Below are 50,131 nucleotides of genomic sequence, written 5' to 3' on the forward strand. Positions count from 1 at the left end.
GTGGCCGGGGTCTTCGTCATCCCGCTGTCTCTGGTCGTGGCCCTGGCTTTGGGCGGCAACCAGTGGCCCCTGTTGCTGGATAGCGGCTTGGGCCAGGCGGCGTGGAACTCGTTTTTTACCACCTTGCTCTCCGCGGTGGGCGCAGTCATCGTGGGCACCGCCATGGCGCTGGTGCTGGACCGCACTGACGCGGCGGGCACGCGGTGGCTGCGCCTGCTGCTGCTCTCCCCGCTGCTGGTCCCGCCGTTTATCGGGGCCATCGCCTGGATGCAGCTGTTCGGGCCGGCGCAGGGGGTTAACCGCCTCTTCGGCACGACGGTATGGAATATCTACGGCGCCGACGGCGTGACGGTGTTGATGCTGGTCCACTCCTACCCGATGGTCTACATCATCATTGCTGCGGCGCTGCGGGGCCTGCCGGCGGATCTGGAGCAGGCTGCCCGGGTCTCCGGCGCCGGCCCGTTTATGGTCTTTTGGACAGTCACGCTCCCGCTGCTGCGGCCCGCGTTGCTGTCGGCGTTTACGCTGACCGCGGTGTCCAACCTGGCCGACTTCGGTATCCCGGCCATCTTGGGCTCACCGCAGGGCTTCGAGACGCTGGCGACGATGATGTACCGCTTCATGGACTCTGGCACGGTGTCGAACCCCCTCCAGGTGGTCTCCACGTTGGGTGTGGTTCTGCTCGTGCTGGGCATCGGCGCGGTCATCGCTGAGCACGTCGTGTCCCTGCGGGCGGCGACGACGCTGCAGGCAACGGGCGAACCCGCGCTCTTCGAGCTGGGCGCTCTGCGCGCGGTGGTCACTGCGATCGCGTGGTCGGTGGCGCTGGTCATCGCGGTGGGCCCGCTGGCTGGACTTGCCTATCGAGCTTTGTTGCCCGCGCCGGGCGTCCCGTTTACATGGGAGAATATCTCGCTCAACAATTTTACCGACGCGGTGTCCAACCCGCGGGTCATCGACGGCTTCCAGAACTCGGCCTTCCTGGCTCTCAGCGCCGCCGTGCTCTGCGGGATCATCGGCTGGGCGGTAGGCCTGGTCGTGACCCGCACCCGCCTGTGGGGCAACACCGCCCTGACCCTACTGGTGCTTTTGCCGACGGCGCTGCCCGGCATGATAGTTGGCATCGCCTGGCTGATCTTCGGCCGGTACACGGGCATTTACAACACGATCTGGGTCATCCTGGGGGCGTACGTGTGCGCCTTCACCGCCCTGGTCCTACAAGCCGTGCGGGCTCCCCTGCGGACCACTCCCCTGGCCGTGGAGGAAGCCGCGCGGATGTCCGGTGCCGGGCAGGTGCGGGCGCTGCTCTCGACGACGGGAGCTATGGCGATCCCCGCGGCCATCTCCGGGGCGGTGCTGGTGGCGGTGACCGCGGTCCGCGAGCTGACGGTGTCGATTCTGCTCATCGCGCCGGGCACCACGACCCTGGGCGTTCAGGTTTTCAATCTGCAGCAGGCCGGGGCTTATAACGAGGCGGCGGCGCTATCGCTGATGTTTAGCGTGGTGGGCATCGTCGCGCTCGCGCTGTCCGCCCGGTCCCCCGGGAAAGGAAAATAAAAAAGTGTCATTTCTGGAATTACAAGACCTGACCGTCGATTTTCCCGACGGCACTCGGGGCCTGGACTCGGTGAGCCTAGCGGTCGAAGAAGGCGAATTCGTCGCGCTCGTGGGCCCGTCCGGTTCGGGAAAGACCACGCTGTTGCGCACTATTGCTGGGTTCGTCCACCCCACGGCGGGCGTACTCCGCGTGGCGGGCGAGGATCTAGCAGGCCTGCCCCCGGAAAAGCGCCGCATGGGCATGGTCTTCCAACAGCACGCGGTCTGGCCGCACATGAGTGTCGCGGACAACGTGGGCTATCCGCTGAAGATGGCAGGCCTCGCTGCGGCTTCGCGGCGGGAGCGGATCCACGAGGCGCTAACCATGGTCGGGCTGGAGGGAATGGCCAAACGTAAGCCCTCTACCCTCTCCGGCGGGCAGCAGCAGCGAGTGGCGCTGGCCCGTGCGGTGGTGGCGAACCCGAGCGTGCTGCTTCTCGACGAGGCGCTCTCGGCCCTCGATGAGCCGCTGCGCGACAAACTGCGCCGCGATCTCACGGCCCTGGTGCGCACCCAGGGGCTCACGGCGGTCCACGTGACCCACGACCGCGCCGAGGCCCTAGCGGTAGCCGATCGCATTGTGGTCCTGGCCGACGGTCGCATCCAGCAGATAGCCACGGCCCCGGAGTTGCTCCACTGCCCTGCCAGTCCCGCGGTGGCGCGGTTTATCTCCGACGCCACGGTGCTGGACGGGCGCGTGCGCAACAGCGCAGTGGAGTGCCCAGAACTCGGTATTGGTTGGGAGGATTTCGCCTGGGCGGCGGGGCAAGAGCGGGAAGCCGGAAACGCTGCCCCACCCGACGGCGGAGCGGTAGAAATCGTCGTCCTGCCCCGCACCGTGGGGATTACCGCGCCGGGTCAGAAGGGCGCCGTCGACGCCACGCTGACCTCGGTGCTCTTTGAGACCACGGCGTATTCGGTCACGGCCGAGACCGGCTCCGGGCACACCTTCCGTGCCAGCGTGGGGCTGGAGCACCACCCCGAGGTCGGCGACGCCGTAGGGCTGAAGATCAGCCGGCCGATGGTCTACCCGGAATCGGCCGCAGACCGCGCTTAAGGCGGGTTTAATTCGCCCTAACGGCTCGTCTATTCGCTGTCCGAGGGGTCGAAGCCGCCGTCCACGCGCCAGGTGCGGGTGGTGTGCAGGGAGACGCTCGCCTCGGGGTCTTCGACGTCTGAGACGCGGTAGTAGCGCATCTCCACGTCGTCAGCGCGCAGCTGCGCGACCGCGTAACCGTGGGCGTCGTAGTCGAGGTGGTTGACGTTGGGGTTGGCGTCCTTGATGGCGCTTTCCACCAGCAGCGAGGTCGAGTTGTCCTCCGCGTGGTAGATGCCGGTGTACTCGGTCAGGATCTCGTCGACGTTCGGCGCGGAGATGGACGTGGTCACCATCTCGCAGGCGACCTCCTTGTCGCCGGTGTAGATGGAGTTGGCCCACTCGGAGTGAATATCGCCGGTGACGAAGAAGTTGTGGCGGCCGCGCTTGCCCAAAAGCTCGAGCAGCTGGTCGCGGTCGTGGGTGTAGCCGTCCCACTGGTCGGAGTTGAGTGCGATACCGGAGCGGGAGGCTTTCATGGCCTGGAGTGCTTCTTCGGCCTCGCGGTTGCCCGGCATGGTCAGCAGGCGCATGGGCGACATCATCACCGAGTTGCCCAGTACCATCCAGCGCGCCGGGGAGGTCTCCACGACGTCGGTCAGCCAGGCGAACTGCTCGCTGCCGAGCATGGTCCGGTCCGGGCTGGCGAAGTTGGCGGCGGTGGTTTCCGCGTCGCGGTAGCTGCGCAGATCCATCAGCGTCAGCTCCATGAGGTCGCCGAACTGGAAGCTGCGGTACAGGTGGCCTTCCTGCGAGGTGCCGGCCTTGCGCAGCGGCATCCACTCGAAGTAGGCCTGCAGGGCCTGGTCGCGGCGGCTGGCCCACTGGCCCTCGGCGAAGCCGTCGGTGTGGTTTTCCGCGCCGTCGCGCCAGGCGTTGTTCGCGGACTCGTGGTCATCCCAGGTCACGACCCACGGGGCGGAGGCGTGCGCGGCCTGCAGGTGGGCGTCGGTGCGGTACCGCCCGTAGCGCATGCGGTAGTCCTCGAGGGTGGTGATCTCCCACGACGGGTGGTGCGGGCGGGCGATGCCGGACTTGCCCACGTACTCGCCCGTGCCGTACTCGTAGATGTAATCGCCGAGGAAGACCACGAGGTCGAGCTCGCCGGACCAGCCGCGCTCGGCCATGTCGCGGTAGGCACAGAAGAAGCCGGACTCGTAGTTCGCACACGATGCCACGGCGAAGGTCAGCTGGTCCGGGCTATCCCCGTGGGCGGGTGCGGTCTTGGTGCGACCCACCGGGGACTCGGCCCCGGCGTGCGGGCCGTCGGCAACGCGGAAGCGGTAGTAATACTCGGTAGCCGGGCTCAGGTCGTGCGGCTCGGCGTGGATCGTGTGATCGCTATCCGGGCTGGTGGTCTCCGTGCCGCGGGCGACGATGTCGCCGAACTCCTGGCTGGTAGCCACCTCCCAGTCGACGCGGGTGGGCTCGCCCAGGCCGGAGCCGGGCAGCGAGTCACGATCCGGGGTAACGCGGGTCCACAACACCACGGAGCTCGACAGCGGGCCGCCGCTGGCGACGCCGTGCAAGAACGGCAGGCTGGCACCGGAATCCTGGTTATAAATATCCAACGGGGAGGTTGGCTCGTCTTGGGCAAAGGCGGGGGCCGCGGCGATGCCGGCTGCGGTGAGCGAGGCAGCGGTCAGGGCCGTGCGGCGGGAGAAACGGGTTGTCTTCATGGCTGACAAACTAGCCCAGTCCCGGGCTGCTCGCTGGGGGAATAAGAGCTGGTAGTTGAGTCTTAAGTAGAAGTTATTCTCTGAGTAATCTGACTTTAACCTGACATTTACCTGTATTTGTTTCCATGTGCCTAACGTTTTGCTCAAGCCGGGTGGTTTACGCGGGGCGACCGAAGTTCTCTCCCTCCGTGACCACCCGGCTCTAAAGCTGTAAAACAACTCGCCCACAAACTCTGCTTTTGGTTCTGCCGCACGCACCGTGGGGCACCGCACGCTCGATGACAGTGATGAGCTGCAGCGCCGCCAGGCCTTGTGGCAGGGCCGTTTGACCAGGAAGAAGCTCATGATTAAAGCTCGCCTCAACCGCTCATTCGTGGCGCTTGGTTGCGCCTTGTCTGTCACTCTTGCCTCCGGCGCCGTCGTGCCGACCACCGCCCAGGCGCAGGAATCCCCGATTTTCCGCCAGGTCCTGCAGCCGGGTGCGGATGAAACCTCCGTCATCGTTTCCTGGCGCACCAAGCACAAGGGCGAGGAGAAGCTCAAGGTCTACCCGACCGGGCAGGAAGACCAGGCGAAGGAATTCGACGCCAAGGAAAAGGACGCCGGCCGCATCCTCTACCTGTCGAACTACGCGACCGCTACCGGCCTGGCGGAAAACACCGAGTACACCTACGTGGTGGGCTCTGACGAGGGCGGCTGGTCCGCCCCGCAGACGTTCAACACCGGTTCCTACGGCGAAGACTGGTCCTTCGTCACGATTAGCGACGCGCAGATCGGCGTGGAGACGAAGATCGAGGAACAAACCGAGCAATGGAACAAGACCATCAACAAGGCCATCGGTGACGTTCCGGACTCGCAGCTCATCTGGTCCCTGGGCGACCAGATTGAGGGCTGGGGCGCTCCGCTGGCCCAGTACGACGGTTTCTTCAGCCCGGATGTCATCCGGCAGGTCCCGCTCAGCGCTATCCCGGGCAACCACGAGGGCTACCCCTCCGCGATCTCTTTTGGTGACTACGACGAGCACTTCATCAACCCGAACCAGGCCCCGGACGTGCGCGACTCCTGGTTTGAGCGCAACTACGTGCTGTTTATCAACCTGGACTCCAACGCGGGCCAAGAGGACGACATTGAGCGCCACAAGCGCTTCCTCAAGGACACCATCGACAACCGTGGCGCCTTCAACGATTGGGTAATCGTGGGCATGCACCACTCCCTGTACTCGCAGGCCACCCACTACACCGACACCGACGTGGGACGCCTGCGCGACGGACTGGCCGACACCTTCTCGGAGCTCGGCGTCGACGTGGTCCTCTCGGGCCACGACCACATCTACACCCGTACCCACCTGATGAACGGCAATGAGCCGGTCTCTGAGGGCCTAGGCAAGCGCAATGACAAGCTCTCCCCGAACGACAACGAGGTCCTCTACCTGACCACCACCAGCGCCGGCGGCGGCAAGTACTATGATTTCCAGGACGTCAACGGTCAAAAGCAGCCGAACGCCCGTATGGAACACGTCCCGCAGGAACTGGTCCACGACTCCACCGCCTACTGGCGCCAGGACTACACCCCGGATTACCTGCGGGTGGACGTGACCGGCGAGGAACTCCGCTTGACCACCTACGACGAGCCCACCGGCGCACTCGTCGACCGCGTCACCCTGGAAAACCGCGACCGCGCCCTCGTCGATCCGCGCGAGGAGCAGCCGGAACCGACCGAAGAGCCGACCACCGAACCGTCGACCGAACCTTCCGTGGAGCCGACCACCGAGCCCTCCGACGAGGAGACTACCGAACCGTCGACCGAACCTTCCGAGGAGCCGACCACCGAACCGAGCGAACCGGAAGAGTCCACTGAGCCGGGTAAGCCGGGCGAGACCGAAGAACCTTCGAAGCCGAGCAAGCCGTCTGAGCCGGCGAAGCCGAGCAAGGAACCGAACAAGGAAGGCAGCTCGAGCAGCAGCGATGCTAGCTCGCAGGGTTCGTCCAACGTGTTCTGGGGCTTTAGCCTGGTTGGGGCGCTGCTGGGCGCGCTTGGCCTGGGTAGCTGGGCAGCCTGGAAGTATCTGCCGCACCTGATGATGAAGCCGGTCAAGAACTTCTTCGACCGCATCTTCGGCTAGGCCCCAATCTAGCCGGCACGGCAAAAGCCGCGCGGCGCTGAGATGCTCAGCGTTCGCGCGGCTTTTCGTCACTGGAAGATAAGCGAAGTATGCGGATGGTGATGATGGCGCTTTGAATTGTTCAGTGGCCTTCAGCATTCGGGTCCAAAAATTTGGCCCCGGCTTAACCTAAACTGACACCGCTAACCTGCGGCGACTACACTGTGTGCCTATGACTAACCCGAGTGATTCCACGGATACTACCGCGCACCGCTATACGCCGGAACTGGCTAACCAGATTGAGAAGACCTGGCAGCAGTACTGGGCAGATAATGGCACTTTTAACGCGCCGAACCCGGTCGGCGACCTGGCTACGGATGGTCAGTTGCCAGCGGAAAAGCTCAACGTGCAGGATATGTTCCCCTACCCCTCCGGGGCGGGGCTGCACGTGGGCCACCCGCTGGGTTATATCGCTACGGACACCTTCGCCCGCTACAACCGCATGCTGGGTAAGAACGTGCTGCACACTCTGGGTTATGACGCCTTCGGCCTGCCGGCTGAGCAGTACGCCATCCAGACGGGTACGCACCCGCGGACGACCACGATGGCCAATATCGACAACATGCGCCGGCAGCTGGGCGCCCTGGGGCTGGGCCACGACCCGCGCCGCAGTGTGGCTACCACGGACCCGGAGTTTTACAAGTGGACGCAGTGGATCTTCCTGCAGATTTACAACGCCTGGTTCGATGAGGAGCAGGGCAAGGCCCGCCCGATTTCGGAGCTGATCCAGGAGCTGGAGGCCAACAAGCGCACCACCAAGGACGGGCGCTACTACGAGGATCTCACCGCGGCGGAGAAGGCCGAGGCGGTGGACGAGTTCCGCCTGGTCTACCTGTCGAATTCCACGGTGAACTGGTGCCCGGGCCTGGGCACCGTGCTGGCCAACGAGGAGGTGACCGCGGACGGCAAGTCCGAGCGCGGTAACTTCCCGGTCTTCCGCAAGAACCTGAAGCAGTGGATGATGCGCATTACCGCGTACTCGGACCGGCTGCTCGATGACTTGGAGCTGTTGGACTGGCCGGAGAAGGTCAAGTCCATGCAGCGCAACTGGATCGGCCGCTCCCGGGGCGCGGACGTGAACTTCACCGCGGAGGGTCAGGAGATCACCGTCTTCACCACCCGCCCGGACACCCTGTTCGGAGCGGAATACGTGGTGCTGGCGCCGGAGCACGAGCTGGTCGACCATCTGCTCTCCCCCATCCCTTACGACGACGACATCGATGAGCGCTGGACCTACGGCCACGATGACCCGAAGGAGGCCGTGGAGGCCTACCGCGAGGACATCGCCGCGAAGTCTGACCTGGAGCGCCAGGAAAACAAGGACAAGACCGGCGTCTTCCTGGGTACCTATGCCACCAACCCGGTCTCCGGGAAAAAGGTCCCGATCTTCATCGCGGACTACGTCCTGACCGGCTACGGCACCGGCGCCATCATGGCGGTCCCGGCCCACGACACCCGCGACTACGAGTTCGCGCAGACCTTTGGCCTGCCGATCACGGAGGTTGTCAGCGGCGGCGACGTCAGCACCGAGGCCTGGACCGAGGACGGCACCCTGGTCAATTCGGCTAACGATGCCGGGCTGGATCTCAACGGCCTGGACAAGAAGGCCGCTATCGCCCGCACCATTGGCTGGCTGGAAGAGACCGGCAAGGGCGCGGAGAAGATCCAGTACAAGCTGCGCGACTGGCTGTTCGCCCGCCAGCGCTACTGGGGCGAGCCCTTCCCGATTGTCTACGACGCGGACGGCCACGCCCACGCCCTGCCGGAGTCCATGCTGCCGGTGGAGCTGCCGGAGGTAGAGGACTACGCGCCGGTCTCCTTCGATCCGGAGGATCGCAATTCGGAGCCGCAGCCGCCGCTGGCCAAGGCCCGCGAGTGGGTCGAGGTCGAGCTGGACCTGGGCGACGGCCCGCAGACCTACTACCGCGACACCAACGTCATGCCGCAGTGGGCTGGGTCCTCCTGGTACCAGCTGCGCTACGTGGATCCGACCAACGATGAGCAGTTCTGCGATCTCGAGAACGAGCGCTACTGGACCGGCCCGCGCCCGCAGGAGCACGGCGCGAATGATCCGGGCGGCGTCGACCTGTACGTCGGCGGCGTGGAGCACGCCGTGCTGCACCTGTTGTACTCCCGTTTCTGGCACAAGGTGCTCTACGATTTGGGCTTTGTCAGCTCCAAGGAGCCGTACCGCCGCCTGTTCAACCAGGGCTATATCCAGGCCTATGCCTACACGGATTCCCGCGGCGTCTACGTGCCGGCCGCCGAGGTTGAGGAGAAGGACGGCAAGTTCTACTACAACGGCGAAGAGGTCAACCAGGAATACGGCAAGATGGGCAAGTCCTTGAAGAACGCCGTCGCTCCGGATGACATTTGCCGTGACTTCGGCGCGGACACGCTGCGCGTCTACGAGATGTCGATGGGCCCGCTGGACACCTCCCGCCCGTGGGCCACCAAGGACGTGGTGGGTGCGCAGCGCTTCCTGCAGCGCCTGTGGCGTCTAGCCGTCAACGAGGAGACGGGTGAGCTGGCGGCTACCGATGCCGCCCTGACCGAGGAGGACTTGAAGGCCCTGCACCGCACGATCGCGGGCGTGCGGGACGACTACGAGAACCTGCGTCTGAACACCGTCGTGGCCAAGCTGATCGAGTACGTCAACTACCTGACCAAGGCCTACTCGAACGGTGCGCCGCGCCAGGCCGTCGAGCCCATCGCGCAGATGGTCTCCCCGGTCGCCCCGCACATCGCGGAGGAGATCTGGCGCCGCTTCGGCCACACAGAGACCATCACCTTCGAGCCCTTCCCAGCCTACGAGGACAAATACCTGGTGGACGACGAGATCGAGGTCCCGGTCCAGGTAAACGGCAAGGTCAAGTCCCGCATCCACGTCGCTGCCGATGCCGACCAGGACACCGTCCTGGCCGCCGCCTCCGCCGACGCGAAGATCGCGGAACTGATCAGCGGCAAGAACGTGGTCAAGCAGATCTACGTGCCCGGCCGCATGGTCAACCTCGTCGTGAAATAGCCGGGCAAGGGCAAGTCGGGGACGGGCGGATACTTTCTTTTGGGGTAATCCGCCCGAAAACCCGCGGTGAGGTGGGGTGATTTCACTGCGGGTGGCCCGCTGGGGCCGCTCGGAGGGGTTATAGAGGGATTGTTTAGGGCAGGGTCGCCTAAAAAAATTTTGTTGCCATCCATCGGAGGTCTAAGGTAAAGCTGTCCTTGCTTACCTGCTTATTTCTCTGAAAGGGTTCTAGCACATCATGAAGAAAATCCTGGCCGCTGTCGCGGCGACTGCGCTGGTTTTCGGCGCAGCGGGCTGTTCTAGCGACTCCGCCGATAACGGCTCCAACGGGTCGAACGGCTCGAGTGGGGCTTCTCAAGTAAACCAAGACGGCACAAAGGTGGAGAACGCGGCCCTGACGGTCCACGACGCCGCCGGACGCACCGTCGAGTTCGCGGAACAGCCGGAGCGCATCATCCTGGCGGAAGGCCGCAACACCTTCGTCACCTCGATTCTGCAAGACGATCCGTTCGAAAACGTCGTTGCCTTTGGCTCGGACCTGACCAAGGCCGCGCCAAAGTTCGAAGAGAAGCTCTACGAGCTGAACCCCGCGGCCAAGGACCTGCCGGAGATCGGCAACATCGCCAAGGGCGACGTGACCGTGGAAAACCTGCTGGCGCAGGACCCGGACGTCGTGGTCATGTCCCTGGACCACAAGGACGGCGCGGAAAAGACCGGCTTCCTGGACGATCTGGACAAGGCCGGCATCACCTACGTCTTCACCGACTTCCGCCAGAAGCCGCTGGAGAACACCACCACCTCCGTCAAGCTGCTGGGCGACCTGCTGGGTAAGACCGAGCAGGCCGAGAAGTTCAACGACTTCTACGAGGGCAAGGTCAAGGAAATCACCGACCGCGTTGCCGACGTCAAGGACGAGGACCGTCCGGAGGCGCTGGTTTGGACCGCGGCCGGCATGATGGACTGCTGCTCCGTCTCCGCGGACAAGAACTTCGGTTCCCTGCTGGACGCGTTGCACGCCAAGAACCTGGGCGAGGACATCACCTCGGCCGAGAACAACACCCTGACCGCTGAAAAGATGATTGAGATGCAGCCGGAGAACCTCATCGTTACCGGCGGCGAGTGGTCCGATGAGACGGACAAGACCCCGGACGTTCGCCACGTCCAGCTGGGCTACCAGTCCAGCCCGGACAAGGCCCAGGAAACCCTGGACGGCCCGCTGGAGACCCCGGGCCTGGACCTGCTGGAGGCGCCGAAGAACGACAAGTACTTCGCCGTCTACCACCAGTTCTATGACAACCCCTTCAACGTCTTCGCGCTGGAGGCCTTCGCGAAGTGGCTCTACCCGGATAAGTTCCAGGACATGGACGCGGCCAAGGACTTCGAGGACTTCCACAAGGACTGGCTGCCGTTCGATTACTCCGGCGCCTTCTTCGCTCAGAATGGGGATAAATAACCGGCGATGGCATTAATGCAAGCAACAGACCCAGACCGTCTCCGTCAGGCTCAGCCCGCTGCGGGCGAGGAGAACGCGGAGCTAAAGCAACTGGCCATCAAGGACTACCGATCGCGGGGGCGCCGGAAGGTGGTGGCCATCGTCGGGCTGTTCTTGCTCGCCTTCGTGGCCTTCGTCGTGGCGACCGTCGTCGGCCCCATCGACTTGGGCGTCCGTGATCTCTTCCTCGCGCTGACCGGCTCCGACGGGGTAGATCAGCGCACCCACACGGTGCTCTGGCAGCTGCGCCTGCCCGCCTCCGTCATGGCCCTGCTGGTCGGCGCGGCCCTCGGCCTGTCCGGCGCGTTCATGCAGACCATCCTGGACAACCCGCTGGCCGAGCCGTTCACCCTGGGTATCTCCTCGGCGGCGGCTTTCGGCGCGGCCTTTTCCATCGTGATGGGCTGGACCATCCTGGCCAACCCGCAGTTCAACCTCGCGCTGCTGACCTCCGTCTCCGCACTGCTGGCGGTTCTCGTGGTGGCCGCGGCATCCCTGTGGCGCGGCGCCAGCGCGGAGGTAATGATCCTGCTGGGCATCGCCCTGTCCTTCTTCTTTCAAGCCCTGCTGTCGCTGATGCAATACGGCGCCTCCACGGAAGCCTTGCAGCAAATCGTCTTCTGGACCATGGGCTCCATGCAGCGGGCCAACTGGACCTCCAACGGCATCATCGGCGTGGTCCTGCTCGTTGCCCTGCCGTACGCCGCCGCCAGCGCGTGGAGGCTCACGGCACTGCGCCTGGGCGACGACCGGGCGGCATCGTTGGGCGTCAACGTCAAGGCCCTGCGGATTGCGACCCTGGTGGTCGCCTCGGTCCTGGCCGCCGCGGCCGTGGCTTTCGCCGGGATCATCGGCTTCATCGGCCTAGTGGGCCCGCACATCGCCCGCATGCTGGTGGGCGAGGATCAGGCCTTCTTCCTGCCCGCCTCGGTCGCCTCCGGCGCGGTCCTGATGACCGTGGCTTACGCGGTCTCCATCTCCATCGTGCCCGGGGTGGCTATCCCGATTGGCATCATCACCGCCCTGGTGGGCGTGCCCTTCTTCGTCTTCCTCGTCTTCTCGCGGCGGAAGGGAAGGAGCTAGCCATGGCAATCACGGTTGACAACCTCAGCTTCCGCTACGGCAAGCACACCATCTTGGATGGCATGTCCTTCGGGCCGCTAAAGGACGGCCGGGTGACCGGCCTGCTCGGCCCGAACGCCGCCGGCAAGTCCACGCTGCTCAACACCATCGCCGGGCTCAAACAGCCGGCGGGAGGCCGTGTGCGCCTGACCCGAGGCGAGACCGAGCTGAGCAAGAAAGAACGGCGCACCGCTATCGGTTACGTGCCCCAGGACATCCTGTCGACGGCCTCGCTGACCGCGTTTGAAAGCCTCATGGTCACCGCCCGGCGCAGTCACCGCCCCGGGGTAGAACCGGTGCAGGCCAGCGCCGACACGCTGGAGCTGCTCGGCATCACCTACCTGGCTGACCGCCTGGTCTCCCAGATGTCCGGCGGCCAGCGCCAGCTGGTCAGCGTCGCGCAGGTCTTGGTGGGCAACCCCGACATCCTATTGCTGGACGAGCCGACCTCCGCGCTGGACCTGCGTCACCAGATCAAGCTGCTCAAGGTGGTGCGCGGCACGGTGGCCGACGGCGCGCGCCAGGCCGTCGTGGCCATCCACGACGTGAACCTGGCGGCCCGCTACTGCGACGACCTGCTGGTCATCAAGGGCGGCAAGGCCCTGGCCCACGGCACCCCGACCGAGGTGCTCACGCCGGAACTCATCGCCCAAGTCTACGGCATCGAGGCCACCATCCTGGACGACGCCGGCACCCCGGTCATCTGCCCGGTGTCGGCCTAAGCCTTCCGCCGGGGCCGCGGGGGCGGTGGAGGGCGCGCTTACACTGGAAGGCATACCACTCGTTCAAGGAGGTTTGTATGTCTGAATTGCTCGTCTTGCTGCACCAGAAGGAAGAAATCGTAGCCGTAGATACCGCGACGGGATCCGCGCGCACGGTGGTGGAAAGCACCGGCGGCGGGCCCGATGGCATCGCCTTGGCTGAAGGATATATTTTCTACTCCACGATGGGCACCCCGCGCCCCAACGGCACCCAGGAGGGGGACTATTCCTCCCCGGACGGCGGCATCCACCGCGTTGCCTTCGATGGCACCGCCGCCACCGGCCCGGTCGAAGACTTGGTCGCCAGCGATGACGCGCGCTTTAGCACCGGCAAGCAATTGATCTACGCCGACGGCGCGCTTTATGTGGGCGACCGCGAAGGCCACAAGGTCTGGCGGGTGACGGACCCGGCGGGCTCCGCCCAGCTGGAGCAGCTACTAGCCACCGATCCCGCCGGCAGCTGGGAGACCACCCCGGTTGGCGTGGCCGTGCACGACGGCACGCTGTACTGGACGCAGAAGGGCCCGTCGAAGGGCGGCCACGGCAGCATCCACGCCGCCGAACTAACGCAGCTGGGCGCCGACGCCGTCGATCCGGGAACCACCCTGGTGAACGGCCTGCCCGAGCCCATCGATCTGGCCGTGGTGGGCGACTATATGTACTGGACCGACCGCGGTGCGGAGCCGGACGGCAACTCCCTCAACCGCGCTCCCCTGGCGGATCTAAGCCAGGTCGAGGTCGTAGTCCGCGGCCTGCACGAGGCCATCGGGCTAGCCCTGGCCCCGGAAGGTTCCGCGGTCTGGGTCAGCGACCTGTCCGGCACCATCTACCGCGTGGACGCCGAGACGACCGAAGCCACGGCCGTCGCCCACCTGGATACCCCGGCTACCGGCATCGTCTTCGTCTAACCGGTCCTTCCACCGAGGACACCGGCTGGCTCGCAGGGGCAGGGAAAGTTTTCATCGAAGTTGTTCCTTTCGAGAAAAAGCACAAACTTAGGCAATTAAAGTTTCGTGTTTTTCGGAAAGGGAAAAGATCCTTTGCTAATCTCGTGCCATGACGTGGCCGCACCTGGAGTATGAGACTCGTCCTTGGGCACCGACGCTAGACCGAGGACTCTCGCGGCGGCGTATGCGGGAATACCGCAGTGCTCTTGTCCCGCGGATCGCGGAAAGTACTCCGTCCCTGGGTACTGCTACCTGGGCGTTGCTTGACGCCGCGACCATCGCGGTCGCGAAATTCGAAGGGGTGCACGTGCATGGCGTGGTCCCCTTCGCGCCCCTGCTTCTGCGATCGGAGTCGATGGCATCCAGCCGGATTGAGAACCTGACGTCCTCGGCCCGCAAGGTTCTGGAGGCGGAACTTACCGCCGCTGGGAACCCTAACGCTCGACTCATCGTGGCGAATACCCGCTTGATGCGGGAAGCGATTGAGGCAGACTCACCTAGTACGGATGCCATCCGCGCCATGCACCGGGTGTTGCTCCGTGAGGATGCGCCGGAAATCGCCGGCGCGCTCCGCACCGAGCCGGTATGGATCGGCGGGCGGGAAGACTCGCCCCGTGATGCGCTGTTCGTCCCTCCCCACCAAGACCAGGTGAAAGAACTCCTGGGGGATCTGGAGGCCTTCATGGCTCGCACGGATATCCCGGCGCTCGCCCATGCGGCAGTGGCTCATGCTCAGTTTGAGACCATCCACCCCTTCGCCGACGGCAATGGGCGTACCGGCCGGGCGCTCGTCCACGTCATGTTGAAAAAGCACGGGCTATCCCGGGGCACTGCGCTGCCCGTCTCGGCCGGACTGCTGGCGCAGACGACAACCTATTTTGCCGCCCTAGATGACTACCGGGAGGGCAAGGTGGAGCCCATCGTGAAGCTCTTTGCGGAGGCAGCGGTTCAGGCGGTTGAGCAGGGCACCTGGTTGGCCCGCCAGCTGCAGGAGATTCAACGGGAATGGAAAGCCCGGCTTAACGCACGCGGAGATGCCCTGGCCTGGGACGTGCTCCCGCTGCTGTTGCGGCGTCCTGTCCTGACGGCGAGTGCGGTAGCCGAAGAGCTACATACGTCATCGGCTAACGCCCGCAATGCGCTGGACCGACTGTCCAAAGACGGGATCGTCGTGGCCGCCAACCTGGACAAAAGGACACGAGCGTGGCGCTCGCCGGAGGTCCTCGAGGTCCTGGACGAGTTCGCGGAGGCGGCGGGCCGCCGCAGCGACGCGCCGGACTAGAGCGCCGGATGCGCGGTGCTTGGCTGCGGGCTTAGCGAGCCAGGGCGGTCTCCCAGAAACCGGCGGAGGCCAGCATGCAGGCCGCGCCGAAGAAGACCTGGCCTTCTTCCGGGACCTTGCCCGTTAGCAGCAGTGGGAGGTTGCCCGCCGGGGTGGCCAGGGTAGCGACCACGAATTCATTGCCGGTCAGCTGGTTGGTGCGCTTTTGTGCGCTGCGGATGACCCCGCCGAGACGGGCGAAGGGGTTGACGTTGCCCGGGTGGAAGTCGCGGTAGAAGCGCTCGGTCGACGGCGAATAGAGCATGGACGGCTCGGCGGCACCGTAGGCGTCCTGAGATTCGCGCCACTCCTCCACCGAGTCGTACAACGTGTAATCGGTGCCGGCCGCGGCCATGCGCAGTTCGGTGGCGCGCAGCTTGCGCCCGCCCGCGGGATTGCCGGCGGGCAGGGCGAAGGCCTCGTCCGAGGCGGCGGCGAACTGGTTGAAGACCTCCCCGTCGCCGGCGCGGCGCAGCTCCACCAGCGACAGGTAGGGGCTGACCCGGTAGGTCGACGCGTCGACCGTGTTGTCGGAGCGGAAGCCCGGCAGGGTGGCCCACTCGCCTTCGTACTGCAGCGCGGTCATGCGCGCGCCGGACGGATCCTGGTAGGTCATGGCGGCGTCGAAGCCGTCCACCGGGATGGTCCGCTGCCCCGGGGCCTCCTGGATGAGCTCTAGCAGCTCGTCGAAATCACCGAATTCGAATCCCAGGGCGGCATAGACCTGGGCCATGGCCTCCTCGCGCATTAGAGCTCCACCACCGTGCGGCCGTGGCGGGTGCCGGCCAGCAGGGCCGCGCCCGCGTCGGCGACCTTATCGATGCCGATGGTCGTCGTCAGGCTGTCGAGCACCTGCGCCGGCAGCTTGTCCGTCAGCAGGTCCCAGGCGCGCTGGCGGTAGTCCAGCGGGGCGTCGACGGAGTTCACGCCGGCCAGGATGACGTTGCGCAGGATGAACGGCAGCACGGTGGTCTCCAGCTTGGGGCTGGCGGCCATGCCCGTGGAGGCGACCACGCCGCCCCAGGTCACCTGGGCCAGGACGTTGGCCAGCACGTGGGAGCCGGCGGTATCCACCGCGCCGGCAAAGCGGGCCTTTTGCAGCGGCTTGCCGGCCTCCGCGAACTCCGCGCGGTCCAGCACCTCGTCCGCGCCGAGGCTGCGCAGGTAGTCGCCGTGTTCTGCCACGCGGCCGGTCAGGGCCGTGACGGAAAAGCCCAGCTGCTTGAGCAACACGACCGCAATCGAACCCACGCCGCCGGTAGCGCCCGTGACCAGGATCCGCGGCGAGTCAGCGGGGGAAAGCCCGTGGTCCAGCAGGGAGTTCACGCACAGCGCGGCCGTGTAGCCGGCGGTGCCGATGGCCGCGGCCTGCGCCAGGGTGAAGGCCTCCGGGACGGCGACGGTGGCCTCCGCGCGCACGCGCTGGCGGTCGGTGTAGCCGCCGTGGCGGAACTCGCCCAGGCCGTCGCCGTTGCAGACGACCTGGTCGCCCGGGCTAAAGCGCTCCGAGCTGGACTCTTCCACGGTGCCGACGACGTCGATGCCGGGAACTAGCGGGTTGGTGCGCATCACGCCCTTGTCCCCGTTCAGGGCCATGGCGTCCTTGTAGTTCAGGGAGGAGTGACTGACTGCGACTACGACGTCACCTTCGGTGTTGACCGAGTTGACCGAGTCCTGCTCGGACTCCTGCGAGTGTTGGACGGAGCCGTCATCGTTGCGAGTTACCCAAATAGTCATGTCCGCCATGTTATGCGCCCCACGGCTAACCTGCATTGTTAGAACGGCCACCATCGCCGAGGACTCAGGTTCCTGCCAGTGTCTCCCCTCCCGATTAGCAGGGCGGAAGGCTACGGTAGAGGACATGTCAGCCAATTACCGCCTCGCCGTCGCCGAGCCCACCGCCGCTCGGCCACGTCGTGCTGGACGCGGGCGGTTGGCCTTCAGCTTCGTCGTCATCCTCGCAATGGTGGGGCTGGTGACCCTGGCCAAGCCGTGGATTGAAATCCCCGGCCTCATCAACGGCTCGGCGCACGCGATCCGCAGCCTGGATCTGCAATTCCTGGATGGCTGGGAGACCCCGCCCATCTGGTATGGGCCGTACACCAACACCTTCGGCAATATCCTGCTGTTCGTGCCGGTGGGCGCCGCCTTCTACGCCCTGACCCGCGGCACCGGCCGCGCGGTGCTTCTGGGCCTGGCCACCAGCCTGAGCATCGAGGTCATCCAGTACATCTTCGCGCTCGGCTACAGTGACGTCGACGATCTGCTGTTCAACACCATCGGCGCGGCGCTCGGCGGCATCTGGTTCGCCCGCTGCGACCACGCGGCCCGGACCCGCCTGTTGCGGCGCCTGACGCTGATAGCCGCCGTCGTCGCCGCCCTCATGCTCGCCGCCTTGGGCTACACCCTCCTGCGCGGTTAGGCGCGGACAATCTCCTCGACCGCGGCGGCGGTCTGCTTAGCGAACGGCGAGACCCCCGTGATGGTGGCCGAGGCGGGGCCGGTCCAGCTGCCGTAACCCACCAGGAAAAGGCCGGGTACCTGGGCTTTGCCCTCGGCGACCAGGTGCCGGATGGGCCCCAGGGCCGGGCGGAAGCCCGTGCACCAGATGAGGTGGTCGTGGTCGAGCTCGTCCAGCCGCCCGAAGATGGGCTGGGCGGCCAGGCGCCCGGCATCGCGCGCCGCCTTGACCGGCGGGACCATGACGATATCGCCGAGGGAAGACTCCGAACCCGGATCGGGGCGGCCCTCCTTCTGGGCCAGCAGCCGCGCGCGGCTGCGGTGGAAGAGATCCCGGCCGTCGATGTCATCCGGCATCCAGCGCGGCGGCCGGTGCGTAAACCAGTCCACTCGGGCCGCGGTGCCCAGCAGGTCCGCGGCGATCTGGGCGCCGGAATTGGCCCCGCCCACCACGGCCACGCCCGCGCCGGCGAAGGGGGAAGCACCCGGGTACCACGCCGAATGCCACTGTTTTCCGCGGAAGTGCCCGGGGTAGAAAGGGATAAACGGGCTGGACCACGTGCCGGTCGCGGCCACGACGGTGCGGGCGGTAACCGTCGGGGCATCGCCGCCGCGGAGGGCCAGCACGAAATAATCCTTGCCGCCCACACCGTGGCTGTCCTCGTGGCTGGCGCTGCGGTGGTCGACCCGCGTGACAGTGACCGGGCGGTTGACCGGCAGGTCGTAGCGCTTTTCGTAGGCGCGCAGGTAGTCCACCACGTGGCTGGCCGGCGGGTAGCCGGGGTAGGCGGGCATCGGCATGCCCGGCAGGTTCGAGGCCGTCGCCGGGCTGAACAGGCGCAGCGAGTCCCAGGTGTGCTGCCAGGCCCCGCCCGGGGCGGGCTCGGCGTCGAGGATCCGGAAATCAAGGCCGCGCTTGTGAAGGTAGTAGCCGCAGGCGAGCCCGGATTGTCCGCCGCCGATAACCAGGCAGTCGAGCATTAGATGAGCTTCAACTCCTGCGCCCGGTGGATGGCCGCGGTGCGGGTGTCCACGCCCAGCTTCTGATAGATGTGGATCAGGTGCGTTTTCACCGTCGCCACGGAGATAAACAGCTGGCTGGCCAGCTCCTTGTTGGACACGCCCGTGGCCAGCGCGCGCAGGATCTCAATCTCGCGGGCTGAGAGCGCCTGTTGCCCGCGGCCTAGCCTATCGGCGAGCATCCCGGCTACCTCCGGGGACAGCGTGCGGCGGCCGGCGGCCGTGTCCAGCACCGCCTGGTGGAGCTCCTCTTCCGGCGAGTCCTTCAGCAGGTAGCCGCGGGCGCCGGCCTCCAGGGCGGCGACGATGTCGGCCTCCGTGTCATAGGTGGTCAGGATGAGCACCGGCGGCCCGCCGCGCTCCACCACCCGCTGGGTGGCCGTAATGCCATCCACGCCGGGCATCTGGATATCGCAGACGATGACCTCGACCTGCGGGTCTAGGTCATTGACCGCGGAGCCGTCCGCGCCCTCGGCCACGACCTCGATGTCGTCGAAGCTGTCCAAAATGGCGCGCAGGCCCGCGCGGACCACGGGGTGATCATCAATCAGCATCACTGCCACCATGGTGCTCGTCCTCCTCGTCTACTCGTGCGTCCGCGACCGAGTCGCTATTACTGTGTGCCCGTTTCTGCCGGGCCGGGGCCTGGTTCAGTAACCGGGCCGGGGCGTTGGGTCTGGGGCGCGTGCTGGCTGGTCAGGGGAATGCTGACTGCCAGGGCGGTGCCGGCGGCGCCGGTGGATTCTAGGCTCAGGCTACCTCCTAAATCCTCCACACGGCGGGCCAGGCCGCGCAGCCCGTAGCCGAAGTGCCCGTCCGCACCGTCTCCGTCATCGACGACGTCGACGGTCACCGCGTCCTTAAACAGCCCCAGGGTGACCACCGCGCGGGAGGCGTGGGCGTGCTTGACCACGTTGTTGAGGCCCTCCTGCACGCAGCGCAGGGCGGCGGAGTAGACCGGCTCCGGCAGGGCGGCGGCCTGGCCGTGGGTGTGCAGCTCAAAGGCGGTGGGCTCCCCCAGCGCCTTGCCGCGGCGCCGCATCCGCGCCAGCACCTCGGCGGCGGCCTCCGGGAGAGGGCGGGCGGAATCCGCCGCCGTCAGGTCCCGCACGAAGCGCCGGGCCTCGGCCAGGTTTTCGCGGGCCACGGACTCGATGGTGGACAGGCCCTCCTGGGCGCTGTCCGGGGCCTGCGCGCGGGTGGCGCGGGCTAGCAACACGATGGAGTTCAGCCCCTGGGCCACGGTGTCGTGGATTTCCCGGGACAGGCGCTCGCGCTCCTCCAGCCGGCCGGCCTGGTGCTCGGCGGCGGCGAGTTCCTCGCGGGTGGCGCGCAGCTGCTCGGCCACCTTCCGGTGGTGGTCCGCCTCGCGCGCCAGGGCCCGGTAGGAGTAGTAGATGGCCACGGCGAACAAGGTGCCGATGGCCGGCCCGATGGCCGCGGCCACCGTCCAGTCCGCCGGGTGGAGCCAGGCCGGCACGAAGGCCGCCACCGCCCAGGCGCCCGCCACGGCCATCAGGCCGGGCACGGTGGGAAGCAGGTGCAGGTACAAAAACGCCAGCGGGAATTCCAGCCACAAAAAGTCCGGCGTGTGCACGACCAGCCCGAGCCATAGCAGCGTGACCAGCGCCAACCAGGCGTATCGGGTGGCCCGGCGCAGCGGCACGCCCCGCTTTTCCTGCCAGGTGCCGGCGACGTAGACCACGGCCAAGACTCCCGCCAACAGGACGGCGCGGTAGTCCAGGCGCCCGTCCACGCCGGCGCGCAGCACGCCAAAGCCCAGCAGGAAAGCGAACATGACGTGCAGGCCCACGCGCAGCCCACTCAATACGGAGTCGAAACCAAACTTCACAGCGATCCACGCTAGTCGGGCGGGAGGTTGATTTTCATCAACCAGTCGGTTGACTGGCAAATCAACCGCCGCCCCGATTACTTTCTGAGCTGGGCAAACCATGATGAAAGTATGTTCTTAGCACTTCGAGATATAGCCTATGCCCGCGGCCGGTTCGCGCTGATGACCGCAGTCGTCGGGCTCATTACCCTATTGCTCGTCATGCTGAGCGGACTCACCGGCGGCCTCAGCAAGCAAAACACCTCCGCCCTGGAGGCGCTCGACCCGGCCGGCGTGGTCTTCAGCAGCGACGAGCCCTCGTTCAGCGACTCCCAGGTGGACCGGGACTTCGCCGCCGACTACCCCGGCGCCACCGCCCTGGGAGTAAGCCAGACCCGGATCGCCTCCGGCGAGGAGGCCGGCACCGTTGCGGTGATGGGCCTGCCCGAAGGCAGCCTCGTCCCCGGCACCGAGACCCCGGTGAAATCCGGGCAGCTGCAACTGTCCGAGACGGCTGCCGAGGACGTCGCCGCCTCCGCCGGGGAGATGCTCCAGGTAGGCGGGGAGGACGCCCTGGTCGCCGGGACCGTCCCGGACGAGTTCTACTCCCACTCCCCCGTTGCCTGGACCACCACGGAGACCTGGCGCGAGGTCGCGCACGCCCCGCAGGACGTCGTCGGCACCGTCCTTCTGACCGAGGACGCCGACGCGCCGGGCGCGGTCTCCCTCGCCGACGCCCTCGGCGGGCTGGCCAGCTACCAGTCGGAGCGCGGCTCGCTGCTGACCATGCAGGGCTTCCTCTACGCCATCTCCGCGCTGGTGACCGTCGCTTTCCTTTCCGTGTGGACCATCCAGCGCACCCGCGACCTGTCCATCCTGCGGGCACTCGGCGCCGACGGTTCCTACCTACGCCGCGACGCGCTCGGCCAGGCCGCCGTGGTCCTGGGGTTGGGCACGGTCCTCGGCGCCGTCGTGGGCTGGGGGCTGGGCGAAGCCGCGGCCCAGGCGCTGCCGTTCGAACTGTCCATCAACACCGTGCTGGTGCCCGCCGTGGGCATCTGGCTGCTCGGCCTGGCGGGGGCGGCGCTGGCTACCCGCAAGGTCTCCCGTACCGATCCGATGCTGGCTCTAGGAGGGGCTGCCTAAGATGAATTACCCACTTGATCTACGCAATATTACCGTCACCTACCCCGATGGCCCGACCGTGACCACTGCCCTCGACGCCGCGGATCTGCAGGTTCCGGCCGGCCAGGTCACCGCGCTCGTCGGCGAGTCCGGCTCCGGCAAGTCCACCCTGCTGTCGGTGGGCGCCGGGCTGGTGGTCCCGGACAGCGGGAGCGTGCGCGTCGCCGGCACCGATCTCACCGATGCCCCGGACAAGCTGCGCTCGCGAACCCGCCGCAACCACATCGGCATCATCTTCCAGCAGGCCAACCTCATCGCCTCCCTGACCGTGCGCGAGCAGCTCGAGATTGTCGATCACATCAGCGGGCGCAAGCGCCGCCCGCACCACGCCGACGAGCTCCTCGAGCAGGTCGGCCTGGGCGGGCTGGGCGGTCGCCGCATGCAGCAGCTGTCCGGCGGCCAGCGCCAGCGCGTCAACATCGCCCGCGCCCTGATGGCTGACCCGGAGGTCCTGCTGGCGGATGAGCCGACCAGCGCGCTGGACTCCAATCTCAGCCAACAGATTATGGATTTGTTGGTCCGGCTGACCCGCGAGCGCGATCTCGCCACGGTGGTGGTTACCCACGATCGGAGCTTGGCCGCCGAGTGCGACGCCGTAGTGGAGGTCAATGACGGAAAGGTTAAGGAGACGATAGTAACCTAGGTCGGGTCATGTTAAAACGCCCGCGTAAAGCACGTGTAGTCCCCACCGCGTATCCCCGGATGCCGCAGTGGGGACCTGCGCATATCACCATGCTGGCCGTCACGGTCGCCGCCTGCGGCGTGTTCATCGTGGCCGCGCGGCGCGTGCGCGGCACCAGCAAGGAATCCTTCCTGCGGAAGATGACCGGCTGGGTCATGCTCGTCGCCGGCACCGCCTGGACCATTATCTCCCTGGACCCGAAGCAGTTCGACATCCGGGAGTCGCTGCCGCTGCACCTGTGCGACGTCCTGCGGCCGGTGCTGGCCATAGGTCTCATCACGGAGAACGAGCGGGCGCTCAACCTCACGTATTTCTGGGGGATTATCCTCAACCCGCAGGCAATCATCACCCCGGACGTGATCTATTACTTCGAGCCGAAGTGGCTGCGCTTTGCCACCTACTGGTTCTTCCACATCACTGCGCTGGCCACTCCCCTGGCGCTCACCTTCGGCCTGGGATACCGCCCGACCTGGGCCGGGTACCGCTCGGCCGTGGCCACCACCCCGGTCTGGATGGCCACCGCCATGCTGGTCAACCGCTTTACCGACGGCAACTACGGGTTCTTGAACCACCCGCCGGGCAGCCGCTCCATCATCAACTACCTGGGCCCGTGGCCCTTCTATATCGTCTCCGAGATCCTCGCGGTGGGCGCGGCCTGGGCCGCGATGACCGCGCCGTGGCAGCTGCCCAAGCTGCGCCGCCGCACCCGGCCTATCGGCCCGAAGGGCCTGGTCCGCAAGCTACTGGCGCGCAAGTAGCCGGGCGACAGCCGCGGGAATGGCGGCGGCTATCTGGCCCGCGGTTGCTACCGATACCCCGTACTCCGTCGTCGCCGCGATCTCCGCGGCGTGGACGTGGATGGTCACCGCGTGGACGATGGCCTCCATGCTCATGCCCTCCAGCGCCACTTGCGCGCCGAGGATCCCGCTGAGCACGTCGCCGGAGCCGGCCGTGGCGGCCAGCGAGTGGCCCGCGTTGATGCCGACCGGGGTGGTGCCGGCGCTTTCCGGGCCCACGACGGTGGTGATCCGGCCCTTGTGCAGCACCCAGCAGTCCAATGCCCCGGCGAGAGCCTCCTGCGCCTGCAGGCGCCCGGCGGGCTTTTCGCCCTGCACGCAACCGGCATAGAGGGCGTCGAATTCCGCCGCGTGCGGGGTCAGCAGGACCGCCGGGTGCGCGCGGACCAGGCTTTGCAGGCGCAGGCTTTCGGCCAGCTGGCGCAGGCCGTCGGCGTCGATGACCACCGCGCACTCGGGGCGCTGCAGCACCGCCTCCAGTTCCTCGGCGGCCGCCTCCGCCCTGCCGGGGCCGACCACCCAGCTATCGACGCGGGCGTCCGTCCCGGTGGCCGAGACAATCTCCGGGAAGCGCTGCGTGGCGCCGGGGTTGTTGAGGACCTGGACCATGGATGGCGTCGTGCGCAGGGCGCCGGCCGCGGCGAGCACCCCGGCGCCCGGGTAGCGTTGGCTGCCGGCGCAGATGCCGGTCACCCCGCCGCTGTACTTGTGGGAGTGGATGCCGGGGCGGGGATCCGGGATGGGGCCGGTGGTTTCCGCAGGGCACAGAAATGGCGAGTCCCAAACATAGCTGCTGCCCACGGTGGGTTCGTTCGCTAGATAGGCGTCCGGTGTATGCCGGCCGAGCGCCTGGGCGAAGCCGGGTACTTCGCCGACGACGACCTCGCCGCACTCGGCCGCCACGGCCTGGCCCAGCCGCCCTCCGCCGAAGGTGACGGTGACGTCGGCGCAGACCGCGTTGTCCGCGGCCACTCCCGAGTCGGCGTCTACCCCGGTGGGCATGTCGACGGAGAGGACCTGCGCGCCGGCCAGCAGGCCGTGCACGTCCACGTCTAGGCCGCGGGCCGAGCCCAGCCCGGCGACGGCGTCGATGACCAGATCGAACTGCCCCGGCTGCGGGGCCTTGTCGGCGATGGTGACGCCGGCCTCCCGCGCGGCGGCCAGGGCCCGCGGCTGGGCGGAGCCGGTGACCAGCAGGGCCTCGACCGAGCGTCCGAGCTGCGCTAACAGGGCGCCGGCGTAGAGTCCGTCGCCGCCGTTGCCCCCGGAGCCGGCCAGCACCAGGATGCGCCCGGAGGCCGACATTGCCGCCGCGGTGCGGGCGACGGCCTGGGCGGCGGCGCGCATGACGTGGTCCGGCTCGGGCTCGGCGGCGAGCAGTTCCTGCTCGGCGGCGCGGACAGCGGCAGTGCTATAGGTGGCTAACATGCTTCCAGCCTAGGCCGGCTGGCAGGTCGGGCACCAGAAAAGATTGCGGGATTCCAGCGCGCGCTCGGCAATTGGGGTGCCGCAGACGTAGCAGCCCAGGCCGGCCCGGCGGTAGACGTAGACCTCTCCCCCGTGATCGTCCTTGCGCGGATCGCGGCCCATCGCCTCCGGGGTGTGCTCGTCGCGGACGGTGTCGATCCGGCCGCGCTCCACGCCTACCTGCATGAGGAAGACCAGATCCGCCCAGAGGGCATCGAAAGCCGCACGGTCTAGCTCCTTGCCGGGAAGGAAGGGGTTAATGCCCTGCCGGAAAAGGGCCTCCGCGCGATAGATATTGCCCACCCCGGCGAACAGGTGCTGGTCCATTAGCAGCGAGGCGATGCTGCGCCGGGAACGGTGCACCTTCTCCCAGACCACCTCGGGGTTCGCGTCCGCGCGCAGCGGGTCCTCGCCCACCTTGGTCAGGCGGGCGGCGTAGTCCTCCTCGGTGATCAGCCGGCAGAACTGCGGGCCGCGCAGGTTGGCCGCCAACCCGTCGGTGGCGATCCGCAGCCGGATCTGCCCCCAGACGTCTTCTGCCGGCTCGAAGCGCAGGGAGCCGATGAGGCCCAGGTGGATGTAGACGATGTGCTCCGGCTGTGGCGCGTCGAAGTGCACGAAGAGGTGTTTGCCGAAGGTCTCGGCCCGGTCGATTTCGTGCCCGTCCAGCTGCGCGGCCTCGGCGGCGAAGCGGCCCTGGGGGCTGGTGACCTGCAGCGCGCGGTGCCGGAAATCCCGGTTCAGGCGGTTGGCTAGACGGTGGATGACGTGACCTTCGGGCATAGTTTCCCAGTCTAGCCGGCAGGGCACTCGCGGCCGCCGGCCGCGGCTAGTGACGGAAATCATATTACCTATAACATCGTCGTTTCCTGTACGCCGCCGTGGGCGTCTCCCCTGCGCACAGCGTTAACATCAGGAAACCCCAAGGTAGGACGGAAAATTGCTGACATGACAACCATTAAGCAAATTCATAGCTTCGGTGCTATCTGCGGTAGTCTAACGAGCACTCGACGCCGTCCGAGAGGGTTGACGTCGGGTACGGGCGTGGCGGTTGTTGGGTAAGAGCGGCAACCGTCGGATGCGCCTATTCCTGGAGAGAGGCGAACGGCGCCGCTCACCCATATTCCTTTCCGTGGGTGGCGGCGCCGTTTGACATATCCGGGTCTCCCCTGGCGCCCAGCTCTCCCCCAGCGTTCGGATGTCCCCCCAGCGCAAAGAAGATGACAAATCTTTCGGGCCTCGTTATAGGCTGACTAGGATTTCTATGACTTTTAGCTCGGGGTTGCGTAGACTGTAGCGGCGTACATAAATCGATAAGACGGCAGTAACGCCGCCCATGCTGATGGAGCAAGAAGGGCCATTTATGACGCACGCACTTGGATTCGACCGCGAGAAATACATCCAACTCCAGTCCGAACACATCAGCGCCCGGCGGCGTGACATCGGGGGAAAGCTTTACCTGGAGATGGGCGGTAAGCTTTTTGACGATATGCACGCCTCCCGCGTGCTGCCCGGATTCACCCCGGATAACAAGATCGCCATGCTGGAGCATATCCGGGATGAGGTGGAAATCCTCATCTGCATTAACGCCAAGGACATCGCCCGCCAGAAGGTGCGCGCGGACCTGGGCATCCTCTACGAAGACGACCTGTTGCGCCTGGTCGACGTCTTCCGCGAGCGCGGGTTTTTGGTCAACAACGTGGTGATGACCCAGCTGGAAGACGGCAACGGCCCGGCCGAAGCCTTCATTGACAAGTTGGAGCGCCTAGGCCTGAAGGTCGCCCGCCACCGCCTTATCCCCGGTTACCCGACCGACACGGACCTGATTGTCTCCGAAGACGGCCTGGGGCGCAACGAATTCGCCGAGACCACCCGGGACCTCGTGGTGGTCACCGCGCCGGGGCCCGGCTCCGGCAAGCTAGCCACCGCACTGAGCCAGATTTACCACGAGCACCAGCGCGGCGTGCAGGCCGGCTACGCCAAGTTCGAGACCTTCCCCATCTGGAACCTGCCGCTCGAGCACCCGGTCAACCTGGCCTACGAGGCCGCGACCGTGGACCTGAACGACTCGAATATCATCGACCACTTCCACCTGTCGGCCTACGGGGAATCCACGGTGAATTACAACCGCGACGTGGAGGCCTTCCCGCTGCTCAAGTCGCTGCTGGAGCGCCTGACGGGCCAGACCCCCTACCAGTCCCCCACGGATATGGGTGTCAACATGGCCGGCCTGTGCATTACTGACGACGCCGTCTGCCGCGCCGCCTCCCAGCAGGAGATCATCCGCCGCTACTTCAAGGCCCTGGTCGAGGAAGCCCGCGAGGGCCTGGATTCCACCCAGTCCGACCGTGCCGCGGTCATCATGGCGAAGGCCGGCATCCGCGTCGAGGACCGCCCGGTGGTCGAGCCGGCGCGCCAGCGCGCCCAGGCAACCGGCGACCCGGCCTCCGCGCTGGAGCTGGCCGACGGCACCATCATCACCGGCCGCACCTCCGCGCTGCTGGGCTGCTCGGCGGCCATGCTGCTCAACGCGCTCAAGCACCTGGCCGGCATCGACGACGAGATCCACCTGCTGTCCCCCGAGGCCATCGAGCCGATCCAGACGCTCAAGACCAAGCACCTGGGCTCCCGCAACCCGCGCCTGCACACCGACGAGGTGCTCATCGCCCTGTCGACGTCGGCGGCAAAGGACGAGAACGCCCGCCGCGCCCTCGAGCACATCAGGGAGCTGGCCGGCTGCGACGTCCACACCACCACCATCCTGGGCTCGGTCGACGAAGGTATCTTCCGCAACCTGGGCGTCCTGGTGACCTCGGACCCGGTTTTCGCCCGCAAGAAAGGCCTGTACCACAAGCGCTAAGCCGCAGGTCAACAATTCGGATTTTGCCGGTGCCCCGCCTAAAATTCAAAGGCGTGAGCATCGGCAAAATTCTCCTGTACTACTGCTTTACCCCGCTCAAGGACCCGCAGGCCATCATGCTATGGCAGCGGGACTTGTGCGAATCCCTGGGGCTTAAAGGCCGCATCCTGGTCTCCGAGCACGGGATCAACGGCACCGTGGGCGGGGACATGAACGCCTGCAAGCGCTACGTGCGTAAGACCCGCGACTACCCCGGCTTCAAAAAGATGGCCTTCAAGTGGTCGGAGGGCTCCGCAGACGACTTCCCGCGGCTGTCGGTGAAGGTGCGCGACGAGATCGTGGCCTTCGGCGCGCCGGAGGAACTGCAGGTCGACGAGGACGGCGTCGTGGGCGGCGGGGTCCACCTGCGCCCGGAGCAGGTCAACGAGCTGGTCGCCGAGCGCGGCGACGACGTCGTCTTTTTCGACGGTCGTAACGCCATGGAGGCCGAGATCGGCAAGTTCAAGGGCGCGGTGGTACCGGACGTGGACACCACGCACGACTTCATTAAGGAGCTGGAGTCCGGCAAATACGACTGGATGAAGGACCGGCCCGTCGTGTCCTATTGCACCGGCGGCATTCGTTGCGAGGTCCTCTCCGCCCTGATGAAAAACCGCGGTTTCAACGAGGTCTACCAGATCGATGGCGGGATCGTGCGCTACGGGGAGAAATACGGCAACGACGGCCTGTGGGAAGGCTCGATGTACGTCTTCGACAAGCGCATGCACCACGAATTCGGCATCGGCACCGAGGATCCCGGCTTTATCCAGCTGGGCCACTGCGTGCACTGCGGGGCCGGGACGAATACCTTCCACAACTGCATCAACGAGGACACCTGCCGGCGCCAGGTCCTCATCTGCGATGACTGCGCCCAGCACACCGAGACTCAGCACTGCGGCCGGCCCGACTGCGCGGCGGTGGCCGCCCGTGCCGCGGAGAACGCGGACAACTAGCCCGGCTGGGCCAGCGGGTACCCGCGCCCCCGGCGGTGAGATTTTCTTAGTTTAGGGCGCCGGCGGGTGGGGACGGGGGAGACATCCGGCAGGCTGGCGGTGCCCGGATCTACCCCCACGGTGTGGTCCTCGGGGGTACAAATCGCCGCCCCTGGTGGATAAGCACGGGGGAGTTATCCACAGGTATCTGTAGAATTCGCTCTCACCTTTGCTTTCGCCGCCGAAGTATCCACCGGGCTCTGTGGATAACGTCCCGGTTTTCTGACCTGCGGTTTTAATAAGTGCAGGTCAGGGATGTTTTAAAGGTGTGAATACTTTAAGGAAAACCGTGAATAACTTCCCTACCTGCGGCGACGGCGAGTCACATTTTCGCGGTATATTTTTCGTAACAGTCACCGCCCGGCGGGAGTTATCCACAGGAAAGGGCGGGTTATCCACAGTTGTCCACAGTCCGGCTTGTGATTGCGGAAGTCGCGGGCCCGGAAGCTGTGGGGCGCCGGGGGAGCCGGGGGTTAAGGTTTGCGGGAGTGGGCATGCAAAAAGGCCCTGGGAGCGGAATCCCACCTCACATAGGATTGCCGGCCCCAGGGCCTTAAAGCTGCTGTTGTCTTTGGGTCTATGGTTTGACCGTCGAGCGCCTAATTAGGCAGCTACGACCGAGAAGTTCACCTTGCCGAGAACGTCAGCGTGCAGCTGGAGCTCGACCTGGTAGTTGCCGGTCTTCTTGACCAGGCCCTTGGGCATCTTGACGATGCGCTTGTCCAGGTTCGGGCCGCCAGCCTTCTTCACGGCGTTGACGATGTCCTCAGCGTTCACGGAGCCGAAGAGCTTGCCCTTCTCGGAGGTCTTAACCTCAACCGTGACGTCGTTGAGCTGTTCAAGCTGATCGCGGATCTCACGAGCGTGGTCCAGGTCGCGGATTGCGCGAGCTTCCTGGGCGCGCTTGATGCCCTCGATCTGCTTTTCTGCGCCGCGGGTGGCAACGATGGCCAGGCCGCGCGGCAGCAGGTAGTTACGTCCGTAGCCGTTCTTAACCTCAACAATTTCGCCGGGGGCGCCGAGGTTCTCAACGGCAGCGGTGAGGATCAGCTTCATGATCCCTGCCTTTCAATTGAGTCGTTTATTCGATGATTACTGCGCACTTAGTTAGAACGGGGGTTCATCATCAGCGCCGGAGAATCCTCCGGCCTGCGGTGCAGAATTCCACGGATCGTTGTCCTGCGTGGACTGCTGGTTGCCGCCAAAGCCACCCTGGCTGAAACCGCCCTGGTTGCCCTGGTTGCCGCCGAAGCCGCCCTGGTTTCCGCCCTGATTGGAGCCGAAGTTGTTGGAACCCGAGTTGTTTCCGCCCTGGTTGTTGCCAAAGTTGCCGCTGCCGCCCTCACGCGGGTTGCGGTGAACCTGGGCCTTGGCGTACTTCAACGAGGGGCCAACCTCATCAACGTCAATCTCGAAGACGGTGCGGTTGTCGCCGTCACGGGTCTGGAAACTGCGGGCCTTCAGGCGGCCGTTGACAATAACGCGCATGCCCTTGGTCAGGGTCTCTGCGACGTTTTCAGCCATGTTGCGCCAGGCGTTGCAGGTCAAGAACATAGCTTCGCCGTCTTCCCACTGCTGTTGCTGCGCATTGAAGTAACGCGGGGTAGAGGCCACCCGGAAATTAGCTACGGGTGCGCCAGACGGGGTGAAACGCAATTCCGGATCGGCGACGATATTGCCTACTACGGTGATTGGGGTGTCTCCCTGTGCCATGTTCTTAAACTCCTTTTCGTGGAAACTGTAGTTTTTACAAACCCCAGTATCCGCTATTTAGCGTCGGTGCGCAGAACCTTGGTACGCAGAATGGCGTCGTTCAGGTTCAAACGGCGATCGAGCTCGAGTACCGAGTGGGACTCGCACTCCAGGTTGACGACGGCGTAGATGCCCTCTTCCTTCTTGTTGATGGGGTAGGCCAAGCGACGCTTGGTCCAGACATCGACGTTTTCAACCTTGCCGCCGTCCTTGCGGACGGAGTCGAGGAACTTGTCTAGGGACGGGGTTACGGTGCGCTCATCCTGGCTAGGATCCAGAATGATCATTACTTCGTAGTGACGCACGGACCTCATCACCTCCTATGGTCTAGTAAATGGTTTTCGGCCACATCACCTTTGCGGATGTGGCAGGAGGGTACGTTGCGTCAAGCAACCCCACCACAGTACCGCATTCGGGGCCCAAAACTGAAATCTAGCCGCCCTGGGTAGCGGCGAAAAAGACCGCGCTGCCGGCGGGCACGAGCGTGAGGAAAACCAGCGCCAAGAGGCCCAGGACGATGGGCGCGGTGCGCTGGCCCTTCTGCTGGTAGAGGTAGTAGGCCGTGCCCACACAGGCGAAGCCAATGACGATAGAGATAATGCCAATAATGGTGATGAGCATGATTAGTGCACCGGTTGCAGGGGATCGGAATACGGACGGTCGGGGTGGCTGCGGCGGACGGCATCGTCGGCGCTGCCGCGCATCTGCCGCACCACCAGCACGACCATGGAGATGATGAGGCCGTCGCGCACCAGGATGGCGGCGTCCAGCAGCTCGTGGGGGATGCCGCCGTTCTCGGCGCCCAGCATGTGCCACATCAGAAGCGGCCAGACGGCGAACTCGGCCCAGGCCCACGCGGTAATCAGCCGCCAGCGCGGCACGGCCAGCACCGCCGGGATGAGCAGCCACAGCGAGTACTGCGGCGACCACACCTTGTTGACCAACAAGAACGCGGCCACGATGAGGAAGATGAGCTCGGCCACCCGCGGGGTGTGGGAAGCCTTCAGACCCACGACCAGGATGGCCAGGCACAGGGCGGCGAAGAGCCCGAAGGAGACTACATTGAGCACGCCGGGGGAGAGGTTGAAGGCGGTGTTGCGGGCCAGCAGCGCGTAGACGGTGGTCCACTCCCAGGACCGCTCCGAGTTGAGGCGGAAGAATTCGCCCCACGCCGCCGGGTAAGCCAGCGCCACCGGCAGGTTGACCGCCAGCCAGGTCACGGCCGCAGTCCCCAGCATCACGCTGAACGGCCGCCAGGACTTCGTGCGGATGGCCAGCACCAGGTAGGCGCCCAGGATGTAGAGCGGCCAGAGCTTAACCGCGGTGCCTATTCCTATCCAGAACCCAGCCCAGCCCGGCCGGGAGCGCTGGAAGGCGAAAACGGCGGCGACCATGCAGAAGATGGAGGGGATGTCCCAGTTCGTGAAGGCGTGGACGATAACTAGCGGGCTGGCCGCGATGAGCAGCGTGTCCCAAAAGCGGTTGCCCACCAGCCGCATCACCAGCGTGATGGCCGCGACCCAGAGGACGGACATGGTGAGGGCGGTCAGCGCGAAATACCAGCCGGCGGCCGGGATACCCGCCCAGACCACCAGCGGGTGGGTCGCGCGCGCCACGGCCGCGATAGCGCCTTGGAACAGCCCGGCCAGCACCGGGTATTCCATGTAGCGGGTAACGCCGTCCTCGACCCAGGAGAAGGCGTAAGGGAAGCCGCCCTGGTCGAGGCCGCGCCCGGCAAAAAGCGGCACGATGTCGTTGTAGCAGGCGGAGGTGTAGTGCCGGTTGCCGGACCAGTTGAGCTGGACCGCGCCGTCGCCGTCTCGGACGCCGCCCGCGCAGTTGGCCTTGGCCAGAAACCCGAGGGCGAGGAAGACCCACGCGACCGCGATGACGGCGCGGGTCGGGGTCATCCAGTGCGGGCGCGGGCGGGCAAAGCGCCCGGCCGGCCCGCCCAGGAAGTCGACGATGCCGCGCGCCGTGGGCTCCGCGCTCAGCGGCACCCAGGGGCGCCGGCGGTCGCGGCAAACGGGGGTCGCGGGGGCGGGGCCTGCCTGCGGGGCCGGGGCGGTGTCGTCCATGTGTTTTAGTACTCCTCCGCCTCGGCGCCTAGCCCAGGATGTCGGCTAGGCCGCCCTGGGGGTCTTCGAGGAAGTCCTCCAGCGAGGGGTTGCCGTCGCCGCCGCCGTTACCGCCGCCATTGCCGCCGCCGTTTCCACCGGACGGGGCGTTTCCGCCGCCCCCGCCGGGGTTCTCATTCGGGTTGCGGCTCGGCTCGGCCGGGGCCGGCTGCGAGGGCTGTTCTTCCGCGCCCTCGGCCGGGGCTTCTTCGACGCCCTCCGAGTCGGTCGGGGCGTAGGTGTCCTCCGTCGGGGCGTAGTAGGTCGCGCCGCCGCCGGCGCCGCCGGTGCCGTAGCGCACGGGCGCGGCCTGCGGGAAGGTCTCGTAGTCGGCCTCGGCCAGCGAGGTGTCCAGGATTGACTTCCAGATCTGGGTCGGGGCGCCGGCGCCGTACATGTTGCCGCCGTAGGCGTTGAAGATGGCGTCGGTGTTCTCCGCGGTACCGACCCACACGGCGGTGGCCAGCTGCGGGGTAGCACCCACCATCCAGGTGTCCTTGTTGTAGCCGGTGTCGCCCAGCTGGGCGGTACCGGTCTTGGAGGCGGACTCACGCCCGCCCGCCAGGGCGCCGTTCGACCAAGCGGCCACCGGGCGCATGGCGTCGATGACGTTGTTGGCTACCTGCTGGCCGACGCGGCGCTCGCCCTTGTCCGTCGGGTGCTCGTAGAGAACCTCGCCGCTGATGGTCTCGACCTTCTGGACGAAGTGCGGGTTGTGCCACACGCCCTGGTTGGCCAGGGTGGCCATGGCGACGGCCATGTCCACCGGGCGGGACTGGTACTGGCCCAGAACGATGCCCTCGTAGGGCTGCTTGCCGTTCTCGGTCAGGGTCTTCTCAATCCCCGGCAGGGAGCGGGCCACGCCCAGGGCGTGGGCCATGTCCGCGGTGTCCTGCGTGGTGTTCTTCAGGTCCTCCTGCAGGCGGATGAAGGAGGTGTTGTAGGACTTCTTGGTCGCCTCGCGCAGGGAGCACACGCCGCAGCCGCTGCCGTTGACGTTGTTGACAACCTCCGAGCCGGGCAGCTGGTACGGGGCCGAGGAGTAGTTGGTATCCAGCGAGATGCCCTGCTGGAGGCCGGCCGCCAGGGCCATGATCTTGAACGTCGAACCGGTCTGCAGCGGGGCGTTGGCGTAGTCCCAGCCGTGCTCCTCGTGGCCGCCGAAGTAGCCGCGGATAGCGCCGGTGGACGGCTCGATGGTCACCGCCGCCGCGCGGGCGTCGTCCTGCAGCGGGGCCAGGTTGGTGTCCACGGCGTCGATGCCGGCGTTCTGGACGTTCATGTCGATGGTCGTGGTGATCCGCAGGCCCCGGGTGTTGACGTCCTCTTCGGTGATGCCGACCTCGCCCAGCTCCCGGATGACCTGGTTCTTGATGTGGCCGTTGGCGCCGGGGGCCTCCGTGTAGGCGGAGTACTCGCCCTGCTCGCGGGTCTGCGGCATCTGCATGCCGGCGCGCTCCGCGGCGTCGAGCTCGCCCATGTCGACCAGGCCGTCCATGACGTAGTTCCAGCGGGCCTCTGCCGCGTTCTCATCCACCGCCGGGTCCAGGGCGCTGGGCGCCTGGATGACGCCGGCCAGCAGGGCGGACTCCTCGACCGTCAGGTCCTCGACGTTCTTGTCGAAGTAGGCGTTGGAGGCGGCCTGGATGCCGTAGGCGTTGCGGCCGAAGTAGACGGTGTTGAGGTAGGCGTTGAGGATGTCTTCCTTGGACCACTCGTTGGTCATCTTGATCGAGTAGATGAGCTCGCGGGCCTTGCGCACGTAGGAACGCTCGTCGCCGACCAGGGTGTTCTTCACGTACTGCTGCGTGATGGTGGAACCGCCGCCCGCGGAGGAGTTGCCGGTGATTTCACCGAGCACGGCGCGGGCGAAACCGCTCAGGGAGAAACCGGAGTTGGTCCAGAATTCGCGGTCCTCGGCTGCCAGGGCAGCGTTTTCCGTGTGGTCCGGGATCTCGTCGAGCTTGACCTGGCTGCGGTTGCCCTCCGGGGGCACGATGCGCGCCAGCTGCGTCGACGAGTCGTTGGCGTAGATATAGGAGATCTGGTTGTTAGTCAGCTCCTCCGGCTCCGGGACGTCGTACTGCGCGTAGGCGTACGCGAAAATCGCCAGGGGTAGGAAGACGATTACGCCGACGACCGCGAGGACGATCCACGGCCAACGGCGCTTGTTTTTCGCCTGGCCAGCGGAGGCTGGTTTAGCCGCGCCCTGGTCATCGGGGGTGCGGGATCCACTTTTGTCAGTCACTGCGACCTTAGCCCTTACTTAACTTGTAAACCTAGACTTCAATATTCGCAGCTTACCGGCTAGTGGGGCCCGCAGAAAACTAACACGCACAACTCACAGCTTCGGTCAAGCTGTGCGGTGCCGGGCTTCCGCCGTTTCCAGCAGGTAATTCCACCGGCACGCCGGGCATACCTCCACGGTATGCACGGTGAATTCCAAGCCTTCGGCCGCGAACTCGGCAATCTCGCTCAGCCGCCGCGCGCTGCCGGCCCGGCGCCCCAAACTATCCCCGTAGACCCACCGGGTCAGCCGCATACTCTCCGCCCCGCAGACCGGGCAGGCCTTGGGCAGGTCGACCCCGTGGTGCTGGGCGGCGGCGCGCAGGAGGAAATCGGCGTCGCAGACCTCCTCGCGCAGGATCCGCCCCGCCCGCAGATCGCGGATGCACTGGGCGCGCTCCCACTGGTGGGAGACCGCCTGGGTGAACACGAGTCCGGCCATCAACTGTCCCTTCCTGTCTCAAAGCCCCGGCGCCGGGAAGCGGAAATCTATCGTCCCGGCGGCCGGTGGCGCCCCAATCTAGTGGGTTTTGCGCCATCTTGATCGATCCACTTGCTGTCTGGCCCACAACCGCGCTGGGCCGCGGCCTAGGCTCAGCCATGTGAACGGGCGGCACCCTGCCGCCTTTGAACTTCAGTCACATTTTTTAAGCCGAACCAAGGAGTTAGATCCGACCGTGAATGGAAAAGTCAAAGTCGCCATCGTGGGCGTCGGCAACTGCGCCACCTCCCTCATTCAAGGCGTGGAGTACTACCGTAACGCCGCCGAGGACGAGAAAATTCCCGGCCTCATGCACGCGCGGCTAGGCGACTACCACGTCGGCGACATCGAATTCGTCGCCGCCTTCGACGTGGATGCCGCCAAGGTGGGCGCGGATCTGGCCGCCGCCACCCGCGCCTCCCGCAACTGCACCATCACCATCGCCGAGGTCCCGGACCTGGGGGTTACCGTCCAGCGCGGCCCCACCCTGGACGGGCTGGGCACTCACTACCTGGACAGCATCGAGGAATCCGCCGCCCCGGCCGTCGACGTCGCCCGGGCCCTGCGCGAGGCCGGGGCGGAAGTGCTGGTCAGCTACCTGCCCGTGGGCTCGGAGGAGGCCGACAAGTTCTACGCCCAGGCGGCTATCGATGCCGGCTGTGCCTTCGTCAACGCCCTGCCCGTGTTCATCGCCTCCGACCCGGAGTGGGCTAAGAAGTTCGCCGACGCGGGCGTGCCCATCGTCGGCGACGACATCAAGTCGCAGGTGGGCGCCACCATCACCCACCGCGTCATGGCCAAGCTCTTCGAGGACCGCGGCGTGCGCCTGGATCGCACTATGCAGCTCAACGTCGGCGGCAACATGGACTTCAAGAACATGCTGGACCGCAACCGCCTGGAGTCCAAGAAGATCTCCAAGACGCAGGCGGTGACCTCCAACCTGCAGTCCGGCCCGCTGGCCGGCAAGAAGGAGGACCGGAACGTCCACATCGGCCCGTCGGACTACGTGGAGTGGCTGGACGACCGCAAGTGGGCCTACGTCCGGCTGGAGGGCTCCGCCTTCGGCGAAGTCCCGCTCAACCTGGAATACAAGCTGGAGGTCTGGGACTCGCCGAATTCCGCCGGCATCATCATCGACGCGGTGCGCGCGGCCAAGATCGCCCTCGACCGCGGCCTGGGTGGGCCGATCCTGCCGGCTAGCTCCTACCTGATGAAGTCCCCGCCGCAGCAGCTGCCGGACGACATCGCGCGTGCTCAGCTGGAGGACTTCATCCGCGGCGGGCAGTCCTAGCCAGGGGAGCGGGGGAGCGGGGAAGGCGTTAACGTTTGCTGCCCAAAAACGCTAAACTTAGGTTTCATGAATGAATCTAGCCCCGCTGAAAAGCCCCAAGTATCCCCGTCCAGCGCGGAGGAGGCTTTCGCTGTCGCTGCGAAGATTCAACCGGCTCTGAACAAGCTGATGGTGATTTTCCAGCGCACGACCGAGGGATCGAGCCTGACCACGTCGCAGGTCTCCATCATGAACCAGCTCAAGGAGCGGGGCCCGTCCCGGGTTAGCCAGATCGCGCAGGCGGAGCTCATCCGCATGCCCACCGCCTCGAACGCGCTGTACCAGCTGGAGCGGCGCGGGCTGGTCAAGCGCATGCGCGACGAAAATGACCGGCGCGGCGTCCTGGTCGCGCTGACCCCGGAAGGCGACCAGGAACTCGAGGAAGTCTCGAGCCAGCGTGCGCACGCCCTGGCGGAGATCCTGCGTTGGCTGGACAAGGACGGCCTGCGGACGGCCGAGGAAGTCGGAGACCTGATTAACCAGCTGGCGGAAATCTACCGGCCCAACCGGGATTAGGTAATAGGGGAGGGACATTTATAAAATGGTCAGACAGCAATCCCCCCATGATGAATTAGGTTCATGCCCACAGACAACCTCCCTGACGATCACGCCGAAGTAGCAGAATTGCCGCAGACCATGCGCATTTTGGTCTCGTGGACGCCCAGCTACTCCGGCACCGAGGCGATCGATTTTGCCGCGTGGTTGTCGCGGACCATGCCGGTCAAGGTGCGGGTCTTGTCTACTCTTTTGCAGCCCTGGGCGGCCACGCCCTTGTTCAAGCTGGGCAAGAAATACAAGAAATACTTCCGCAAGGAAGCCGAGGCCTGCCGCGCCGAGGTGGAAAAGGCCCTGGCGGCCGCGGGGCTGGATGAATCCTGCTGGGACGACGAGGTCTCGTGGCTGTCCAACGGCTCGTCCAAGCCACAGCTCATCACGGAGGCGGCGAACGATTTCGCGGCGGACATGATTTTGCTCGGCCCCAACCAGGCTGCGCCGAAGGGCCGCTTCATGGCCGGCTCCACCGCGGATACCCTGCTGCACTATTCGCCCGTGCCGGTCGGGCTGGCGCCGAAGCAGGTCAAGCTCTCCAAGCACGGGGTGACCCGAGTGAACTTCGCCTTCACCGAAGAGGACGGGCAGAAGGACGATCCGGCGCTGGGGCGCGCGGCGGAGATGGCCGACAAGTGGGGAGTGCCGCTGCGCATCCTGGCCTTTTCCCCGTCCGGCATCATCCACGCCCCCTTCGACAATCACCGCGATGTCGCCGACGAGCTGACCAACCAGTGGCGCGAACAATCGCTGGCGTTGCTGGACGTCGCCCGCGACTGGGTCATCGAGCGCTACCCGGAGCTGGACGTGCGCACCGACATCGGCATCGGCAGCGGCTGGCGCGGTGCGGTTGACGCCCTGAAGTGGAAGAAGGGCGATTTCATGGTGATGGGGTCTAACCCGATGGGGCCGATCGCCCGGGTATTTATCGGCTCCACCGCCACGGAACTCCTGCCGCACATGCGCGTGCCGGTCCTGGTCTATCCGGCGGGTCACTAAGCGGCTAGCGGCTGGGCTAAACTAGGGCCCACTATGTCCTATCATTCGCGGTCCCATAATTCCCGCGGCTTCGAGCACCCGGAAAACGATCTGTCGACGGACGCCGATTTCAGCAACGTGCCCCGGCCGGAGCCGCACAACTTCGACGAGCTCGCGGACGAGCCGGACCCGGCCGTCATCGCGCAGAAGAACGAGCAGTCCAGCCGCCAGGCCCTGTGGTACGTCGGCGCGGTGCTGGTGGCCTCGTTCGCGGTGGCCTTCGTCCTGGGCATCATCATGCGGCTCATGGGCGGACCCCTGTGTGAGGCGGGGGAGGCCACCTGGCTGTGCAGCCCCGGCCAGCAGATTTTCTGGGGCTTCGCCGTGCTCGTGGTGCCGGTCTTCGGCATGCTGGGCGGCGGGGCCATCCTGGTGCGCAAGTACCGCGGCTATATCCGCTGGCGGCCGTGGATGGGGGTCATGTGGGTGCTCATCCCCAACTGCATGATCTGGATCTTTACCGGCCTCCAGTACGTCATCGTGGCGACCATGTAGGCGGCGGGCCGAGAATGCCCCACTAGGGATACCGGGGAGAAGACTGAGAAAAGAGCAGGCAGGGGCCCGGAGGGGCCAGTGCCTGAGCCAGTGTCTGCGGTGGCGGTTAAACTGAGTTGACCGCGGCGACAGAGATGACCGAGACGACTGAAATTACCGAAGATACTGCGCACACTATTTTGTGAAGGGGAGCGAGACGACCATGGCGGCTGAGGCGAACGCGAGTTTCGACAGCTTTGACGACGGGTATATCCCGCCGGAACCGCCGGACGAGGGCGGCTACCGCAGCTATTCCCGTCCGGCCAAGCGCGGCGGCCGGGAGGAATTCAACCAGCTGGCGGAGTACCGGCACCCGCCGGCCAACAAGGACGCCGAGCAGGGCGTTTTAGGCTCCATGCTGTTAAACCCCAGCACGCTGATCGAGGTCATCGAGGAGCTGGACCCGGAGGATTTCTACTACCCGGCGCACAGCATCATCTACCACGCCATGCTGGACCTGTACTCGGAGAACAAGCGGATCGACCCGGTCATCCTGGCCTCCCGGCTGGACCGCTCGCACGATCTGGAGCGCGTCGGCGGCGCGCCGTACCTGCACACGCTGCTGTCCAGCGTGCCGACCGCCGCTAACGCACGCTACTACGCCGAGATTGTGGCGGAAAAGGCGGTGCTGCGCCGCCTGGTGGACGCCGGCACCCGCGTGGTGGAGCTCGGCTTCGAGGGCACCGAGGACCAGGAGCTGGAGGGGCTGCTGGACAGCGCCCAGCAGCAGGTCTTCGCGGTCGCGCAGAAGAAGACCGCGGAGGACTACCACGTCCTGGGCGATCTGATTACGCCCACCATTGATGAGCTCACGGAGCTGCAAAACGGCGGCCAGGAAACCGGCGTGCCGACCGGCTTCTACGACCTGGACAAGCTCACCCACGGCCTGCGCGCCGGGCAGATGATCATCATCGCGGCCCGCCCGGGCGTCGGTAAGTCGACGCTGGCCATGGACTTCATGCGCTCGGCCTCCCTGGCCCACGGCCGCACGTCCGTCATCTTCTCTCTGGAGATGTCCGCGTCCGAAATCGTCATGCGCTTGCTCTCCGCCGAGTCCGAGGTCAAGCTGTCGGACATGCGCGGCGGCAACGTCAGCGGCGATGACTGGACCAAGATCAATGACACCCTGAACCGCATCCAGGACGCGCCGCTGTTTATCGATGACTCGCCGAACCTGACGATGATGGAAATCCGCACCAAGGCCCGCCGCCTCAAGCAGCAGCACGGCCTGGATCTTATCGTGCTGGACTACCTGCAGCTGATGTCCTCGGGCAAGAAGGTCGAGTCCCGCCAGCAAGAGGTCAGTGAGTTCTCCCGCTCCCTGAAGCTTCTGGCCAAGGAGCTGGAAGTGCCCGTCATCGCCATCTCCCAGCTGAACCGTGGCCCGGAGGCCCGTACCGACAAGCGCCCGCAGCTGGCCGACCTGCGTGAGTCCGGCTCCCTTGAGCAGGACGCGGATATGGTCATGCTGCTCTACCGCCCGGACTCCCAGGACCGCGATAACGAGCGCGCCGGCGAGGCCGACATCATCCTGGCCAAGCACCGTGGCGGCCCCATCGGCGACGTCGGCGTCGCCCACCAGCTGCACTACTCCCGGTTCGTCAACATGGGGCACGGATAGGCACCGGCCAGGTCGACCACCTTGTCCGCGTCGCCCAGGCGCGGCCCCAGTGCCACGAGCACGACGAAAACCGCGGTCAGGGCGAAGGAGAGCCCCCGCCAGACGGGGTAGGCCCTACGGCCGCAGGCGCGCGCGATCAGCGCGCCTATGAGCGCCCCCAGGGTGTTAAACAACAAGTCATCGATGTCGGTGCGCCCCAGCGCGCCCAGGTACTGGACCACCTCGACGGCCAGGCTCACCGCGAAGCCCCACGCGGTCACCTTGCGCACGCTGGGTACCAGGATGAAGGCCAGTACCCCGAAGGGGACGAAGAAGGCCGTGTTGCCGGCGTACTCAAAAAGCGGGGCAAACCAGGTGGATCCGGCGAATTCGTCGAAGGGGACCAGGTGCAGCTCCCGCACCCGCTGGCGCGCCGGGTCCCAGAGATAGCCGATCTGGTAGAAGGGCTTCAGGGTAGTGATGGCCACCATCACGGCGACGTAGCACAGGAGCGGTAACCAGTTACGCATGACAGCCAGTAAAGCACATCTTCCCGGTTAGTCCGGGCGGCGTGGACGGTGGCGGCGGCTAGTTGGTCAGTTCCTTGTTCGCCTGTTCCGGCAGGGCCCAGGCCGCCGCGGCGGCGATGGCGAAGGAGACGGCGAAAAGGACAAAGAGCCAGGGCGCCCCGGCGGCGGCCACGATGGGCGGCACGATAAGCGGGGCGGCGATGGAGGCCAGCCGGCCGAATCCGGCGGCCGCCCCCGTGCCGCGGCCGCGCAGGCGGGTGGGGTAGAGCTCCGGGCCGATGGCGTAGAGAGCGCCCCAGGCGCCCAGGTTGAAAAACGACAGCAGGCAGCCGGCGAGGATGATGAGCACCTCGGTGCTGGCCCAGCCGTAGAGCCCGGCGGCAAGCGCGGAGCCCACCAGGAAGACGGTGAGGGTGGCCCGCCGCCCCCAGACCTCAATGAGCCAGGCGGCCGCGGCGTAACCGGGCAGTTGCGCCAGGGTGATAATCAGCGTGAAGCTGAAGGACTTCACCAGGCCGAAACCGTCGGCCACCAGCAGGGAGGGGATCCAGATGAACGCGCCATAGTAGGACAGGTTGACGCAGAACCACACGGTCCAGAAGGCCGCGGTGCGCCGGCGCAGGCGCGGCGAGAACAGGGACTCCTTCTCATCTGCCGGGGCCGTTTCCACCGCGGCGGGCGGCGCGGTTTCTACGGTGGCGCCGGATTTCTCGGCGGAGTCTTCGAAGGAGCGGACGATCTCCTCGGCCTCCGAGTGGCGGCCGCGCGCCTCCAAAAACCGCACGGATTCCGGAAGCCCTAGGCGCACGTAGGCGGCGTAGGCGGCGGGGACCATGCCGATGAGGAGGGCCCAGCGCCAGCCGGAGTCGGAGGCGCCGACGACGAAGGTGCCGATGAAGGCGGCGGCGATCCAGCCCAGCGCCCAGAAGGCCTCGAGGATCACCACTAACCGGCCGCGGATGCGCCGTGGCGAGAACTCCGAGACGAGCGTGGAGGCCACGGGCAGCTCGGCGCCCAGCCCCAGTCCGACGATGAAGCGCAGGACGATGAGCACCGCCAGCCCCGTCGCCATGGCGGAGGCGCCGGTGGCCAGGCCGTAGACGAGCAGGGTGGCGGCGAAGACCTGGCGGCGGCCCAGCTTGTCGGCGAGCAGCCCGCCGACGGAGGCGCCGATGGCCATGCCGATAAAGCCGGCCGAGGCCAGCCAGGAGGTCTGGGTGCTGCTCAGGTCCCAGTGCAGGGCGAGCGCGGCCATGATGAAGGAAATCAATCCGACGTCCATCGCGTCGAGCGCCCAGCCGAGCCCGGAGCCAAAGATGAGCCGCCGGTGTTTAGGGGTCACCGGCAGGCGGTCTAGGCGTTGGTTGCGGGTCAGGGAAATAGGAGTGATAGGGGTCATGGAAACCTAACTGTAGGACCTGCCCCGGCCCGAGGCCAGAGTTTTATGCTTCTGCCCAGGACTTTTCTTTCCGACTACCCCCGGATAGTGCTGCTAAAGCCGCGCAGGCGGAGGGAATTGCTGACCACGAAGACGGAGCTTAGTGCCATCGCCAGCCCGGCGAAGAGCGGGTTGAGCAGGCCGAAGGCGGCCACAGGGATGAGCACTACGTTGTAGGCAAAGGCCCAAAACAGGTTCCCCTGGATGGTGCGCAGCGTCCGGCGCGACAGGCGGATCGCATCCACCGCGGCGCGCAGGTCGCTGTTCATCAGGGTGATGTCGGAGGCCTCGATGGCCACGTCCGTTCCCGCGCCCATGGCGAGTCCCAGGTCGGCTTGCGCCAGGGCAGCGGCGTCGTTGATGCCGTCGCCGACCATCGCCACGTTGTGCCCGTCTTCTTGCAGCCGGCGGATGACCGCCACTTTGTCTTCCGGCATAACCCCCGCGGTCACGTCCGCGCTATCGATGCCGACCTGCGCGGCCACGGCCTTCGCCGCGCCCTCGTTGTCACCGGTGAGCAGGTGCGGGCGCAGGCCCAGCCGGCGCAGCTGCGCGATGGCCGCGGCGGAGGAGTCCTTGACAGTGTCGCGCACGTCGATGACCCCGATCGCCTCCTCGTCGCGGGTCACGACCACGGCGGTGCCGCCGGCTTCCTCCGCCCGGGCGAAGGCGGTGGCCAGTCCTTGGGCATCGGAAAGCTGCGCGGCCGGGCGGCCGACGCGGATGGTGTGGCCGTCGACCTGGGCCTGCGCGCCTTGCCCGGCCACGGTGGTGAAGTCGGTGGCAGTCGGGACCGCCGAGTCGCCTTCGGCGGCGGCGCAGATCGCGCGGGCGATGGGGTGCTCGGATCCGGCCTCCACGGCGGCGGCCAAGCCGAGGACCTCAGCCTGGCTGGCGGCGCCGTCGGCGCTGAAGACCTGGGCCACCCGCATGGCGCCCTCGGTGACGGTGCCGGTCTTGTCCAGCACGATGGTGTCGACCTGCTTGGTCGACTCCAGGATCTCCGGGCCCTTAATGAGCAGGCCCAGCTGGGCGCCGCGCCCGGTGCCCACCAGCATGGCGGTGGGGGTGGCCAGGCCCATGGCGCAGGGGCAGGCGATGATGAGCACGGAGACCCCGGCGACGAAGGCCGCCGCCACGCCGCCGAAGAAGAGGTGGACCACGAGGGTCAGCGCGGAGACGGCCAGCACCACGGGGACGAAAACCTGCGCGATGCGGTCGACCAGCCGCTGCACCGGGGCCTTGGAGGCCTGCGCGGCGGTGACCAGCTCGGCTATCTGCTGCAGGGTCGTATCCTTGCCGACGCGCGTGGCTTTGACCTCCAGGCGCCCGGAGGAGTTGATGGTCGCCCCGGTGACAGCCGAGCCCTCAGTGACCTCGACGGGCAGGGACTCGCCCGTGAGCATGGATTCGTCGACCGCGGAATTGCCCGCGATGACCACGCCGTCGGTGGCGATCTTCTCGCCGGGCCGGGCGACGAAGATATCGCCCTCGGCGAGCTCCTCGATGGGCACGCGCACCTCCTTGCCGTCGCGCAGGACCGTGGCGTCTTTCGCCCCGAGGGTCAGCAGCTCGTTGAGGGCCGCGGAGGATTGGCCCTTGGCGCGGGTCTCGAACCAGCGGCCCAGCAGCAGGAAGGTAATGACCATGCCCACCGACTCGAAATAGATGTGGTCCATCTCGGCGTGGTTGGAGCTAAACGTCATGTGCATGGTCATGCCGGGCATGCCGGCGTTGCCGAAGAACATGACGTACAACGACCAGAAATAGGCCGCGGAGGTGCCCAAGGAGATGAGCGTGTCCATGGTGAACGCGCCGTGCTTGAGGTTCGCCCAGGCGGCGGTGTGGAAGGGGGCGCCGCCGACCACGTAGACGACCGTGGCCAGGATGGCGGCGGCCCACTGCCAGTGCATGAACTGCCAGGCCGGGACCATGGAGACGACCATGACGGGCGCGGACAGCACCGCCGCCCAGATAGTCCGGCGGGCCAGCTGCCGGGCCTCGTCGTCACGGGCCGCGGACAGTGCGTCAGAGGGGGAGTCACCCGCCGCGCCATCGGAGCCGTTGTCGCCGGCTCCGGAGAGATCGAAGGCGTCGTAGCCGGCGGCCCGGACGACGTCGATGAGCGACTGCGGCGTGGACAACTCCGGGTTGAAGTCGATGGCGGCGGTCTCCGTGGCGAAATTGACCTGGGCGTCAACGCCCTCGACCTTGTTGAGCTTGCGCTGCACCCGCGAGGAGCAGGAGGTGCAGGTCATCCCCGTGACGCCAAGGTCTAGGTGGGCGGTATCAGCGGAGCGGGCAAGATCGGGGGCGGTCATTTACTTCACCTGGTATCCGGCCTCGGTCACGGCGGCGGCGACCTGCTCGTCGCTGAAGTCCTCGCCCGTGACGGTGAGTGTGCCGGTGGTGTGATCGGCGTTGGCCTCGGTCACGCCGGAAATCTCGCTGACCTCTTCCTGGACGGAGAGCTCGCAGTGCCCGCAGGTCATGCCTTCGACGGTGTAGTTCTTGGTAGCCATGGTGGCTCCTTTCCTCAGTTGCTTTCTCTCCCCCATGTTATACCCCCAGGGGGTATCTGGCAAGAGCGGGTTTTCCCAGGATCGGCCCGGCAGAGGCCACACCGGAAGAAACGGAATAAAGGCGCGTCCGGTACCGTTGTGGCCAACGTACCCGTACCGCGAATTTAAGGAGAACGTTACAGATGGCGACCATCGATGTGACCGAAGATAGCTTTGAGAAGACCGTTACCGAAGAGGGCATCGTCCTCGTAGACGCCTGGGCCGATTGGTGCGGCCCGTGCAAGCGCTTTGCCCCCATTTACGAGGAGGCTTCGGAAAAGCACACCGATCTCACCTTCGCCAAGCTGGACACCGAGGCCAACCAGGGCCTGGCTGCCGCTCTGCAGATCCAGTCCATCCCGACCCTGATGATCTTCCGTGATTCCATCATGGTCTTCCGCGAGGCAGGCGCCCTGCCGCCGGCCGCCCTGGAGGACCTGATTGAGCAGGTCAAGGGCCTGGACATGGACGAAGTCCGCAAGCAGGTTGCGGAGCAGAATGCCCAGGCAGACGCCGAGAACAACTAGGGTTTTCGCAGCTTCCGCCCCACGCTTTCCCGCGAGTACGGCTAAACTCGCGGGAAAGCGATTTTTTATGCTCTATGAACCCCGAGGAGTTGACTTAAAAGCTATGGCTAATCCGTTCAGCAAGGGCTGGAAGTACCTGATGAGTTCCTTCGATCAGAAGATCGATGAGAACGCTGATCCTAAGGTCCAGATCCAGCAGGCCGTCGAGGGTGCCAAGAAGCAGCACCAGGAAATTTCCGACCAGGCCGCGGAGATCATCGGCAACCGCAACAAGCTGGAAATGCAGCTGAACCGCCTGGTCAAGACCCGGGAAGAGTACCAGAACCAGACCAAGCGCGCGCTGGAGCTGGCGGACAAGGCCACCGCGGAGGGCGATAGCCAGAAGGCGCAGGAGTACAACGACGCCGCAGAGGTCCTGGCCTCCCAGCTGGTCTCCGCCGAAAACGAGCTGGAGAACCTGCAGACCCAGCACGCGGCCGCTAAGCAGGCGGCCGAGCAGGCGCAGCGCCAGCAGAAGGAGTCTTCTGCCCGCCTGAAGGAGCAGCTGGCCCAGGTGGACCAGCTGCTGGCCCAGGCTGACCAGGCCGAAATGCAGGAGAAGAACTCCGCGGCGCTGAACTCCATGAACGAGCTGGCCCCGGACGGGGACACCCCGACCCTGGACTCGGTGCGGGCCAAGATTGAAAAGCGCTACACCGACGCCCTCGGCGCGCAGGAGCTCTACCAGGACTCCGCCGGCGCCCACATGCAGGAGATCGCCGCGAGCGGCACGGACATGAAGGCGGCCGCCCGCCTAGACGAAATCCGCGCGTCGCTGAATAGTGACAAGCAGGTCGAGTCCGGCGCGGATACCACCGCCGAGCTGGAATCCGGCGAAAAGGGTGACGCCGAGTCCGCAGAGTCCACTGACTCCGCGAAGGACTAAGCTCTATAAAGAGCTAGTTATCGCGGCGGATGTTGATGAGGACGCCGCGGATTCCTGAGTGGAAGCCATCGCGCAGATTGACGCGCTGGCTTTCACTCAACGTGTATTCGTGCAAGGTCTCGCACGCGAATTGCAGCAGCGGGCGATCGATTTCCGGGGGAAGCCCGCCGCCCGAGAGTAGGTGGGCCTGGTCGCGCTGCTCCGTGTTGGCAGCATTGTCGAACCACCACGACGCGTACTGCTGGCCCACGTCGAACGGGGTCTGGAAGCCGGCGGAGGTCCATACCTCCTCGGGGAGCGGGACGTAGCGGGAGCGCAGTTTCCGCCGCGGCGCCATCATGGACGGCTTCGGGGCCGGCTTCTTGTTCTCGGACTTCTTGTTGGCCGGCAGCTGGTCCCCGGGCTTCGGGGCGCCTGGCTTGGGGGCGGCCGCCGGTGCCTGGGCCTGCTCCGGGGTGGCTTCCGGCTGCGGTGTCGCCGCGTCGCCGCCCAACTCCTTTTCGACCCGGGAATCTTCCTCCGGCGGCAGCGGCGCGTCGGCCTGCTCCGGGGTGGCGTCTGTGTCCTCGGCACAAGGATCAGTGGTGTCCTCGGTCGAGCTGGTATCCCGGACGGCGGGCGGCAGCGGGCCCTCGAGGACCTGCAGCTCCATGGCGTCGGCGAAGTCTTCGCGCGGGTCCAGGATGGTGGTCGAGTCGCAGGCGTGGCGCAGGGCGGAGGACATAGAGTCCCACCCGAAGCCGTAGAGGTGGACGCGCACGCCGTTCTCCGTCGCCTCCTGCACGCCGGGGATCATGTCCGCGTCGCCGGAGACCAGCACGAAATCCGTGAACTGGCGGCCGTAGCCGGCGATGACCATGTCGGCGACCAGGCGGGTGTCGACGGCCTTTTGGGTACGGCGTTCGCCCCACTCGATGAGCTGGCCCGTCCGGAGCTGGACGCCGTCGCAGGTGCGCAGCGCGCGCTGGTAGCGGTGGGGGCCGGTATCCGGGATGCCGTCGTACCAGTTTTGGCGGTGGACGGGATTGCCGATTTGGTTTTCAATCATGGACCCGAGGGTGGATACCACCTCGGGGAGGTCGATTTCTAGCTGCGCGCGAGCTCCAATTTCCCAGGAGTTGTAAAAGCTAGCCAACAAATACGAGGTGTCGACGAATACAACTGTGCGTTCAAGCATGGCTCCTAAAATCCGTTTCTCTTTGTTCTAAATAAATTTCGGTACCTTCCAGTTTGCCTCATTCGCGTGTCAACGTCGATCTCTTTTCCCAAAACTCCAGGTCGAAGCGTGAAATCTGAAAGTTAACGCCGGTATTTTGCCCCAGCGGTTGCGGAAAAGGGCACCTGTGTTTAGGTTAGTTATGTGAGTAACTAACCGACTAACTAACCAACCAACACTAACCGCTGCACGACAGACCCCGAGGTGGACATGGATAACGCGACGCAACCCTTGTTCCGGCAGATCGCCACATTGGTCGAGGACTCCATCGTGGACGGCACGCTGGCGGAGGGTGCGCAAGCGCCCTCGACCAACGAGCTGGCCGCTTTCCACAACATCAACCCGGCCACCGCCCGCAAGGGCCTGGCCGTGCTAGTTGATCTCGGAATTCTGGAAAAGCACCGCGGGATTGGCATGTTCGTGGCGGAGGGGGCGACCGAACTCATTCGGCAACGGCGCCGCGGGGACTTCGCCGCGGAATATGTTGCCCCGCTCATCGACGAGGCAGTGCGGCTGGGCTACGACCGCGAGGGTCTCCTCGACCTCATCGTGCGCGTGGCCGAAAGCCGCGGTCTCTACCACTAGACCCGTAGAACGCACAAGGAGCACGACGATGATTAAGACCCGCGACTTTAACTTCGCCCCCGCCTTGACCCACGGCTTAGTCGGCCGAAACGGGATTGGCAAGACCACGTTGCTGCGCCGCATTGCGGGACATCTTCCCTCCGGGGCCGTGCGGGTGGACGGTCAAGTGCCTTTCGACAACCCGGCCGTGCTGGACAAGACCATCCTCATGGGGATCGATACCCCGCTCATCGACGGGTGGAATACGCGCAAGCTCATGACCATCGGGAAAGCGCGCTGGCACACCTGGGATTCCCCACGTGCCGAAGAGTTAATTGAGCGCTTTGAGCTGCCGAGCACGAACTACGCGAATTTGTCGCGTGGCCAGAAGTCGGCCCTCGGCATCGTCTTCGCGGTGGCGTCGGGCTGCGACAACATGCTCCTGGACGAGCCTTACCTGGGCCTAGATGCCCGCAACCAGGAGGTCTTCTATGAAGTCTTGCAGGAAGAGCACGGCCGCACCATCATCGTCTCCACCCACCACCTCGACGACTTGGCGGCCTACCTGGATACCGTCTCCCTGATGGGCGAGAACCCGGTTACGGGCTGGGTGGAGGAGATCTTGGAAGGCGTCCTCGAACTTACCGGCAAGCCGGAACAGCTCGACCGGGCACTATCGCGCCTGGAGGTACCTATCCTCGAACGCTACGAAGGCAAGCTTGGATCCAAGGCGCTTGTCGATGCCCGCCCCAACCTCACCGACGCCGTCTTCGAGCAGGCCCGGGAGCTCGGGCTGCGCGCCAGCGAGGTCACACTGGCCCGCGCCGTGGCGGCCCTCGCGCAGGTGGGAGGCGAGCACAATGCCTAACCGATTCCGACTTCTTTGGGCCATTAGTACGAAATGGACGCTCGTCGCATACGGAGGCCTCTTCTTGATATGGGGAGCAGCCCTGCTTCCGGACGCGAGTGCCTGGGAATCCGTGCTCGTCAGTGCCATTATCGCGGGGTCAGCGTGGGGTGCGTTCCCCGAATTCGCCCCGTTCCAAGTGTTGGGGCTGCCTGCCCGCGAGTGGCAGACGCTGCGCAAAGTCCATGCCGGCTTATTTCTGCTGCCGGCTGCCATCTCAGCGTTGGTCGCCCAGTGGTGGATTGTCCTGCCTACCGTGGTGGTCGTGGCTTGGATCTGGGTAAAGCCGGGCGAGCCGGAACGCAAGTCCCTGTCGGAACGTCTACCGGAAACAGACGGGCGGACCGACAATGGGATTTTCCCGCCGACGCCGGCGGCACAGATCGTCTATCGCCCGCTGGTTCGGAGCTGGCTTACGGTCTGGGCGGTAGTGGGCCTGGTGGCAACTACCGTAGGTATCATCGACAACTTTTGGAACTGGATGAACCACATCGTGGTAGCAGCAGGGATTATGGCGGCAGGGACTATGGCAGGGCTCGTGCCGGTGGTGATGGATACCGTGCGCCAGACCTGGCGAGACAACCTAATCTTCGGCGGCACGCGCCGGGGATGGGCAAAGGCCGCATGGCTGACCGGTTGGCTGAACGTAGCGTGCGCGTCGCTGCTGGGGACCCTGGAATTTCTCTTCGGCTACGGCGATATCTGGCAGGTAGTCTTCGTGGCCTGCTGGGTTGCGCCCATTGCTGTCACGCTCGAGCTCATCTCCACAAAGAACTGGTGGGCGTTCGCCGTGGTGCTGGTCATGCTCGCCATAAGCATTAGCGCCTGGGTGAAGTTCCCCGGATGGGGAATGGCGCTGCTTGGCTTCCCGCTCGTGGCCTACCTAATCGCTTGGGGTCTGTTCCGGGTCTCCGCCGTGGGGGCCAGCCTGGGTGGCGGAATAGTGCGCAAACTGGGCTTCGAAAAAGTACGTTAAAATGCGTATTTACCAGGCGATTTGTGGAATGCAATACCGGTGTGTAAATTCATATGGGTCAGCGCGACCGACAGCGCCCCTCCTTGAGACAGAGTCCAAGGCAGAGAGGCGGCAGGAAAACAGGCCCTGACAAAATCGTTTCAAAGCTCTTAAATGAGCACGTGCTTTTTGTGTGTGTTCGTTTGGGTGGCAGTGATGTTTGAGAACTCAATAGTGTGCCAATGTACTTTTTGCATTTGTGTGGATGGTTGTGTTGGTGTGTGCCGG

45 protein-coding genes (1 of these 45 cut by a window edge) are annotated in these 50,131 nt (G+C 65.8%); 25 read left to right on the forward strand and 20 right to left on the reverse strand.

The window, feature by feature from the left end:
* Positions 1-1,557, forward strand: the 3' portion of a protein-coding gene (locus tag QQS53_RS12050; RefSeq protein ID WP_472776082.1) for an ABC transporter permease. The gene continues 45 nt to the left of window position 1, outside the view; 1,557 of the gene's 1,602 nt are visible here — the last part of the coding sequence; its start codon lies beyond the left edge, outside the window; the stop codon is at positions 1,555-1,557.
* A gap of 4 nt (positions 1,558-1,561) precedes the next feature.
* Complete coding sequence (locus tag QQS53_RS12055) at positions 1,562-2,653, forward strand: ABC transporter ATP-binding protein (protein ID WP_472776043.1); 1,092 nt, start codon at positions 1,562-1,564, stop codon at positions 2,651-2,653.
* A gap of 29 nt (positions 2,654-2,682) precedes the next feature.
* On the opposite strand, the gene QQS53_RS12060 is transcribed toward QQS53_RS12055, so the two are convergent.
* Positions 2,683-4,371, reverse strand: coding sequence for an alkaline phosphatase D family protein (locus QQS53_RS12060; RefSeq protein WP_472776044.1), 1,689 nt, complete (start codon positions 4,369-4,371; stop codon positions 2,683-2,685).
* A 343-nt stretch (positions 4,372-4,714) separates the two neighbouring features.
* On the opposite strand from QQS53_RS12060, the gene QQS53_RS12065 reads away from it, so the two are divergent.
* The 7 genes from QQS53_RS12065 (at position 4,715) to QQS53_RS12095 (ending at position 15,161) form a co-directional block, all read left to right on the forward strand.
* Positions 4,715-6,493 (forward strand): purple acid phosphatase family protein, encoded by a 1,779-nt coding sequence (locus tag QQS53_RS12065; RefSeq protein ID WP_472776045.1) that lies wholly within the window; start codon positions 4,715-4,717, stop codon positions 6,491-6,493.
* Positions 6,494-6,704: 211 nt separating this feature from the next.
* Positions 6,705-9,557, forward strand: coding sequence for a leucine--tRNA ligase (leuS, locus tag QQS53_RS12070; protein WP_472776046.1), 2,853 nt, complete (start codon positions 6,705-6,707; stop codon positions 9,555-9,557).
* A 238-nt stretch (positions 9,558-9,795) separates the two neighbouring features.
* Positions 9,796-11,010: an ABC transporter substrate-binding protein gene (locus tag QQS53_RS12075; protein WP_472776047.1), complete on the forward strand. Its 1,215-nt coding sequence runs from the start codon at positions 9,796-9,798 to the stop codon at positions 11,008-11,010.
* A 6-nt stretch (positions 11,011-11,016) separates the two neighbouring features.
* Positions 11,017-12,132, forward strand: coding sequence for a FecCD family ABC transporter permease (locus tag QQS53_RS12080; protein ID WP_472776048.1), 1,116 nt, complete (start codon positions 11,017-11,019; stop codon positions 12,130-12,132).
* A 2-nt stretch (positions 12,133-12,134) separates the two neighbouring features.
* Positions 12,135-12,893, forward strand: a complete 759-nt coding sequence (locus QQS53_RS12085) for an ABC transporter ATP-binding protein (protein ID WP_472776049.1) — start codon at positions 12,135-12,137, stop codon at positions 12,891-12,893.
* A gap of 77 nt (positions 12,894-12,970) precedes the next feature.
* Entirely contained in the window at positions 12,971-13,840 is an 870-nt protein-coding gene (locus QQS53_RS12090; RefSeq protein ID WP_472776050.1) for an SMP-30/gluconolactonase/LRE family protein, read from the forward strand.
* A 508-nt stretch (positions 13,841-14,348) separates the two neighbouring features.
* Positions 14,349-15,161, forward strand: a complete 813-nt coding sequence (locus QQS53_RS12095) for a Fic family protein (protein WP_472776083.1) — start codon at positions 14,349-14,351, stop codon at positions 15,159-15,161.
* 31 nt (positions 15,162-15,192) lie between these two features.
* Here the strand turns inward: QQS53_RS12095 and QQS53_RS12100 are convergent, their stop codons facing one another.
* The gene (locus QQS53_RS12100) at positions 15,193-15,948 is read right to left on the reverse strand and encodes a hypothetical protein (RefSeq protein WP_472776051.1); all 756 of its coding nucleotides are present in this window, start codon (positions 15,946-15,948) and stop codon (positions 15,193-15,195) included.
* Complete coding sequence (locus QQS53_RS12105) at positions 15,948-16,937, reverse strand: MDR family oxidoreductase (protein WP_472776052.1); 990 nt, start codon at positions 16,935-16,937, stop codon at positions 15,948-15,950. Before QQS53_RS12105 ends, QQS53_RS12100 begins: the two co-directional genes overlap by 1 nt.
* 124 nt (positions 16,938-17,061) lie before the next feature.
* On the opposite strand from QQS53_RS12105, the gene QQS53_RS12110 reads away from it, so the two are divergent.
* Positions 17,062-17,622, forward strand: a complete 561-nt coding sequence (locus QQS53_RS12110; RefSeq protein WP_472776053.1) for a VanZ family protein — start codon at positions 17,062-17,064, stop codon at positions 17,620-17,622.
* Here the strand turns inward: QQS53_RS12110 and QQS53_RS12115 are convergent.
* The 3 genes from QQS53_RS12115 to QQS53_RS12125 are packed head-to-tail and all read right to left on the reverse strand — an operon-like array spanning position 17,619 to position 20,478.
* Positions 17,619-18,641 (reverse strand): FAD-dependent oxidoreductase, encoded by a 1,023-nt coding sequence (locus tag QQS53_RS12115; RefSeq protein WP_472776054.1) that lies wholly within the window; start codon positions 18,639-18,641, stop codon positions 17,619-17,621. The two genes, QQS53_RS12110 and QQS53_RS12115, sit on opposite strands and share 4 nt — an antisense overlap.
* Positions 18,641-19,246 carry a response regulator gene (locus QQS53_RS12120; protein WP_472776055.1) on the reverse strand — a complete coding sequence of 202 codons (606 nt, stop codon included), beginning with the start codon at positions 19,244-19,246 and terminating at the stop codon, positions 18,641-18,643. Before QQS53_RS12120 ends, QQS53_RS12115 begins: the two co-directional genes overlap by 1 nt.
* Positions 19,247-19,293: 47 nt before the next feature.
* Positions 19,294-20,478, reverse strand: a complete 1,185-nt coding sequence (locus QQS53_RS12125; protein WP_472776084.1) for a sensor histidine kinase — start codon at positions 20,476-20,478, stop codon at positions 19,294-19,296.
* Positions 20,479-20,643: 165 nt separating this feature from the next.
* Between QQS53_RS12125 and QQS53_RS12130 the strand changes: the two genes are divergently transcribed.
* From QQS53_RS12130 to QQS53_RS12140, 3 genes are read left to right on the forward strand one after another with little or no spacing between them, the layout of a single operon-like run.
* Entirely contained in the window at positions 20,644-21,657 is a 1,014-nt protein-coding gene (locus QQS53_RS12130; protein ID WP_472776056.1) for an ABC transporter permease, read from the forward strand.
* Position 21,658: 1 nt separating this feature from the next.
* Positions 21,659-22,339 carry an ABC transporter ATP-binding protein gene (locus QQS53_RS12135; protein WP_472776057.1) on the forward strand — a complete coding sequence of 227 codons (681 nt, stop codon included), beginning with the start codon at positions 21,659-21,661 and terminating at the stop codon, positions 22,337-22,339.
* 59 nt (positions 22,340-22,398) lie between these two features.
* On the forward strand, positions 22,399-23,136 hold the full coding sequence (locus tag QQS53_RS12140; RefSeq protein WP_472776058.1) for a YwaF family protein: 738 nt from the start codon (positions 22,399-22,401) through the stop codon (positions 23,134-23,136).
* Here the strand turns inward: QQS53_RS12140 and QQS53_RS12145 are convergent.
* Both QQS53_RS12145 and QQS53_RS12150 read right to left on the reverse strand, forming a co-directional pair.
* On the reverse strand, positions 23,119-24,603 hold the full coding sequence (locus QQS53_RS12145; RefSeq protein WP_472776059.1) for a bifunctional ADP-dependent NAD(P)H-hydrate dehydratase/NAD(P)H-hydrate epimerase: 1,485 nt from the start codon (positions 24,601-24,603) through the stop codon (positions 23,119-23,121). The genes QQS53_RS12140 and QQS53_RS12145 overlap by 18 nt on opposite strands.
* Positions 24,604-24,612: 9 nt before the next feature.
* Positions 24,613-25,425 carry an Fpg/Nei family DNA glycosylase gene (locus QQS53_RS12150; RefSeq protein WP_472776060.1) on the reverse strand — a complete coding sequence of 271 codons (813 nt, stop codon included), beginning with the start codon at positions 25,423-25,425 and terminating at the stop codon, positions 24,613-24,615.
* Positions 25,426-26,005: 580 nt separating this feature from the next.
* Here QQS53_RS12150 and QQS53_RS12155 point away from each other — a divergent pair.
* A complete protein-coding gene (locus QQS53_RS12155; RefSeq protein ID WP_472776061.1) occupies positions 26,006-27,502 on the forward strand; it encodes a DUF1846 domain-containing protein in 1,497 nt (498 codons plus the stop codon).
* 53 nt (positions 27,503-27,555) lie between these two features.
* On the forward strand, positions 27,556-28,494 hold the full coding sequence (trhO, locus tag QQS53_RS12160) for an oxygen-dependent tRNA uridine(34) hydroxylase TrhO (protein ID WP_472776062.1): 939 nt from the start codon (positions 27,556-27,558) through the stop codon (positions 28,492-28,494).
* Between the two features lie 642 nt (positions 28,495-29,136).
* Here trhO and rplI read toward each other — a convergent pair.
* From rplI to QQS53_RS12195, 7 genes are all read right to left on the reverse strand, one after another.
* Positions 29,137-29,589: a 50S ribosomal protein L9 gene (gene rplI, locus QQS53_RS12165; RefSeq protein ID WP_070768785.1), complete on the reverse strand. Its 453-nt coding sequence runs from the start codon at positions 29,587-29,589 to the stop codon at positions 29,137-29,139.
* A gap of 51 nt (positions 29,590-29,640) precedes the next feature.
* On the reverse strand, positions 29,641-30,246 hold the full coding sequence (locus QQS53_RS12170; protein WP_472776063.1) for a single-stranded DNA-binding protein: 606 nt from the start codon (positions 30,244-30,246) through the stop codon (positions 29,641-29,643).
* Positions 30,247-30,299: 53 nt separating this feature from the next.
* Positions 30,300-30,590, reverse strand: a complete 291-nt coding sequence (gene rpsF, locus QQS53_RS12175) for a 30S ribosomal protein S6 (RefSeq protein WP_210400092.1) — start codon at positions 30,588-30,590, stop codon at positions 30,300-30,302.
* 127 nt (positions 30,591-30,717) lie between these two features.
* Complete coding sequence (locus tag QQS53_RS12180; protein WP_368520713.1) at positions 30,718-30,906, reverse strand: hypothetical protein; 189 nt, start codon at positions 30,904-30,906, stop codon at positions 30,718-30,720.
* A gap of 2 nt (positions 30,907-30,908) precedes the next feature.
* Positions 30,909-32,363 (reverse strand): glycosyltransferase family 87 protein, encoded by a 1,455-nt coding sequence (locus QQS53_RS12185; protein WP_472776064.1) that lies wholly within the window; start codon positions 32,361-32,363, stop codon positions 30,909-30,911.
* Between the two features lie 28 nt (positions 32,364-32,391).
* Complete coding sequence (locus QQS53_RS12190) at positions 32,392-34,650, reverse strand: transglycosylase domain-containing protein (protein WP_472776065.1); 2,259 nt, start codon at positions 34,648-34,650, stop codon at positions 32,392-32,394.
* A 105-nt stretch (positions 34,651-34,755) separates the two neighbouring features.
* Positions 34,756-35,130, reverse strand: coding sequence for a DUF5318 family protein (locus QQS53_RS12195; protein WP_472776066.1), 375 nt, complete (start codon positions 35,128-35,130; stop codon positions 34,756-34,758).
* Between the two features lie 235 nt (positions 35,131-35,365).
* On the opposite strand from QQS53_RS12195, the gene QQS53_RS12200 reads away from it, so the two are divergent.
* The 5 genes from QQS53_RS12200 to dnaB all read left to right on the forward strand — a co-directional run bounded on the left by QQS53_RS12200 (position 35,366) and on the right by dnaB (position 40,241).
* Positions 35,366-36,460 (forward strand): inositol-3-phosphate synthase, encoded by a 1,095-nt coding sequence (locus tag QQS53_RS12200; protein ID WP_472776067.1) that lies wholly within the window; start codon positions 35,366-35,368, stop codon positions 36,458-36,460.
* Between the two features lie 66 nt (positions 36,461-36,526).
* Entirely contained in the window at positions 36,527-37,015 is a 489-nt protein-coding gene (locus QQS53_RS12205; RefSeq protein ID WP_472776068.1) for a MarR family winged helix-turn-helix transcriptional regulator, read from the forward strand.
* A 63-nt stretch (positions 37,016-37,078) separates the two neighbouring features.
* Positions 37,079-38,047: a universal stress protein gene (locus QQS53_RS12210; RefSeq protein ID WP_472776069.1), complete on the forward strand. Its 969-nt coding sequence runs from the start codon at positions 37,079-37,081 to the stop codon at positions 38,045-38,047.
* A 33-nt stretch (positions 38,048-38,080) separates the two neighbouring features.
* Complete coding sequence (locus QQS53_RS12215; RefSeq protein WP_472776070.1) at positions 38,081-38,581, forward strand: hypothetical protein; 501 nt, start codon at positions 38,081-38,083, stop codon at positions 38,579-38,581.
* Positions 38,582-38,783: 202 nt separating this feature from the next.
* Positions 38,784-40,241 carry a replicative DNA helicase gene (gene dnaB / locus QQS53_RS12220; protein ID WP_070768795.1) on the forward strand — a complete coding sequence of 486 codons (1,458 nt, stop codon included), beginning with the start codon at positions 38,784-38,786 and terminating at the stop codon, positions 40,239-40,241.
* Here dnaB and QQS53_RS12225 read toward each other — a convergent pair.
* From QQS53_RS12225 to QQS53_RS12240, 4 genes are all read right to left on the reverse strand, one after another.
* The gene (locus tag QQS53_RS12225) at positions 40,208-40,750 is read right to left on the reverse strand and encodes a VanZ family protein (RefSeq protein ID WP_472776071.1); all 543 of its coding nucleotides are present in this window, start codon (positions 40,748-40,750) and stop codon (positions 40,208-40,210) included. The genes dnaB and QQS53_RS12225 overlap by 34 nt on opposite strands.
* Before the next feature lie 58 nt (positions 40,751-40,808).
* The gene (locus QQS53_RS12230) at positions 40,809-42,149 is read right to left on the reverse strand and encodes an MFS transporter (protein ID WP_472776072.1); all 1,341 of its coding nucleotides are present in this window, start codon (positions 42,147-42,149) and stop codon (positions 40,809-40,811) included.
* Between the two features lie 74 nt (positions 42,150-42,223).
* Entirely contained in the window at positions 42,224-44,509 is a 2,286-nt protein-coding gene (locus QQS53_RS12235) for a heavy metal translocating P-type ATPase (protein WP_472776073.1), read from the reverse strand.
* Positions 44,510-44,710: a heavy-metal-associated domain-containing protein gene (locus tag QQS53_RS12240; protein WP_472776074.1), complete on the reverse strand. Its 201-nt coding sequence runs from the start codon at positions 44,708-44,710 to the stop codon at positions 44,510-44,512.
* 182 nt (positions 44,711-44,892) lie between these two features.
* On the opposite strand from QQS53_RS12240, the gene trxA reads away from it, so the two are divergent.
* On the forward strand, positions 44,893-45,276 hold the full coding sequence (trxA, locus tag QQS53_RS12245; RefSeq protein ID WP_070768799.1) for a thioredoxin: 384 nt from the start codon (positions 44,893-44,895) through the stop codon (positions 45,274-45,276).
* Between the two features lie 103 nt (positions 45,277-45,379).
* Positions 45,380-46,201, forward strand: a complete 822-nt coding sequence (locus QQS53_RS12250) for a PspA/IM30 family protein (RefSeq protein ID WP_472776075.1) — start codon at positions 45,380-45,382, stop codon at positions 46,199-46,201.
* A gap of 13 nt (positions 46,202-46,214) precedes the next feature.
* Here the strand turns inward: QQS53_RS12250 and QQS53_RS12255 are convergent, their stop codons facing one another.
* Positions 46,215-47,378 carry an NYN domain-containing protein gene (locus QQS53_RS12255; protein ID WP_472776076.1) on the reverse strand — a complete coding sequence of 388 codons (1,164 nt, stop codon included), beginning with the start codon at positions 47,376-47,378 and terminating at the stop codon, positions 46,215-46,217.
* A gap of 249 nt (positions 47,379-47,627) precedes the next feature.
* On the opposite strand from QQS53_RS12255, the gene QQS53_RS12260 reads away from it, so the two are divergent.
* From QQS53_RS12260 to QQS53_RS12270, 3 genes are all read left to right on the forward strand, one after another.
* The gene (locus QQS53_RS12260) at positions 47,628-48,002 is read left to right on the forward strand and encodes a GntR family transcriptional regulator (RefSeq protein ID WP_472776077.1); all 375 of its coding nucleotides are present in this window, start codon (positions 47,628-47,630) and stop codon (positions 48,000-48,002) included.
* 28 nt (positions 48,003-48,030) lie between these two features.
* Positions 48,031-48,849, forward strand: coding sequence for an ATP-binding cassette domain-containing protein (locus QQS53_RS12265; RefSeq protein WP_472776078.1), 819 nt, complete (start codon positions 48,031-48,033; stop codon positions 48,847-48,849).
* A gap of 112 nt (positions 48,850-48,961) precedes the next feature.
* Positions 48,962-49,864, forward strand: a complete 903-nt coding sequence (locus QQS53_RS12270) for a hypothetical protein (RefSeq protein WP_472776079.1) — start codon at positions 48,962-48,964, stop codon at positions 49,862-49,864.
* Positions 49,865-50,131: the final 267 nt, after the last annotated feature.

The organism is Corynebacterium sp. 2571A, from assembly GCF_055700935.1.

What these genes read in the sequence shown, in the direction of transcription:
- QQS53_RS12060 (WP_472776044.1), bottom strand. Translation starts at nt 4,371, where the DNA reads ATGAAGACAACCCGTTTCTCCCGCCGCACGGCCCTGACCGCTGCCTCG.
- QQS53_RS12065 (WP_472776045.1), top strand. Translation starts at nt 4,715, where the DNA reads ATGATTAAAGCTCGCCTCAACCGCTCATTCGTGGCGCTTGGTTGCGCC.
- leuS (WP_472776046.1), top strand. Translation starts at nt 6,705, where the DNA reads ATGACTAACCCGAGTGATTCCACGGATACTACCGCGCACCGCTATACG.
- QQS53_RS12075 (WP_472776047.1), top strand. Translation starts at nt 9,796, where the DNA reads ATGAAGAAAATCCTGGCCGCTGTCGCGGCGACTGCGCTGGTTTTCGGC.
- QQS53_RS12080 (WP_472776048.1), top strand. Translation starts at nt 11,017, where the DNA reads ATGGCATTAATGCAAGCAACAGACCCAGACCGTCTCCGTCAGGCTCAG.
- QQS53_RS12085 (WP_472776049.1), top strand. Translation starts at nt 12,135, where the DNA reads ATGGCAATCACGGTTGACAACCTCAGCTTCCGCTACGGCAAGCACACC.
- QQS53_RS12090 (WP_472776050.1), top strand. Translation starts at nt 12,971, where the DNA reads ATGTCTGAATTGCTCGTCTTGCTGCACCAGAAGGAAGAAATCGTAGCC.
- QQS53_RS12095 (WP_472776083.1), top strand. Translation starts at nt 14,349, where the DNA reads ATGCGGGAAGCGATTGAGGCAGACTCACCTAGTACGGATGCCATCCGC.
- QQS53_RS12100 (WP_472776051.1), bottom strand. Translation starts at nt 15,948, where the DNA reads ATGCGCGAGGAGGCCATGGCCCAGGTCTATGCCGCCCTGGGATTCGAA.
- QQS53_RS12105 (WP_472776052.1), bottom strand. Translation starts at nt 16,937, where the DNA reads ATGACTATTTGGGTAACTCGCAACGATGACGGCTCCGTCCAACACTCG.
- QQS53_RS12110 (WP_472776053.1), top strand. Translation starts at nt 17,062, where the DNA reads ATGTCAGCCAATTACCGCCTCGCCGTCGCCGAGCCCACCGCCGCTCGG.
- QQS53_RS12115 (WP_472776054.1), bottom strand. Translation starts at nt 18,641, where the DNA reads ATGCTCGACTGCCTGGTTATCGGCGGCGGACAATCCGGGCTCGCCTGC.
- QQS53_RS12120 (WP_472776055.1), bottom strand. Translation starts at nt 19,246, where the DNA reads ATGGTGGCAGTGATGCTGATTGATGATCACCCCGTGGTCCGCGCGGGC.
- QQS53_RS12125 (WP_472776084.1), bottom strand. Translation starts at nt 20,478, where the DNA reads ATGTTCGCTTTCCTGCTGGGCTTTGGCGTGCTGCGCGCCGGCGTGGAC.
- QQS53_RS12130 (WP_472776056.1), top strand. Translation starts at nt 20,644, where the DNA reads ATGTTCTTAGCACTTCGAGATATAGCCTATGCCCGCGGCCGGTTCGCG.
- QQS53_RS12135 (WP_472776057.1), top strand. Translation starts at nt 21,659, where the DNA reads ATGAATTACCCACTTGATCTACGCAATATTACCGTCACCTACCCCGAT.
- QQS53_RS12140 (WP_472776058.1), top strand. Translation starts at nt 22,399, where the DNA reads ATGCCGCAGTGGGGACCTGCGCATATCACCATGCTGGCCGTCACGGTC.
- QQS53_RS12145 (WP_472776059.1), bottom strand. Translation starts at nt 24,603, where the DNA reads ATGTTAGCCACCTATAGCACTGCCGCTGTCCGCGCCGCCGAGCAGGAA.
- QQS53_RS12150 (WP_472776060.1), bottom strand. Translation starts at nt 25,425, where the DNA reads ATGCCCGAAGGTCACGTCATCCACCGTCTAGCCAACCGCCTGAACCGG.
- QQS53_RS12155 (WP_472776061.1), top strand. Translation starts at nt 26,006, where the DNA reads ATGACGCACGCACTTGGATTCGACCGCGAGAAATACATCCAACTCCAG.
- rplI (WP_070768785.1), bottom strand. Translation starts at nt 29,589, where the DNA reads ATGAAGCTGATCCTCACCGCTGCCGTTGAGAACCTCGGCGCCCCCGGC.
- QQS53_RS12170 (WP_472776063.1), bottom strand. Translation starts at nt 30,246, where the DNA reads ATGGCACAGGGAGACACCCCAATCACCGTAGTAGGCAATATCGTCGCC.
- QQS53_RS12180 (WP_368520713.1), bottom strand. Translation starts at nt 30,906, where the DNA reads ATGCTCATCACCATTATTGGCATTATCTCTATCGTCATTGGCTTCGCC.
- QQS53_RS12185 (WP_472776064.1), bottom strand. Translation starts at nt 32,363, where the DNA reads ATGGACGACACCGCCCCGGCCCCGCAGGCAGGCCCCGCCCCCGCGACC.
- QQS53_RS12195 (WP_472776066.1), bottom strand. Translation starts at nt 35,130, where the DNA reads ATGGCCGGACTCGTGTTCACCCAGGCGGTCTCCCACCAGTGGGAGCGC.
- QQS53_RS12205 (WP_472776068.1), top strand. Translation starts at nt 36,527, where the DNA reads ATGAATGAATCTAGCCCCGCTGAAAAGCCCCAAGTATCCCCGTCCAGC.
- QQS53_RS12210 (WP_472776069.1), top strand. Translation starts at nt 37,079, where the DNA reads ATGCCCACAGACAACCTCCCTGACGATCACGCCGAAGTAGCAGAATTG.
- QQS53_RS12215 (WP_472776070.1), top strand. Translation starts at nt 38,081, where the DNA reads ATGTCCTATCATTCGCGGTCCCATAATTCCCGCGGCTTCGAGCACCCG.
- dnaB (WP_070768795.1), top strand. Translation starts at nt 38,784, where the DNA reads ATGGCGGCTGAGGCGAACGCGAGTTTCGACAGCTTTGACGACGGGTAT.
- QQS53_RS12225 (WP_472776071.1), bottom strand. Translation starts at nt 40,750, where the DNA reads ATGCGTAACTGGTTACCGCTCCTGTGCTACGTCGCCGTGATGGTGGCC.
- QQS53_RS12230 (WP_472776072.1), bottom strand. Translation starts at nt 42,149, where the DNA reads ATGACCCCTATCACTCCTATTTCCCTGACCCGCAACCAACGCCTAGAC.
- QQS53_RS12235 (WP_472776073.1), bottom strand. Translation starts at nt 44,509, where the DNA reads ATGACCGCCCCCGATCTTGCCCGCTCCGCTGATACCGCCCACCTAGAC.
- QQS53_RS12240 (WP_472776074.1), bottom strand. Translation starts at nt 44,710, where the DNA reads ATGGCTACCAAGAACTACACCGTCGAAGGCATGACCTGCGGGCACTGC.
- trxA (WP_070768799.1), top strand. Translation starts at nt 44,893, where the DNA reads ATGGCGACCATCGATGTGACCGAAGATAGCTTTGAGAAGACCGTTACC.
- QQS53_RS12250 (WP_472776075.1), top strand. Translation starts at nt 45,380, where the DNA reads ATGGCTAATCCGTTCAGCAAGGGCTGGAAGTACCTGATGAGTTCCTTC.
- QQS53_RS12255 (WP_472776076.1), bottom strand. Translation starts at nt 47,378, where the DNA reads ATGCTTGAACGCACAGTTGTATTCGTCGACACCTCGTATTTGTTGGCT.
- QQS53_RS12260 (WP_472776077.1), top strand. Translation starts at nt 47,628, where the DNA reads ATGGATAACGCGACGCAACCCTTGTTCCGGCAGATCGCCACATTGGTC.
- QQS53_RS12265 (WP_472776078.1), top strand. Translation starts at nt 48,031, where the DNA reads ATGATTAAGACCCGCGACTTTAACTTCGCCCCCGCCTTGACCCACGGC.